The 56317-nt window shown below is 56.0% G+C and carries 62 protein-coding genes, 1 tRNA gene and 1 CRISPR repeat array (1 of these 64 cut by a window edge); of the genes, 20 read left to right on the top strand and 43 right to left on the bottom strand.

Features of this window, described 5'->3' with window-relative positions:
* Positions 1–29: the 5' end (the start) of a Crp/Fnr family transcriptional regulator gene (locus HJY11_RS11560; protein ID WP_208076113.1), read on the bottom strand. Its footprint begins 601 nt before the window's first position; only the first 29 of its 630 coding nucleotides appear in the window; its start codon is at positions 27–29; its stop codon lies beyond the left edge, outside the window.
* A gap of 110 nt (positions 30–139) precedes the next feature.
* Here HJY11_RS11560 and HJY11_RS11555 point away from each other — a divergent pair, with 110 nt between their 5' ends.
* From HJY11_RS11555 to HJY11_RS11545, 4 genes are all read left to right on the top strand, one after another.
* Entirely contained in the window at positions 140–1093 is a 954-nt protein-coding gene (locus tag HJY11_RS11555) for a nucleoside hydrolase (RefSeq protein WP_208076112.1), read from the top strand.
* 270 nt (positions 1094–1363) lie between these two features.
* Entirely contained in the window at positions 1364–1588 is a 225-nt protein-coding gene (locus HJY11_RS15240; RefSeq protein ID WP_208076111.1) for a helix-turn-helix transcriptional regulator, read from the top strand.
* Positions 1589–1707: 119 nt separating this feature from the next.
* The gene (locus HJY11_RS15235; protein WP_243764458.1) at positions 1708–1824 is read left to right on the top strand and encodes a DUF6514 family protein; all 117 of its coding nucleotides are present in this window, start codon (positions 1708–1710) and stop codon (positions 1822–1824) included.
* Between the two features lie 206 nt (positions 1825–2030).
* The gene (locus tag HJY11_RS11545; protein WP_208076110.1) at positions 2031–2507 is read left to right on the top strand and encodes a hypothetical protein; all 477 of its coding nucleotides are present in this window, start codon (positions 2031–2033) and stop codon (positions 2505–2507) included.
* A gap of 740 nt (positions 2508–3247) precedes the next feature.
* Here HJY11_RS11545 and HJY11_RS11540 read toward each other — a convergent pair.
* On the bottom strand, positions 3248–4354 hold the full coding sequence (locus tag HJY11_RS11540) for a hypothetical protein (RefSeq protein WP_208076109.1): 1107 nt from the start codon (positions 4352–4354) through the stop codon (positions 3248–3250).
* A gap of 398 nt (positions 4355–4752) precedes the next feature.
* Positions 4753–5571, bottom strand: a complete 819-nt coding sequence (locus HJY11_RS11535) for a MerR family transcriptional regulator (RefSeq protein WP_208076108.1) — start codon at positions 5569–5571, stop codon at positions 4753–4755.
* Positions 5572–5651: 80 nt separating this feature from the next.
* On the opposite strand from HJY11_RS11535, the gene HJY11_RS11530 reads away from it, so the two are divergent.
* The 5 genes from HJY11_RS11530 to HJY11_RS11510 all read left to right on the top strand — a co-directional run bounded on the left by HJY11_RS11530 (position 5652) and on the right by HJY11_RS11510 (position 12649).
* The gene (locus HJY11_RS11530) at positions 5652–6188 is read left to right on the top strand and encodes a GNAT family N-acetyltransferase (protein ID WP_208076107.1); all 537 of its coding nucleotides are present in this window, start codon (positions 5652–5654) and stop codon (positions 6186–6188) included.
* Between the two features lie 14 nt (positions 6189–6202).
* On the top strand, positions 6203–7927 hold the full coding sequence (locus tag HJY11_RS11525) for an ABC transporter ATP-binding protein (RefSeq protein WP_208076106.1): 1725 nt from the start codon (positions 6203–6205) through the stop codon (positions 7925–7927).
* 1 nt (position 7928) lies between these two features.
* A complete protein-coding gene (locus HJY11_RS11520; protein WP_208076105.1) occupies positions 7929–9668 on the top strand; it encodes an ABC transporter ATP-binding protein in 1740 nt (579 codons plus the stop codon).
* Between the two features lie 813 nt (positions 9669–10481).
* On the top strand, positions 10482–11381 hold the full coding sequence (locus HJY11_RS11515; protein WP_208076104.1) for an Abi family protein: 900 nt from the start codon (positions 10482–10484) through the stop codon (positions 11379–11381).
* A gap of 209 nt (positions 11382–11590) precedes the next feature.
* A complete protein-coding gene (locus HJY11_RS11510) occupies positions 11591–12649 on the top strand; it encodes a hypothetical protein (RefSeq protein WP_208076103.1) in 1059 nt (352 codons plus the stop codon).
* A gap of 44 nt (positions 12650–12693) precedes the next feature.
* Here the strand turns inward: HJY11_RS11510 and HJY11_RS11505 are convergent, their stop codons facing one another.
* The 35 genes from HJY11_RS11505 to HJY11_RS11335 form a co-directional block, all read right to left on the bottom strand.
* Positions 12694–17976, bottom strand: a complete 5283-nt coding sequence (locus HJY11_RS11505; protein WP_208076102.1) for a hypothetical protein — start codon at positions 17974–17976, stop codon at positions 12694–12696.
* Positions 17977–17992: 16 nt separating this feature from the next.
* Positions 17993–18787, bottom strand: a complete 795-nt coding sequence (locus tag HJY11_RS11500) for a hypothetical protein (protein ID WP_208076101.1) — start codon at positions 18785–18787, stop codon at positions 17993–17995.
* A gap of 56 nt (positions 18788–18843) precedes the next feature.
* Positions 18844–19290 carry a phage holin family protein gene (locus tag HJY11_RS11495; RefSeq protein WP_208076100.1) on the bottom strand — a complete coding sequence of 149 codons (447 nt, stop codon included), beginning with the start codon at positions 19288–19290 and terminating at the stop codon, positions 18844–18846.
* Between the two features lie 13 nt (positions 19291–19303).
* A complete protein-coding gene (locus HJY11_RS11490; RefSeq protein WP_208076099.1) occupies positions 19304–20308 on the bottom strand; it encodes a glycoside hydrolase family 25 protein in 1005 nt (334 codons plus the stop codon).
* Between the two features lie 12 nt (positions 20309–20320).
* On the bottom strand, positions 20321–20605 hold the full coding sequence (locus HJY11_RS11485) for a hypothetical protein (protein ID WP_185916838.1): 285 nt from the start codon (positions 20603–20605) through the stop codon (positions 20321–20323).
* A gap of 16 nt (positions 20606–20621) precedes the next feature.
* Entirely contained in the window at positions 20622–21134 is a 513-nt protein-coding gene (locus HJY11_RS11480) for a hypothetical protein (protein ID WP_208076098.1), read from the bottom strand.
* A gap of 13 nt (positions 21135–21147) precedes the next feature.
* The gene (locus HJY11_RS11475) at positions 21148–21948 is read right to left on the bottom strand and encodes a hypothetical protein (protein ID WP_208076097.1); all 801 of its coding nucleotides are present in this window, start codon (positions 21946–21948) and stop codon (positions 21148–21150) included.
* 12 nt (positions 21949–21960) lie between these two features.
* Entirely contained in the window at positions 21961–23793 is a 1833-nt protein-coding gene (locus tag HJY11_RS11470; protein ID WP_208076096.1) for a hypothetical protein, read from the bottom strand.
* Positions 23790–24173 carry a hypothetical protein gene (locus HJY11_RS11465; protein WP_208076095.1) on the bottom strand — a complete coding sequence of 128 codons (384 nt, stop codon included), beginning with the start codon at positions 24171–24173 and terminating at the stop codon, positions 23790–23792. Before HJY11_RS11465 ends, HJY11_RS11470 begins: the two co-directional genes overlap by 4 nt.
* Before the next feature lies 1 nt (position 24174).
* The gene (locus HJY11_RS11460; protein WP_208076094.1) at positions 24175–25218 is read right to left on the bottom strand and encodes an FN3 associated domain-containing protein; all 1044 of its coding nucleotides are present in this window, start codon (positions 25216–25218) and stop codon (positions 24175–24177) included.
* A 16-nt stretch (positions 25219–25234) separates the two neighbouring features.
* Positions 25235–26041 carry a hypothetical protein gene (locus HJY11_RS11455; protein WP_208076093.1) on the bottom strand — a complete coding sequence of 269 codons (807 nt, stop codon included), beginning with the start codon at positions 26039–26041 and terminating at the stop codon, positions 25235–25237.
* 14 nt (positions 26042–26055) lie between these two features.
* Positions 26056–27684, bottom strand: coding sequence for a hypothetical protein (locus HJY11_RS11450; RefSeq protein ID WP_208076092.1), 1629 nt, complete (start codon positions 27682–27684; stop codon positions 26056–26058).
* The gene (locus HJY11_RS11445) at positions 27681–27908 is read right to left on the bottom strand and encodes a hypothetical protein (protein WP_208076091.1); all 228 of its coding nucleotides are present in this window, start codon (positions 27906–27908) and stop codon (positions 27681–27683) included. The genes HJY11_RS11450 and HJY11_RS11445 overlap by 4 nt, the downstream gene beginning before the upstream one ends.
* Positions 27909–27911: 3 nt before the next feature.
* A complete protein-coding gene (locus HJY11_RS11440; protein WP_279571083.1) occupies positions 27912–29234 on the bottom strand; it encodes a phage terminase large subunit in 1323 nt (440 codons plus the stop codon).
* Positions 29224–29616 carry a terminase small subunit gene (locus tag HJY11_RS11435; RefSeq protein ID WP_185916847.1) on the bottom strand — a complete coding sequence of 131 codons (393 nt, stop codon included), beginning with the start codon at positions 29614–29616 and terminating at the stop codon, positions 29224–29226. The genes HJY11_RS11440 and HJY11_RS11435 overlap by 11 nt, the downstream gene beginning before the upstream one ends.
* A gap of 96 nt (positions 29617–29712) precedes the next feature.
* Complete coding sequence (locus tag HJY11_RS11430) at positions 29713–30519, bottom strand: hypothetical protein (protein ID WP_208076089.1); 807 nt, start codon at positions 30517–30519, stop codon at positions 29713–29715.
* Between the two features lie 15 nt (positions 30520–30534).
* Complete coding sequence (locus HJY11_RS11425) at positions 30535–30690, bottom strand: hypothetical protein (RefSeq protein ID WP_208076088.1); 156 nt, start codon at positions 30688–30690, stop codon at positions 30535–30537.
* Positions 30691–31245: 555 nt separating this feature from the next.
* Complete coding sequence (locus HJY11_RS11420) at positions 31246–31635, bottom strand: hypothetical protein (RefSeq protein WP_208076087.1); 390 nt, start codon at positions 31633–31635, stop codon at positions 31246–31248.
* 534 nt (positions 31636–32169) lie between these two features.
* The gene (locus HJY11_RS15690; RefSeq protein ID WP_368041588.1) at positions 32170–32397 is read right to left on the bottom strand and encodes a Lar family restriction alleviation protein; all 228 of its coding nucleotides are present in this window, start codon (positions 32395–32397) and stop codon (positions 32170–32172) included.
* A gap of 19 nt (positions 32398–32416) precedes the next feature.
* Positions 32417–32980, bottom strand: a complete 564-nt coding sequence (locus HJY11_RS11410) for a DNA cytosine methyltransferase (protein WP_208076085.1) — start codon at positions 32978–32980, stop codon at positions 32417–32419.
* On the bottom strand, positions 32968–33387 hold the full coding sequence (locus HJY11_RS15510; RefSeq protein ID WP_208076084.1) for a 3D domain-containing protein: 420 nt from the start codon (positions 33385–33387) through the stop codon (positions 32968–32970). The genes HJY11_RS11410 and HJY11_RS15510 overlap by 13 nt, the downstream gene beginning before the upstream one ends.
* Complete coding sequence (locus HJY11_RS11400) at positions 33384–33569, bottom strand: hypothetical protein (protein WP_208076083.1); 186 nt, start codon at positions 33567–33569, stop codon at positions 33384–33386. Before HJY11_RS11400 ends, HJY11_RS15510 begins: the two co-directional genes overlap by 4 nt.
* Positions 33556–33903, bottom strand: coding sequence for a hypothetical protein (locus HJY11_RS11395; protein WP_208076082.1), 348 nt, complete (start codon positions 33901–33903; stop codon positions 33556–33558). Before HJY11_RS11395 ends, HJY11_RS11400 begins: the two co-directional genes overlap by 14 nt.
* Positions 33903–34541, bottom strand: a complete 639-nt coding sequence (locus HJY11_RS11390; protein ID WP_208076081.1) for a hypothetical protein — start codon at positions 34539–34541, stop codon at positions 33903–33905. The genes HJY11_RS11395 and HJY11_RS11390 overlap by 1 nt, the downstream gene beginning before the upstream one ends.
* Positions 34542–34550: 9 nt before the next feature.
* Complete coding sequence (locus HJY11_RS11385) at positions 34551–35360, bottom strand: ATP-binding protein (RefSeq protein ID WP_208076080.1); 810 nt, start codon at positions 35358–35360, stop codon at positions 34551–34553.
* Positions 35290–35994, bottom strand: coding sequence for a hypothetical protein (locus tag HJY11_RS11380; protein ID WP_208076079.1), 705 nt, complete (start codon positions 35992–35994; stop codon positions 35290–35292). The genes HJY11_RS11385 and HJY11_RS11380 overlap by 71 nt, the downstream gene beginning before the upstream one ends.
* Positions 35995–36005: 11 nt before the next feature.
* Positions 36006–36401 (bottom strand): single-stranded DNA-binding protein, encoded by a 396-nt coding sequence (locus HJY11_RS11375; protein WP_208076078.1) that lies wholly within the window; start codon positions 36399–36401, stop codon positions 36006–36008.
* 13 nt (positions 36402–36414) lie between these two features.
* Positions 36415–36690: a hypothetical protein gene (locus tag HJY11_RS11370; RefSeq protein WP_208076077.1), complete on the bottom strand. Its 276-nt coding sequence runs from the start codon at positions 36688–36690 to the stop codon at positions 36415–36417.
* A complete protein-coding gene (locus HJY11_RS11365; protein WP_208076076.1) occupies positions 36683–37222 on the bottom strand; it encodes a hypothetical protein in 540 nt (179 codons plus the stop codon). The genes HJY11_RS11370 and HJY11_RS11365 overlap by 8 nt, the downstream gene beginning before the upstream one ends.
* Positions 37203–37832, bottom strand: coding sequence for a DUF1071 domain-containing protein (locus HJY11_RS11360; protein ID WP_208076075.1), 630 nt, complete (start codon positions 37830–37832; stop codon positions 37203–37205). The genes HJY11_RS11365 and HJY11_RS11360 overlap by 20 nt, the downstream gene beginning before the upstream one ends.
* Positions 37829–38095 (bottom strand): hypothetical protein, encoded by a 267-nt coding sequence (locus HJY11_RS11355; protein WP_208076074.1) that lies wholly within the window; start codon positions 38093–38095, stop codon positions 37829–37831. The genes HJY11_RS11360 and HJY11_RS11355 overlap by 4 nt, the downstream gene beginning before the upstream one ends.
* A gap of 130 nt (positions 38096–38225) precedes the next feature.
* On the bottom strand, positions 38226–38732 hold the full coding sequence (locus tag HJY11_RS11350; RefSeq protein ID WP_208076073.1) for a hypothetical protein: 507 nt from the start codon (positions 38730–38732) through the stop codon (positions 38226–38228).
* Between the two features lie 193 nt (positions 38733–38925).
* Complete coding sequence (locus HJY11_RS11345; RefSeq protein WP_208076072.1) at positions 38926–39363, bottom strand: hypothetical protein; 438 nt, start codon at positions 39361–39363, stop codon at positions 38926–38928.
* A complete protein-coding gene (locus HJY11_RS11340; RefSeq protein WP_208076071.1) occupies positions 39344–39523 on the bottom strand; it encodes a hypothetical protein in 180 nt (59 codons plus the stop codon). The genes HJY11_RS11345 and HJY11_RS11340 overlap by 20 nt, the downstream gene beginning before the upstream one ends.
* Positions 39520–39693, bottom strand: coding sequence for a hypothetical protein (locus tag HJY11_RS11335; RefSeq protein WP_208076070.1), 174 nt, complete (start codon positions 39691–39693; stop codon positions 39520–39522). Before HJY11_RS11335 ends, HJY11_RS11340 begins: the two co-directional genes overlap by 4 nt.
* A gap of 229 nt (positions 39694–39922) precedes the next feature.
* Here HJY11_RS11335 and HJY11_RS11330 point away from each other — a divergent pair, with 229 nt between their 5' ends.
* The gene (locus tag HJY11_RS11330) at positions 39923–40417 is read left to right on the top strand and encodes a hypothetical protein (RefSeq protein WP_208076069.1); all 495 of its coding nucleotides are present in this window, start codon (positions 39923–39925) and stop codon (positions 40415–40417) included.
* Positions 40418–40660: 243 nt separating this feature from the next.
* On the opposite strand, the gene HJY11_RS11325 is transcribed toward HJY11_RS11330, so the two are convergent.
* A complete protein-coding gene (locus HJY11_RS11325) occupies positions 40661–40885 on the bottom strand; it encodes a helix-turn-helix domain-containing protein (protein ID WP_208076068.1) in 225 nt (74 codons plus the stop codon).
* Between the two features lie 45 nt (positions 40886–40930).
* Here HJY11_RS11325 and HJY11_RS11320 point away from each other — a divergent pair, with 45 nt between their 5' ends.
* The gene (locus HJY11_RS11320) at positions 40931–41218 is read left to right on the top strand and encodes a helix-turn-helix domain-containing protein (RefSeq protein ID WP_368041586.1); all 288 of its coding nucleotides are present in this window, start codon (positions 40931–40933) and stop codon (positions 41216–41218) included.
* Positions 41219–41257: 39 nt separating this feature from the next.
* On the opposite strand, the gene HJY11_RS11315 is transcribed toward HJY11_RS11320, so the two are convergent.
* Positions 41258–41485 carry an XRE family transcriptional regulator gene (locus tag HJY11_RS11315; RefSeq protein ID WP_243764457.1) on the bottom strand — a complete coding sequence of 76 codons (228 nt, stop codon included), beginning with the start codon at positions 41483–41485 and terminating at the stop codon, positions 41258–41260.
* 184 nt (positions 41486–41669) lie between these two features.
* Between HJY11_RS11315 and HJY11_RS11310 the strand changes: the two genes are divergently transcribed.
* The 3 genes from HJY11_RS11310 (at position 41670) to HJY11_RS11300 (ending at position 43640) form a co-directional block, all read left to right on the top strand.
* A complete protein-coding gene (locus HJY11_RS11310; protein WP_208076065.1) occupies positions 41670–42038 on the top strand; it encodes a helix-turn-helix domain-containing protein in 369 nt (122 codons plus the stop codon).
* Positions 42022–42456 carry an ImmA/IrrE family metallo-endopeptidase gene (locus tag HJY11_RS11305; protein WP_208076064.1) on the top strand — a complete coding sequence of 145 codons (435 nt, stop codon included), beginning with the start codon at positions 42022–42024 and terminating at the stop codon, positions 42454–42456. The genes HJY11_RS11310 and HJY11_RS11305 overlap by 17 nt, the downstream gene beginning before the upstream one ends.
* Positions 42457–42542: 86 nt before the next feature.
* Entirely contained in the window at positions 42543–43640 is a 1098-nt protein-coding gene (locus tag HJY11_RS11300; RefSeq protein ID WP_208076063.1) for a tyrosine-type recombinase/integrase, read from the top strand.
* 75 nt (positions 43641–43715) lie between these two features.
* Here HJY11_RS11300 and HJY11_RS11295 read toward each other — a convergent pair.
* Positions 43716–43802 (bottom strand) — tRNA-Leu (locus HJY11_RS11295).
* 74 nt (positions 43803–43876) lie between these two features.
* Positions 43877–44965, bottom strand: a complete 1089-nt coding sequence (locus tag HJY11_RS11290; RefSeq protein WP_368041587.1) for a tetratricopeptide repeat-containing glycosyltransferase family 2 protein — start codon at positions 44963–44965, stop codon at positions 43877–43879.
* A gap of 259 nt (positions 44966–45224) precedes the next feature.
* Here HJY11_RS11290 and HJY11_RS11285 point away from each other — a divergent pair, with 259 nt between their 5' ends.
* From HJY11_RS11285 to HJY11_RS11275, 3 genes are all read left to right on the top strand, one after another.
* The gene (locus HJY11_RS11285) at positions 45225–46154 is read left to right on the top strand and encodes a DMT family transporter (RefSeq protein WP_243764456.1); all 930 of its coding nucleotides are present in this window, start codon (positions 45225–45227) and stop codon (positions 46152–46154) included.
* 253 nt (positions 46155–46407) lie between these two features.
* Positions 46408–47361 (top strand): alpha/beta hydrolase, encoded by a 954-nt coding sequence (locus HJY11_RS11280; protein ID WP_208076061.1) that lies wholly within the window; start codon positions 46408–46410, stop codon positions 47359–47361.
* Positions 47358–48368: an aldo/keto reductase gene (locus tag HJY11_RS11275; RefSeq protein WP_208076060.1), complete on the top strand. Its 1011-nt coding sequence runs from the start codon at positions 47358–47360 to the stop codon at positions 48366–48368. The genes HJY11_RS11280 and HJY11_RS11275 overlap by 4 nt, the downstream gene beginning before the upstream one ends.
* Positions 48369–48429: 61 nt before the next feature.
* Here HJY11_RS11275 and HJY11_RS11270 read toward each other — a convergent pair whose 3' ends face one another.
* Positions 48430–49617: an RNA polymerase sigma factor gene (locus HJY11_RS11270; protein ID WP_208076059.1), complete on the bottom strand. Its 1188-nt coding sequence runs from the start codon at positions 49615–49617 to the stop codon at positions 48430–48432.
* A gap of 294 nt (positions 49618–49911) precedes the next feature.
* Between HJY11_RS11270 and HJY11_RS11265 the strand changes: the two genes are divergently transcribed.
* The 3 genes from HJY11_RS11265 to HJY11_RS11255 all read left to right on the top strand — a co-directional run bounded on the left by HJY11_RS11265 (position 49912) and on the right by HJY11_RS11255 (position 55399).
* Positions 49912–54057: a hypothetical protein gene (locus HJY11_RS11265; RefSeq protein WP_208076058.1), complete on the top strand. Its 4146-nt coding sequence runs from the start codon at positions 49912–49914 to the stop codon at positions 54055–54057.
* Positions 54044–54220 carry a hypothetical protein gene (locus tag HJY11_RS11260; RefSeq protein WP_208076057.1) on the top strand — a complete coding sequence of 59 codons (177 nt, stop codon included), beginning with the start codon at positions 54044–54046 and terminating at the stop codon, positions 54218–54220. The genes HJY11_RS11265 and HJY11_RS11260 overlap by 14 nt, the downstream gene beginning before the upstream one ends.
* A gap of 426 nt (positions 54221–54646) precedes the next feature.
* Positions 54647–55399, top strand: coding sequence for a hypothetical protein (locus HJY11_RS11255; protein ID WP_208076056.1), 753 nt, complete (start codon positions 54647–54649; stop codon positions 55397–55399).
* A 464-nt stretch (positions 55400–55863) separates the two neighbouring features.
* Positions 55864–56295: direct repeats of the CRISPR family, unit length 33 nt; unit sequence GATTTCAATCCACGCACCCGCATGGGGTGCGAC.
* Positions 56296–56317 lie beyond the last annotated feature (22 nt).

Raw genomic sequence — 56317 nt, 5'->3', positions numbered from 1 at the left:
GCCTCCAAAAAATCAATCAGTCCCTTCATGGCGCACCTCCAAACGAAACATCGTGTTTTGGTCAAGTGACCTGGATTTCACCATCGACCTCATTCTATACTGGGGAAAACCAACCGTCAACCGAGAGAGGAGAAGAGAGATGCGACACTTTATCATCGACACCGACACCGGAGGAGACGACGCCCTCGCCCTGATGATGATGCTTGCGGACAGCGACATACAGGTGGAGGCAGTCACCACCGTGTTCGGCAACGTGGACCTGGAACAGGCCACCCAAAACGCCCTGGCGACACTGGAATGGATGGGGGACGAACTGCCGCCGGTCTACAAGGGTGCCTCCCGCCCCCTGCTGCGCGAGCCCCTCACCACCGTACACGCCCACGGCAACGACGGCATGGGCGACTGCGGCCTGGTGCACCCCCACATCGCCCCCCAGGAGGGGCATGCGGTGGATGTGATCTGCCAGCTGGCCAAACGCTTCTCCGGTGAACTGGAAATCCTGATGATCGGGCCCGCCACCAACATTGCCCTTGCCCTGATGAAGGAGCCCGAAGCCATGCAGGGGGTCAAACACATCTACTCCATGGGAACCGGCGGGTACAGTCTGGGGATGGAGACCGCCGTGGCCGAGTTCAATGTGCTGGTGGACGCCGAGGCCTACGACGCGGTACTGCGAAGCGGAATTCCCCTCACCATCGCCGGGTTTGACCTCTGCCTGGGCGAGACCGCTTTCAGCGCCCAAGACATCGACCGTCTCAACCAGTCAGGCTCCACTCTGGCCTCGTTTGTGGTGCAGAGCAACCGGGTGCTGCTGGAGATGGCCACTGCCCGCCTGGGCTACCCCACCGTGCCCCTGCCCGATGCCCTCGCCGCAGCCGCAGCCCTCTGGCCAGACACGGTGCTAGAGGCGGAGGACCGCTTTTGCTATACCTGCTACCGGGAGGAGGCCACCTACGGCCAGGTCATCCCCTTCCTCCCCAACGCCGTCGCCACCGCCGGGGGCTATCAAAACAGGCCGGCCAACGCCCGCCTCATCAAGCGGATGGACGCCGCCCTTTTCAAGGAGCGCGTCTTGAAGATGCTGCTGGAATAAAACTCCAACCCGCCTTGCCCGGGCAAGGCGGGTTTTCCTGTCCTCTTCTCCGCCAGTCCTCCCGCCCTTTCCCCTAAAAACTGTGCAGGCTCCTTCTCCTCTTCCGACTGCCTTCACCTCTTTCCCTCCCCCTCACGCCGTCTTTGGCCCTCTTTTTCGCCTGAAAGAGCCCCTTTTCGGAAAGAATCTACGAAAAATAGAAAATTGCACACAACTGTTCATTGTGCTGCTTCGCAAATTTGATTATTATTCCAGCATGGAGGTGGCAAAGTGGACAAACTCAAGCGAGTAGCGGTGCAATTTTGGCTGCGACTCAGACTGGCCAGAGAGGCGCGTGGCCTGACCCAGGAAAAGATGGCGGAACTCTGCGGCATCAGTCCCCGCAACTATCACAACCTCGAAAACGGGCACACCAACCCCAGCCTGGCGACCGCTTTGCAGATTCCTTCCCAACTGGGCTTCAGTTTGGATGTCCTGCGAGAGGAGGCGATGTAGTTGCAATTCGAGTGCGCGGTGTTTCAGGAACTCCGCCAGGTTGCCGACAGCGGCACCTTTCTCACCTACGTCATCCACGTCTGGCACAGAGAGGGGACGGCAAATGCCTCCTCCGCCAGGTGTCCGACGTCTCGGTCTCCCGCCCCTTTGTCGAGCGGATCACCGCTCTGTGCAACCGGTACGAGCTGGTGCCGGAACACCTGATGGACGTGATCGAAGACGCCTTTGGAAAATAGGGTTTACCGCGTGAAAAGCCCCCTTTCAAGGGCTTTTTTCATCTCTGCTTCTCAAGAGAGTCATGGATTCTCCCCATCAACTGCTTTTAATGACCGCCCTTCTCCTCACCAAATTTCTCTTCTTTTCGACAAACTTTTCACGACAGTTCGCCCTCCTCTCCGCTAGGATGGGAAAAAGCCCATCCGATCAATAGGGAGATGTTGTCGTGAAAAAGTTGTTGGCTCTCTTGCTGGCAGCCGCCCTCTGCCTGGGCGGCTGCTCCTCCACCAAAGGCGACGGAAACGGCTCCTTGGCCCCCTCTTCTCCGGCTACCGCCTCCAGCGAAGTCTCTTCCAGCAGGGTTTCCCCCTCTGCTTCCAGCAGCCAGTCGCCCTCCAGCTCTCAGCCCTCCTCGGCTATCGCAGTCCCCAAAAGCGCTTCTTCAGCTCCGTCCAAACCGGCGTCTTCCACCGCCGCACCCTCCCAACCGCCGGCCGAAGCCCCCGCCCCTGCCGCTTCTCCCAGTAGTTCCGCCGCCCCTTCGCCAGAACCCACGCAGAGCGTCACCGTCTACGTGACCAAGACGGGGGAAAAATACCACCGCGCCGGCTGCCAGTACTTAAAAAAGAGCTGCATTCCCATCTCGCTGGACGACGCCAAGCGCAGTTATAGTCCCTGCTCCAAGTGCAACCCGCCGCGGTAAAACTTTAAGAGAGCGGGCTCCTTGCGGATTCTTTTGAAATAAGGGAAGCAGTTTTCCACACGGGCGTCTTTTACTGAAAAAGCAAACAAGCCTGACCGCGGTTTGTGATTGGGCTTGTTTGTCGAGCAAAGAAGAGAGTTGTGGCTCTTTTTTGCCCGATGGGCTTGGCGCTGTGCCCGTACAAAATGCGCGCCATGCGCGTACGGGCGAATGCCCCCGATTGTCTGGCTCTTAATTTGCTCGGACAGCCTTTTGCGCCGCAGTACTCGCCTCATCCCTTACCGCCACTAACTCTGGGAAAACAGCAGATGGGAGAGATTGGCCGCTGCCATTCAGGAGGATGGTAGCATCGTTTGGTCTGTCTCCAACGCTCCAGACCAAACCGCCGTAAAAGCGCACTCGCCTACCCAGCAATCCGCCGTGTTCGCTATGCCAAAAACCTCAAGCCCATCACCTTTCTCCCATTGAAGTCCAGTGTCGTCTCTCTCGTCCCGTTGTATCACACAGCAGGGATCGCGCTGCTTTTGTCCGCGGACTGTACGCTTATGTGCCAGCCCCTCCCCCGACAACGCGCAACGACAGCCCGGCCCAATATAAACAAAGCATCATCTCGAGCTGATTGGAATGCACCCTTTATTGCATTTCGCGGGACAACACCTTCCAGTTAAATACAGATTCAAACCCCATAAAGCAAACAACTGTGGCCTGTTTGGGGAAACACTGATAAAAAGGTACCATCTCTAAAAATCGGCTTCCTGTGCGTATTCCGCATAATCTTCCAAAACGCTGTCATTCATGTGAGAAAGGTTCCGTTCGCCGCCTAGCTCTTTTATTGCGTCATATGACAAGTAGGAACACGATTCTGCCATTGGCCCACTCTCCATCAGCGCAAAAACAGGGCGGGACATTTCCTGAAGAACTTTTCTACGACGGGTAATCGGAGCGACAATATGGGCTTTAATTTTCAAGTTTGGCTGTAAACTCATTAAATCTGCCATTCGCAAAAGGCCAGAATACACCGAGGTAGAATGCTCTACCTCGAATGCACGGGTGATCGCGTTCCGTCGAATCCAGAGAACATCTATATTCTCAATCGTTCTCAAGGTTACACTGTCGTAATTCAGGGGCAGATGCTCCAATAAAACATTGTCATCAGCGGGGCGCCATATCTCTAAGACCCGCTGGTGATCTGTATTGGGAAGCCAAATACGAAAACCCATCGATTCGCCGATTTTTGCGAGCGCAGCCTGAATTTGTGTATGCTCTGTCTCTGTCCCGCGCCGATTGGAAGGTCTATTTTCCCCATCTGGGATAGATACTGCGATCTGTCCAGTCCCTGAGTTGATCACCGAAGGCCAGAGCTTTTTCTTTTCGGCGTCAGTCAGCGGGTAACTTTGCAACTCCCTGCTCTGAGTTGTCAAAAGGGCCTCTAAATACTGTCCGTCCTCTTCAGAAAGCTTTGTCAAACTGCTGCGCACCATGCCTGTCCAGAAACGGCTGTCTCGGCGCAAATCCCTTGTAAATGAAAGATGTCTCCAACAAATTTCGCTGTTGATGGGGATGCCAGCCTCCGGCTCAAGCCAGACCTTGGTCGACACGCGAAAGCGGATGACAAATGGATCATTGGACTGCATGAAAATGGGGTGGTCATCTATAAAATAGTCGGAAGAAATCTCAAAAACGCCCACCCAGCGGGAGAGCTTTGTCATATAGCAGATAAATTTATCTCCAGGCTTAATATTGGCGGCAATCCTTCGCCGGTTTTCCCTAAATCCAGAAATTCCTCGGTTGGAACTAGAAAAAGCCAAATATGTTTCAGGTGAAAACAAGTCAATATAGTATGACATCTTTCATACCCGCCTTTACAATAATAATGCAATGCATATTATCAAAAGGGATACTTTTATTTAAACGATCCCTCTATCACAACGAAAAACTGCAATTATAACATAAGTATAGACCTCCAGAGCAGAAAGAGCAAGAATGCCGTGCCAAAAAGAGAGGCTTCTCAACAAAAGGGGCATTTTAGGTTTCAAGCAGATACCGCCATAAACGTCAAAAAGCCCGACACGCGAATTGCGTGTCGGGACTCTCTTCTTGGGTTTGGGTTACAAAAAAGATACCCGTCTGCCAAAGTAAAAAAGAGAATTTCGGGTTCAGAATAAAGCTGTTATCATTTTTGCATTGCGCTTTTTTTAAGAGTTTTATTTTGGATGTGTCATTTTTGGGGGCCCAATTCCGATCTCTATTCAGTTTTTTTGCAGCCGACTGTGATCATAGTAATATACTCGTCACGGCTTTGCAGGGACATTTCGTTTAGGCCCTCCTCATAGGAATATCCAACCAGCTCCATTTGGTTTTCCTCTGCAAAAGTGCAGATGTTTTGGTAAACCTTCTCCAACTTTTTCCACCCTCCCAGACAAAAGGCCCGCAGATATGTCCCAGCAGGCCGCACCGTGTCGTAAACTTCTGTATCCTCCCTGCCGTAGGCAAAAAAGCAGTCGTAATCGGCATAGTTTCTGGCTGCGATCTTCTCGACTGAAATTCGGCTTCCGAAATTGTCATAAAGGCCGAAGATGGATTTTAACCGCAAAGAAAAATCTCCCGCAACAGCAAAATCGCTGTCGTCATAGGCCCCGGTAATCGGGGCACTGAGCAAAATGCGCTGTTCGGGAAGTGTGACCACTTCGATCTCCCCCTCTTTAGCTGTAAGGCTTAAGGACAGTTTTTGAGATTTTTGTTCCAAAAAGGCTTTCGTGTTCAGAAGCTCCCGAATGGATTTGTCAATCAGGGCTTTTCTCTCTTCGATCAGCTCCGCGAAGGAAGCGCCCAATGTCCTTTGCTGATAACGGACGATCTCTTCAATGGATAAGCCGATCTTTCGCAGGATCAAAATCAGCTCCAGCTGTACTGTCTGAAAACAGGTGTAGTAGCGGTAGCCGTTTTCCCCTTTGATTTCGGGAGAAAACAGCCCGATCTCATCGTAATAGTGCAGCGTGCGCTTGTTGACGCCGTTGAGTTTGGCAAATTGCCCTGTGGTATATAAATATTTTTTCTTTGTCATCACAAGCCCCTTGACATTACAGTTACTGTATCGTTTATCATACCGAATAGTGAAGAAAATTGCAAGGGCGGCGTATGAAGATGGAAATTTTAAATGCAAATCAAAAACCATGGAAAGAGATAAAAGAGATTTATATGGAAGCCTTTCCCAAGTCAGAGCGAAAACCTTTTTTTACGGTTCGGCGTTCTGTAAACAGAGGGAAGGCACTGCTGCTGACAGCAACGGAGAATGAAGTTTTGCAGGGCTTTGTGATGGCGATTCCCTACAAAAACATGGTGATGGTGGATTATCTGGCGGTTTCTTCAAAAATCCGCAGCCGCGGGACCGGCAGTCGAATCCTACAGGAGATATGCCGATACTTTCCCGGCAAAAAAATCGTTTTGCTGATCGAGCGGCTGGACGACACCGCCGAAAACAAAGGCCAGCGGATTGCCCGCAGACGATTTTATTTCAAAAACGGCTTCACCTCGTCGGACATTTACATCGCCGGGCGCAGCGGAGATATGGAAATTTTAAACTTTGGCGGCACCGTATCTAAGCAGGAGTATATGGACTTACAGCAGTACGCTTTAGGGAAGCTGATGTTCCGGCTGTCTGGCATCCGGCTTGCCGTCTGAGAAAGGGGTATTTTATGAGCACTATTTTTTCAAAGGTGAAATTGAAAGGGCGGCAGATCGTCCTGCTGTCCGTGCTGGTTTTGTTTGCAGCTGTCGCAGAAATGATGCTGCCCTCTCTGCTCGCCCAAATGATCAACAGCGGGGTGGCCGATTCTTCCCGCAGCACGGTGTTGATCCTTGCTGCTGTTATGGCGGGAGTCACAGTACTGGCCTGTGTCGTCAATTTTTTGTCGGTGAAAATCGCGTCCCGCATTTCCACGGACTTCTCCGCAGCGCTTCGCGGGCAGGTTTTTGAAAAGGTGCAGAGCTTTTCGGCTGCGGAACTGGACAAGTTCGGTACGGCCAGCCTGGTCACGCGAAGCACATCGGATATTACCAACGTGCAAAACTTTCTTACCCTGCTTTTGCGCATCGGCATCCTTGCGCCGATGATGGCGGTGGCGGGCTTGATTTTCTCCGCCGCCACCGGCGGACAGGTCAGTTCTGTCCTTACCGTTGCGATCCCGGTATTATTGGTGGGGTGTGGCATTGTCATTCTGTTTGCTTCCCGCTATTCTGTAAAACTTAGAAAAAAACTGGACCGTCTCAATCAGCTGTTTCTGGAATCACTGGAGGGGGTCCGGGTCATCCGCGCTTTCAATAAACAGCAGGCGGAAAGCCGCCGTTTCGGCGAGGCGAACGCCGACTATGCAGCGACCGCCATGCTGTCCGGCCGGATCACCAGCCTTTTGCTGCCGCTCATCAATGTGATTTTCGGCGTGACCACAGCGGCGGTTTTAGGACTTGGCGCCCATTATGTTGAAACCGGCGCTATGGAGGTCGGTTCCCTGGTGGCGAACAGCCAGTATATCAGCATGGTGCTGATGTCGGTGATGATGCTGGCCCTTGTCATCATGATGTTTCCCACGGCATATGCCTGCGCAGGGCGTATTGCAGAGGTACTGGAGACAGAAGCCACGATTCGGGACGGCTCGTTTTCCCTGTCGGAGCGCCCGCTCCGCTCCACGGTGGAATTTCGTCATGTGACCTTTGCTTACCCCGGCGCACAGGAGCCGATTTTAAAAGACATCAGCTTTGAAGCCCATCCCGGAGAGATCACCGCCATTATTGGCGGGACAGGGCGGGGCAAATCCAGTATTTTAAAGCTGATCCCCCGCCTGTACGATCCCCTGTTCGGAGAGGTTTTGATTGACGGCGTAAATGCCAAGGAATATGCCGTGGACGACCTCCGCTCCCTGATTGGCTATGTCCCCCAGAAAAACGTTCTGTTTTCCGGCGATATTGCCTCCAACCTCAATTTTGGAAAAGAGGACGGCGCGCAGCAGGATTGGCAGGCGGCAGCGAAAGTTGCGTGCGCCGAGGAATTTATCCTGAAAAAGGGAAATGGGTATCATGACCGGATCGCCCAAGGGGGGACAAACCTTTCCGGCGGACAGCGCCAGCGGATGGCGATTGCAAGAGCGATTATGAAACAGCCCGAAATCTATGTGTTTGACGACAGCTTTTCCGCTTTGGATATGAAAACCGACCAAACACTCCGCAAAAACCTGAAAGCAGCCATGGGAGACGCCACCATTATTCTGGTGGCGCAGCGGGTGAGCACGATTTTGGACGCCGACCGCATTCTGGTCGTTGACGATGGAATGATCGTCGGCCAGGGAACGCATCAGGAGCTTTTGAAAAGCTGCCCCCTCTACCGCGAAATTGCCGAGATCCAGTTGGGAAAGGAGTGTATCTGACATGAAAACCCATACCTTCAAACGGCTGCTAGGGTATCTGAAAGGCCATAGGCTGCGGTTGTTTTTCGTCCTGCTGTTCGCTTCTGTCAGCACCATTTTCACCGTGATGGCCCCGTTTGTGATCGGCAAGGTCACAACGACCCTGTTTGACAGCATCCGGGACGGCGTGTTTTATTGGGAAACCATTCTCTGGCTGCTGGCAGCGTTGGTGGGCCTCTATCTGATTTCCCAGTTCTTTTCGTTTTTGCAGGGATTTCACATGGCGAAGGTCACCGCCAATGTCATGCGTGAGATCCGAAGCGACATTGACGGGAAAATGCACCGGTTGAAACTGAACTACTACGACACCCATACCCATGGCGACATTCTCAGCGTAATCACCAACGATGTGGATACCATCAATAATACTGTCAGTCAGAACCTGACCTCCATCGTTACGCAGGTCATCACTGCAATCGGCATCCTTTTGATGATGCTGGCGATCAGCCCGAAACTGACCATCATTCCCATCATCATGGTGCCGCTGTCGCTGCTCAGCGCGGCGGGTGTGATGAAATCCAGCGGCAGGCATTATGAAAAACAGCAGCAGCTGCTGGGTCAGCTCAACGGATACATTGAAGAAATGTACAACGGCCAGCAGGTCATTCAGTCTTTCAGCTATCAGGACCGGGCAAAGCAGCGTTTTTCTGTCTTGAATGAGGAGCTGAAAAACAGTTCCTACAAAGCGGAAACAACTGCGGGGGCCGTCAGCCCGATCACCACTCTGGTCAACGATATGGGCTATGTGGTTTGCGCTGTCATCGGCTGTCTGAGCGCCATCGGCGGGCGGATCACAGTGGGAAATGTACAGGCTATGCTGGAGTACACCCGCCGGTTTGCCGAGCCGTTTTCCTCGCTGGCCGGCATGGCGGGCAGCTTCGGCGCGGCCAAGGCCGCCGGGGACCGCATTTTTGCCCTGCTGGACGCGGAGGAGGAGCTGCCGGACGCAGAACACGGCATCATTCCCAAAGACCGCTCCGGCAGCGTGACGCTCCAAAATGTTCAGTTCGGGTATACGCCTGACCGAATGCTGATGAACGGTGTAAATCTGATAGTCAAGCCCGGCCAGAAGGTGGCGATCGTGGGGCCGACCGGCGCGGGAAAAACCACCCTGATCAACCTGCTCATGCGCTTTTATGAGATCAACGGCGGCGCTATCATGGTGGACGGCGTCAATATACAGGATATGCCCAGGAAGGAGCTGCGGGACCGCTTCGGCATGGTGCTGCAGGACACCTGGCTTTTCGAGGGGACGATTGCCGACAACCTTGGATACGCACAGGAACAGATGGACAGGAACAAAATCATTGCCGCGGCAAAATCGGCCTGTGCGCATAATTTTATCAAAACGCTGCCCGGCGGATATGATATGGTGCTTTCTAAAGGAGCAGAAAACATTTCTCAGGGAGAGCGCCAGCTGCTCACCATCGCCCGTGCCATCGCTTCCGACCCGGAAATCATGATCCTGGATGAGGCGACAAGCAATGTGGACGCCCATACAGAGGTTTTGATCCAGCGCGCCATGGCGCAGCTGATGAAAGGACGCACCAGCTTTGTCATCGCCCACAGGCTTTCCACCATCCGCGACGCCGATATGATTTTGTATATGGAGGATGGTGGGATCAGGGAAGTTGGAAATCACGATGAACTGATGGCAAGGGACGGGAAATATGCCGCCCTTTATAACAGTCAATTTGCATAATCATGATTTTCATAAAACAACCGTCAAATTTACGTTTAAACAATATATAGAATCAACTTTCCCGTGGGTGGCCGATTCACCTGCGGGAATTTTTTAATTTATTTTCCGAGCAGCATTGGATTCAAAAAGCACGATATTCATTTGCCAATTTACAGCCCCATACGCCAAAAGGAAAAGCCATGGATCCTTATGGTTGTGCATTTTCCGAGCACAGACACAAAAATAGCCCTCCAAAATAGAGAGCTGTTTTTATTGCAAAGCTTGCGGTTTGCGCTTTGATTTGGGTTTACGCTACAAAAAAGACGTCGCTGCCAACGCATGCATCTTTATTGATTATAAAAGAAAAGAGTCCGAACGCAAATTGCGTCCAGACTCAGTCTGGTGCCGGTGGCCGGACTCGAACCAGTCTATATGCCCAATGTAAATTCCAAGTATTATGATAAACGGCACAAATATGCGAATTATTTGTTTCACGTAGCGCAAACGACGGAATCAAAACACCACCTTTGGAGCCAAAGTGGGTTATAAAGTGGGTTACAAATTCGGGCATTTCCCCGCCTCCGCCGCCTCTAAAATTTCCACCATGTAAGGCAGGGTTTTGGCCCAGTCGCAAAACTGACTATACACTAAATCCGTCTGATGTAATGCCAGCAAGAAGCAATATAAAGTAGCACCTGGAAAACATTGCCCTACATCTAGTAGTTTACTTTTGTGCTAATTTGGCATATAATATAGGCAATAGGACCCCCCGCACCTCTCCGCTTACGCGTGAAGTGGCCCAGTGGGGGACATTTTTTATAAGGAAGTCTCAAAATGGAAGCATTAAAAAAGCCTACGACCATAGAGGAGCAAATCGAACTTCTTCGCTCAAGAGGCATTCTCATTGATGACTATGATTCCGCGTATGCTTTTTTAAAGAATACTGCATATTATAAAGTATCTGCTTACTTATTGCCCTTTAAAACTGGTCCTGACTCATATAGAGACGGAACAAAATATTCTCAGATCATTAAAATCTTTGAGTTTGACTCCCATATGAGAAACCTTTTTCTGTTCGCAATAGAAAAAATAGAGCTTTCTATAAAATCCACTCTGTCATACTATCATGTGCATAAATATGGCCCATTGGGTTATATAGATAGAAACAATTTTTCCGCTTTAATGGACGCAAAGCAATACACAGCCAAAACATGGGAACTAATACGCAAAAATGAAACAAATCCAGACATCAAGCACCACCTAGAAAACTATGGAGAGATACCTTTTTGGGTAATGGTGGACTACTTCTCGCTGGGAACTATTTCTAAGTTTTACTCCGATATGAAGCTAGAAGATCAAAAAAGCTATTTGCGGTCTATTGATCTCCCTATAACTCCTGCTCATTACGCTAGCTGGCTAAAATGCTTAACTGAGTTGAGAAACCGCTGTGCCCACTACTCTAGATTGTATTACTGGCGTTTTCATTCAGGTATAAAATTCACTCAAAATATGCAGAAATATCACCAATTGTCAAATAGAAGTCTTTTTAGCCAAATATTGCTAATTAAACTTTTGTACCATGATGATCATTTATTTAACGAGAATTTTGTGTATCCATTTAAAATGGCGTTAGAGACATACTCGGAGTATATTGAATTTAGGCATCTTGGATTTCCTGAAAATTATAATGACTTCTTGGATATGGATGTTAATGATTTACTTGGAGCACGATGACCGAACTCCTCTGATTTTTGTCAATAAAAACGCCCCGGCCTGCTGAAAAGCAAGCCGGGGCGCTCTCTATGTATGGGCTATCTCACACAAGCCGGGCCAACGCCGAACGAACCCCGAATTATAACGGCGAGATGCGGTCGATTTTAAAAATCAGGAAATATTTGCTTATTAACCCTTTTCCTAATATAATGAGGGAGGAGGGGTGCTTTATGAAAAAGTTTGTATCGTTCTTGATGGCTTTTCTGCTTGTAACGGCCTTGTCATCGTCCGCATTCGCTTACTATTTCACTGGTCGTTCTTCTGATTGGAATGATGGGTATAAAACAGGGTATGATAATGGGGAAGCTTGGGGATATAATGAAGGTAGGTCTGACGGATATTCAGAGGGATATACCGATGGATATGACAAGGGTAAAGAAATCGGCGTATCGTTAAAAGAAGAACTACAAGGTGCGAATAGCCAGCTGCGAATCTATAAAAACGCTACTGTTGGGCTTGGTTTTCTATCTGCCGCCTTGGTCTTAGGAGCAGCTGGCTACTATTTCTTTGTCATCAAAAAGAAAAATCCTCCTGTTGCCAAGGTTGCGGCAGAACCGCCGACAACATCTCTTGACTCTTTAAGACCAGCACCTACGGAGCCGGTGGTCCCCGATGTCATCAAACCCGCTCGGGTAGTAAAGGTACACGTGAAAAAGAAAGAGCCTGCGCCGACCGCTCCGTCAACTCAATCCACTGTTTCTACGGTGCCGCCAGAGCCAAAACCAGAATTGGCTACGGTTTTGCCTGTCACGGCAGAGGCGAAGCCTTCCAAGAAGCCAAAAGCGGCCAAACCAGACCCTTCGGAAGAGGTACACAAACGGGCCAGAGACCTCGGTTTGGGGATGAAATGGTTTGATTTTTTGAGGGGGCACTTCTGGGGGCCGGCACTCGTATTTTTTGCAGCAAACCGCCTTGCGACTAGTAGCATTTCTCGGGTATTGTTACCTATAGCAATCGGTGGCAACTTAGTTGCTTCAGTCGCCCCTCTTGGCCTAATAATTATTGAGGCTATTTTATATGTCAATTTCTTTAATAGTTTAGTATCGTGTGATTTTAATTTCCCCAGCAAATGGGCTTATTTCTGCGCCTATTCAATGGTAACGGCTATAGTTGGCCTACTTTTTTCACTTGCATCATTTTTCTATATAGATTTCATTTATTACCTTCTTTTCTTTTCCTGGTTTACCCCTAATATTATTTATCTTGGGAAACGGAAAAAGCTATTTTAACAACAAAAATGCCGCTCCAACCTTAGAGGCTAGAGCGGCATTTTTTATTTCTTCAGAAACTCATATAGCTTGTTTTTCTGGGCAGACGTCAGGTCAAGGGATTCGATGTAGGCCATGACCTTTGCGGCTTTAGAGCCGCTGATGGATTTGCCGCTGGCATCTTTGTCAGCCTCTAGCTTCCGGGTATAGTAATAGGCCTCATAATACACCTTTGGCGGGATGCCGTCTTCATAGGCCTCCTCCATCTGCGCGGTTCGCGCGTCCGAAAGCCCTTTGCGGCCAGACTGCAGGTACTCCTTCCCCTCTTTTGTTGCATAGGGCCCAAATGCCAGCGCCGAAGCCACGTTGGATGGCGTTTGGGCAATTGGGAAGCGCATTGTCCCGTCCTGTTTGTAGGACCCTGGTACCTTCCGCTTCTCGAAGGAGATGCCGGTGTTTAGATTGACGCTTTCCTTTGGTAAGAGACCCAGGTCCTGGGAGGCGCGCAAGGTGCGGGCAAATTGCTTGCCGCCGCGGGGGAACGCTATGCTGGTGATTGGGTCCACCAAATCAACATCTTTGCCCCTAGCGGCTGAAATAATGGGTTTGGTGATGGTTGTGAGGGCAATATTGCCAGTGCCGTAGCGAGTGGGATCCGAATCACCAAAAACATCCTTGGCCTCGAAGTCTTCAAGCCCCAGGGCGACATCAGCCAATTGAGCGCCAAACGGCATATTTGAAAGGACTTCTCCCCCCAGCCGAGCGCCGACTTTGGCTGTTTTTGCGGCGGCAGAACCGCCTCCTTCTTGTACTTCCTCGACGGCGTCGCTCAAGGCGTCAATCGGGTCAAACGCCACCCTTCTGCCGACTAGGGCCTCTGACACTCCATTCATCAACCAGCTCACCAAAAAGATAGCGATCAGGCCGGCTGCATCTTTTTCCCGGAACTTTTCCTTCAGCAGCTGGTAAGAGTTATTGATCTCGACCTGAAAAGGGGCCAAAAGCTTGACAACCCTGGACTTTTGTGTAAGTGGGAGTTCGCCGATGCCCCTGCCGGCAACACTTCTCCGGGTGATGTCATCTGCATACTCGGCGGGATTGCTGTGACCCTTTCTAAGGGCTTGGTCATAGGCAGAAAGGTAGGTTATCTCCGCCACTTGGCGGTCGCCGACCTCCATCAGCCAGTCTGCCAATTTCCCGGGAGCTTTCACAACTCCCTGGTCGAAACGATTGATGGCGTTATCCAGGTATCTTTCTTTTAAAAAGCCGCTCTCTTCCAATTTGCCGATTGCATCGCTGTCACCAGCAAGAGATTTGCAGTAGTCCTTTACGCCTCTCGCCATGTCCGCAGGGTTTTTAACATATCCTACCGCGTTCGGCAGGTTGAACCACTGGGACACCGCTGATGAGAGGTTCATGGAGATGGCATTGGCCTTTACTCGGTTATTGAGCCATTCTAGCGCCTTCATTGTTTTTCTGTCCAGCAATTTCTGAACTGGTCGGTCCAGGAAGTTAGTCTTCCCAGCCAAGTCCCCTGTATAGTCGGTCATCCACTCAATCAACTTGTTGGCGTTCCGCGTGTTGGACGTTCCTGCCGCCAAATCCTTCACGATTCCGCGCAGACGGGCAATCTGCGGGTCAATGGAAATTTTGTACTGCGCTGCGGGGATATATTGCAGCATTCCGCCTATAGAATCCTCTGCATAGGCTCCTCCTTCCCGTTTTTGCGCAAATCCCTCCCACTTGGTCTTTGGCTTTGTGAATTCAGACACCCCCACTAGGGATGGGTCGATCTCGCTGGAGGAAGCGAGGATGTTCTTCAGACCGCCCAATCCAGACGCCATTTCCGTGAAGTGGTGGTAATAATCCTTTCGAGGCAAAACTCTCTTGTTACGATAAATCTCTCCGCTGGAGATGTCCCTTTTTAACGCATCGAGCTCCTGGGTGTCTTTGCGGATTTGAGAGCGCAAGTATCTTTCCTGGTTGGCGCGCCCTTCTCCCGAAATTTCATTGAGAAGGCGGTTATTTTGCGACAGCCTGCGGTCAAGCATCTCCGCTCTGGCCTTAGCTCTGTATTCCACATCGGGATAGATGGAGGCGAGAGAGGCGTTCACTTTTTTCAGCAGTTCGTCGTAGATAGAGCGGTTGATTTTATCTGCTTCCACAATGTTTTTCCAGCTTTTAGGGAAATCTCGCTTTAGTTCTTCCAGTCCATATTCCACCAAGTCTGCCTGACTGCTTCTGGGGTTTACCTGCCGCTGCCCTTCGCCGTACCACTGGACTGCAGCGCTCTCTTTGCTCCCTTTTTTAATGCCAAGTCTCTGCATATCATCGTAGTATTTGTTGAGCATACTCTCTACCTGGGTAGAGTACTCTTTTTTAGCAGCCCATAGGGGGCGCTCAATTTTGTCCCTTAGTACCTCTCGCAGCTGCTTGTCCTTTCCGGCGGCGCTGTCCAGCACCCGCGACAAATCCTTATTGTAGGCACCACTGGGGTTTTGTAGCCGCTGCGCGATGTCTTGGGAGATAATGGTGTGGTCTTCAAAGGGCGTCCCCTCAATATCCGAGATGGCTTCTCTGACTTCAGGTTTCAGGTGGCTGGTGTCAATACCGCCACCTGTTTGCTTGGAGAAACTAGATGGAGACATAGCGCTATTCGCACGTTTGCCGAGAGGATTCGCGAACGCCTCAACTCCCGCCAACTTTCTTCTTTTCCCGAGCGGATCAGTAAACGCTTCGATTCCTACCAGCTTCCGTGTCTTGCTCTGAGCCCTTCCTCCCGCCGAGTCTGCTATACTAATATTAGGGGGCGCATCCCCTCTGCGGTACGCAGAACTTTCCCGCATTGCACCGCTGGTGCTTTTAGCACCGGGCGAATCTTCTGTTTCGGGGGGAGATGTAACCTTCTTTCGCTTCAGCCCCAGCGGATCAGTAAATGTCTCTATTCCGACCGACTTTTTGAGCTTGCTATTTAGTTCGGAATTTAGTATACTAACAACAGGAAGAGAGCTCTTACCCGATGCGAGCGCCGCCCGGGCGGTGACATCGCTGTTGCGGGTGGGGGCTCTCTTTATGTCTGTGACATCATAGAGAACCCTCCCATTTTCGCTATTCATGACATTGATTTTTCCTGTATAGCGCTGCCCGCCTACATCGAAGTTCACCAAATAGTAGTCCCAACCACCGGTGGCTTCCGGATGATGCCCGCTGTCATCTTCGTGCCACTTTGCGTAAGCTCCATCTAAGAGGTTTTGCAGGTCGCTCCCCGCCCTCATCTTGTCCGTCTTGACATCAGGGTTCAAATACTTGGCGGGGTAGGCATACTCCTCAATTCCACGCTTGTTTAAAAATGCCTTTTCGCCCCCAGCAAAATCAATCACCTGATCTCTAAAGCGAGACATAAGATAATTGCGTAAAGCCTTTGGGTACTGACTATCTGGCAATGCCGCCCCTTGAGAGTCAACAAACACGCCTTCAGGGACTTTGATGGTCGTAAATTGTGTGGGGTTGTCCTTCAGCACCTTCCGCTGATACTTTGTCGAGAGAACATTAACTGGGAGCGCATCCTCTTTTACTTCGGGAATTTGTTTTTGTGTGAGAGGACGGGTCGCCCCTTCTTCCACGGGGGAAAAGCCTATTTCCCGCATATCCTGTTGCCCGTGTTTGTCTATGTAGTTCTCGGCATATTTGGTCCTGACGGCTGTATCAACGTTTTGAACTGCGTTGGGGAGCGAGTTGACAGCAAGGGCACCAGCGCCCATCACACCGCCAGAGATTGCGCCTCCAGCAAAAGCGGTAGCGGGATTTTGAACAAAGAACTGGGTTGCCGTCATGCGCTCCGCCTCTTCTGGGCTTAGCCCCTGCTGAAGCAGCTGGTTTCGATATTGTACATAATCGGATTTATCTCCCAGAATGGCAATGTCGGCAATATTATTAGCATATTCAGAGATAAGTTCTTCGGACCCTTCAACTCCTATCTGCTTCAGCCATTCGGCAGCGGCCTTTTTTATGCCAACTTTACCCTGCCCGGCAATTCTGAACAGCCTGTCTATGGGCATTTTCTCGGTTGCCATCTCAATTGCGCCGCTTACCAGACCGGCCGTCAAGGCTTGCTCCGCAGTAGCTCCTTTTTCCGCCGCTTCTTGGCTTGCACTGCCAGCAGCGTTCAGGCCGGCCATGGCCCAACTTGCGGTGGCCCCAAAAGGCAGACGTGCCGCCGATTGCCCAATGGATAGGCCGGCGTTGATGAGGTCCTTCTGCCACCCGGCCTTCCCCTCGGTAATACCTTCTCGGGTAGCCTCATCAACCACAGCGCCCACAGATAATGGGGAGTAGGCGTCGACCGGCTCATACTTACCCGTAACCGCATTTTTGATGTTCTGCCCAACCGTTGGCAGAAAGGAAATCGGAGTCAGCGCCACAGAGGAGGCGATGTTTTGGGCCGCCCCCAAAGCAGGGTTTTCCTGTGCTGTCTCCTTCATTGTCTGGGATACCTGGGCGGACTCCCTCTTGTTCAGTTCACGGTCGAGTAGCTTAAGATACTCCTGGGCGGCCTTCTTGTCGCCTTTGCCAAGAAAATAGTTGTAGTCCTTGACTTCCTCTTCGGTGAGGTATTTGTACTTTGATTGGGCGCCCTTGTTATAGGTCACCGCCACGCCCATGCCGTTGTCGGTCATTTCAGACTGCCCAGTGCGCTTGACGAACTCCACCGGGTTGGCCAGTTCGCCAGCCGCCTGGAAAGCCCCTTTCCCACTGTCTAAAGCCTTGCCTTTCCGGGAGTATTCCTCATAGTCTCCGCTTTGCCGGACACTCCGCATCTCGGCCAACTTCTTTTGCTGTTCTGCCTCAAACCCGGCATTTTTCAGTGCGCCTGCAATTTGGTCGTACTCTCTGCTTTTTGTCTGGTGCGAGGCGCTCTTGCTGATATGCCCTTCGGCTTCCTTCCCCTGCCCTCCTTGCCTAAGCATGTAGGCTTGCGCCAGTTCATCCATCGCTGCTGTTTTGTGACGTTCTTCCTCTTCCTCTGCGTACCGCTCAATATCCTTTTTCATAGTATCTTGAACCGTGGTAGAGGTTCCGGCCTTTTTCTGCCGGCCAAAGGAAAAGGCAGTAACAGCAGCCTTTTGCGGGTCAAACTCTCCGCTAGTTTGCACGGCATCTTCAGCTGTCATTCTGGCCGGCTCCATCCTAGAAAGCCGATCATATCCGGGGAGTTCTGAGAAGTCTCCGTTGCGAATTTTTCTTACATATTCAGCCTGTTTCTTCTCGCGCGTTTTCTGACCCTGCACAGAATTTCGGATAAGCCGTTTCTCCTCTTCGGTGAGGTTGTCCATTCTGTATTTTGCCATTGTCTCACTCCTCGACTTAATAGTAACCGGGTGCTCGTGCTATTTTGGCAATATCCACAAAGGCCTTTTCGTCGTCTTCGTAATCTTTCTTAAGTTGTGCCAGCGCTTGTCTCCACGCATTTTCTTGAATCTCTTGAATTTGCTGGTATGTCCCTGCACTACCCACCCCGGCCTGCCTTGCAAACCTGTCCACCGTGTTAATGAGGTTTTGAGCCTCTGCTTTCAGGTCAATCTCGCCCTTCCCGCTTGAACTACTACTTCCTCTCGAATAACTGGCCATACTCCGCTGAAACGCCTGCTGCTCCTTGCGGATGCGGTCCTCTCGTTCCCACTGCTCACGGCGCAGTTGGTCTTCTCTCTCCTGCTGCAGCCGGCGCAATTCATCCTCTCTTACAGCAGCGGCGATCTTTTCGTTCCACTTTGAATTGGAGGCGGCAATCTGTTTGCTGGTATCGTAGCCCAAATCCTTGATCTTGGCTTCAATCTCGGCAATCTTCTTGGCTTCATCCAGGTCGGCCGCATTGAGCGAATTGCGCAGCGCCGTGTCCTGACGGATGCGGGAAGTCTCGGAATAGCCCGAGCGGGGCTCCTGGTAAACTCCGCCGGCCAGCCCTTTCTGGGCCAAAGCTTCATTGTTCCCAATTGCCGAGAGGCGGGAGTTGGTGTAGGTGTCTCCCCGCAGCTTGTTGGCCGCTTCCTTGATGGGGTCTTTCTGTTGGTTGAGCGTGGCCGTCTGCTGGGCCTGGGCCATCTCGTACATTTTCTTTTCTTCTTCCATCGACTGCTTCAACTGGTCAATGTAGCTGGACATCTCCATTCCTCCTTATTCCAAAACAGGCCCTGCCAGATGGCAGGGCCTGTCGGTATTTATTCTGCTTCGCCGGCGCTATCGGCTTTGGACTGAAGCACCGAGATGGCGCTCGCAATCACCTTGGGGATGGGTACCCCCATCAGGCCCACGTTCTCCACCACCGAGAGAAGCTCATTGGCCAGAAAGGCCATGGCTGCCCCGTCCCGGATGAAGCCGGTGCCCATCACCAGGTCCAGCCGGGCCGCCAGCAGCACCACCAGCAGCATGGCCCCCTTGCGGCAGAGCCCCTTGAACCCTGCACGGCTCTCCAGCGAACCATCTGCCGACTTGCCCGACCGGTGGAACACCCCGGCTACGATCAGCCCGGTCAGGTAGTCGGCCCCCATGACGATGAGCAGGGCTGTGAGCATCTGCGACCATCCCCCCATTGCGGCGGAGATCGCGCCTCCCACTGCCCCTACAGCCGCCAGCACCCACGCCTTGATATTTGTCATCTGCTCCATTCCCCTCTCCCCCCTACCCAGGGATTTTCAGGGTCTGCCCGGGGTAGATGGTATCCCCGGACAGGCCGTTCAGGGCCTTGATCTCTCCATACCTGCTGCCGCTGCCCAACTCCTTGGCGGCGATGGCCCAGAGGCTGTCCCCTTTTCGGACAGTGTAGGTCTTGCCGCTGGCAGGGGCCTGTCCTCCAATTTGAATCACCTGCCCAGGGTAGATGCGGTCGGGATTGGCGATCCCGTTGCGCTCTGCCAGAGCACCCACCGTGGTGCCATAGGCCTGGGCGATCCCCCAGAGGGTGTCGCCTTTTTGAACAGTGTAGGAGACGTTCCCATCCGGTTCAGAGGGAGCGGGCGCAGGGGCTGGAGAGAGCTCGTTTTCTTCGTCCTTTTCCCAGCCGTTGAGGCCGGCGGCCTGGATGATGGCCGGGTAGTCCTTGTAAGCGATGTTGCAATCCACCCGGCCGGCGATACCCGGCACCGCTCCGTCGCTGGTGTACTGCCATATGCCGCAGGGCAGGCTGGGCTCCTCCACCCCCCAGTGGGCCAGCCAGAAATCATATTTCGACAACTGGTCGGCGTACAGACGGTTTTTGTACCAGTCTCGATTGGCGTACCACATGGCATAGAATCCTGCCGCTTCCAGTTCATCACAGACAGCCCCTACGATGTCAGTAGCCATCTGCCGGCTGATGCCACCCCGCTTGGCCTTGTAACCGTCGGCGTCCTCCATGTCGATGACAACGGGATAGCTGGGCTTTTCCCCCTTCAACAGCCGCAGCAGGTGAGCGGCCTCGCTTTTGGCTTCGCCGATGCTCATGGCGTAGCTGTACAGGTAGGCCCCCCAGGAGAGCCCCACCGCCTCACAGCCAGCCACATTCTCCGCAAAGCACTCATCATCCTGGCTGGTCCTATCCGAACCATACCCTGCCCGGAGCATAGCGAACTGCACTCCAGAGGATTTGACCTTTTTCCAGTCAATGGCCCCCTGATGTTTAGAAACGTCAATTCCCTTAAATTCCATTCTCTTCTCCTTTCAGCAGTCGATCGCGTCTGCCCATTCAGGCAGTGACTTAATAGACTTATACAGAACTTCCCGCAGATTGCCGTTGACCTGCTCCTCGGTCAGCTCTGCAGTGACGTCCAGGGTGGAGACTGGCGCGCCAGCATTGGCGGCCCGGGTGTCCTCTGTAAGATAGCTGTACAGAGTGGCAGTCACCGTCGCCCCGTTGTCTGGGTGGCAGTGCACCAGCAGCCCGTCAATGCGGTGGTAGCTGGCGGCAGTGCCGTTGTCGTAGGTAATCGTCTTAGATAATGCCATAATTTACTGTCCTCCCTTATTTCCAGCGGCCAATTGCCTGCCAATGCACTGGCACGTCCCGTGCATAGTCGCTGCCATTGGTAATAGACCCCCACCACAAGGTAGCGGTCACGCCTCCCAATTTCGCCGAAAAATGGCTCGTCGTATCCGCCAATGCTGTCAGTGTCACCGACGGACTGCCGACAAAAGACGCCGGGAACAGGACGCTTTGGCCGGTTATGCCAGTGGTACTGTTGGCTGGGATAGACTGACTTGTAACCACGCCATAGGCAATCATTGTCCCATCCGGAAACTTGACCCACGATCCGTTAGAGTTACTGCCACTCTGGATGGCGTCCGCAGCCATCGCCCCCACATCTTCCATCGTCGGCATCTGCACCAGCTTTCCACTGCCGTCCAATGTCGCAACCCCGCCGGCCGCCCCTTTTTCGCTCGCGGGAATCGCGCCGCCGGCCGCCGACGCAACTTCCTGAAAATTTGCGTTGAGAGGGTCTACCCAATTGGGCTCCCCCTTCACAAAGGTGTGCACTATTTTCCCCTCCTCATTTCACCACCAACAGCAGACTCTGGCTGCCAGTGTTCTGGCAAAAGGCATATCGCCCCCCACCCAGACCATGTATTTCATTCATCCCGCCCCACTGGGGTAGAGTTCGAACTTCTAGTGTTCCGTCAAAATTCTGTTTGATTTCCATCGGTTGGTTCGCCAGGGGCCCGCCTCCGCATGGCCCGTCACCAATACCACCCACCCCGCAAGCGTATTCTGCCAGATAGAGGGTGCAGTCAGCCAGCTTTCCGTCTGCCTCGGCCACCCCTGTCAAGCTCCCGATCTGCTGGGTGGGTTGCTTGGCTTCCAGTGCTTGAATCAGCACAAGCAAGTTTCCTGCCACGTCGCCAGAGAGGATCCCCTGGATGGTTGCCAGCCAGTCTTTCATCTCGTTGGAGGAACGGATCTTGCTGGCTTCTATCCAGGCAAGGAAGTTTGTCAGTTCCAGTTGGGCGCTTTCCTCCAAACCGCCTATTTCCGTCTGGTAGTTGTCATAGGCCTCCTTGGCCATTGCGGTGTGCCGGGCCAGAAAGGAAAGGAACTCGTTATACTCCTTGTCGCTGCCGGTCTTTTCTCGCAGGTAGGTGAGCACGTCTGAAAGTACGCCATACTCCGTTCCGATGTTGTCCGCCCCGGCCGCTCCGGTCAGGTCGTCTATCGCCCCGTTGAGGGCAGTCTTGAGCTCCACGGTGGAGTTTGAATCAAACCACTCCTTGAGCTTCTGGGCGCTCATTTTGGGGGTGTCTGCCAGTGCACTCACCGGCTTTGTAAACCCTGTTATCTTCCTGTCTTTGAGCAATCTCTCGCCCCCTTACTTGATTTTCCCGCCCACTGTGTAGGTGATGGAAATGGAGACAAACCCGAATGGTTCATCCAGCTGGGCGTTGCGCAATTTCAGCTGAAAAAGCTGGATTTTTCGTTCCTTTACCCCTGTGGCCAGCACGTTTGGCACCTGAATGGTGCGAAAGGAGAATCGGCCAAAGTCCATTCTTTCCCAGTCAAAGAGGTCGATATTCTCCTTCATGGCCAGCTGTTCGGCGTCCTCGTCGGTGTTGTAGTAGATTTCAACGCCACTGCGCTGGTAGGGCAGCGGGGCCACGTGGACATTGCGCACCGTCTTATAGCGCGTCCAGGTGCCGAAGTGCAGGTAGGGGGTCACCCAGTAGGCCTCGATGGGGGCCCCGTCGTCCCGGTAGGCCCCTTCCTCCTCCGGCCGGCAGAAACGGCAGACCCGCCCGTCCGCTGTGCCGAAGTAGAGGGCCCCCTCCCGCTCCAAAAAGCAGGTGGCGGAAATGTTGTCCCAGAAATACCACTCATACTGCACAGAGGAATTTTCCCGGTAGGTCTGGCGGCTGTCCGCCACGTAGCAGTGGCCGTTCACCGCCAGGTAGTACCGCCCCTGAAAGACGCAAGCCACCGCATTTTCCAGCCCACTCTCCCCCAGCAATCGGTTGTCGATTCGCCGGGAGCGGTGCTGCAATGCCCGGTGCTGGGTGACTGCCGTCCCGGCCACCGCGTACACCCCGTCACGCGATAGGAAAAGAGGGGTGTCCTCCAGCGCCCGAAAGGTGCCGGAAGCCACCGCGCCGGTCCCTGCTGCCCCCTGCTGCAGGGGGAAAAGGGGGTTGCCCTCCCCGTCCAGTTCAAAGGTGCGCAAAAACTGGGTGGCGTCTTGGTCGTTGTCCTCCTTGAGGATGATCTGGGTCTCGTACTGCCTTGCGTAGCCCATGATGGCGCTGGCGTCCCCGCCCACCTTGGTGTAGCCGGTGTCGGGGAAGTAGGTGGGGTCGTACAGCCCCGACTGCCAGTCCACGTTCTTCTCCGCGGCGTTCCCGGCCAGGAACACCCGGGTGTCGTTTTTCCCGCCGTAGATGCCGAAGAGCCGGCAGCCGTCGATCTTCTGCCGGTGGCCGGCCACCGTCTTGCGGTAGGTGATGACCACGTTGTCCACGTTCTGCACCGCCTTGGGGGGCGCTGTTTTGAAGGTCACCCGCCCCGCGGCCCGGTCCACCGTGAAGTCGGTCCCCTCGGCCTTGGCGGCCCCTGCCACCACCGCCGTCACCGCCGCCCCGTCCAGCCCGCCGGTGCTCAGCTGAAAGGCGGTGGACGACCCGTCGGCCTGAAAGCTCTCCTTCCGGCCCGGGGTCAGCAGGTTCACCGCCTCAAAATCAGTCCCACCGCCCGCCGGGGGCGCGCCGATGCGCACCGTCGGCAGATAGGCCACCTCGGCCGCCGGGCGGACGGTCGTGCCGTCAAATTGGCGGTAGGTGGTTCCGTCCAACAGGTAGAGGCAGTCCCCCATGACAAAGCTCTGGGAGGGAGCTGCACCCATGCCGTCGCATAGCTTGCTCAAAGTCCCACTCTCCTCCAGACGATAGAGGGAAGTCCCGATATGGGCCAGCACCCACTCGCCCTTGGTGTTTGTCAGCCGGTGCAACCCCCATACCCGCCCGCTCCCCTGCGCCACCCGCTTATAGCCGGTACGCTTGACTGGGAAAAACGCCTGGTCGGCGATCATGTTCAGCGCGTCGGGGGAGCGACTGGGGTCCACCTGGGTACTGTCAGCCGAGAAGTCCACTCCTCTGAACTGCTGGATTACCACCGGGTCAGGCTGTTTGGAGACGGGAATCTGATAGCGGCTCACTCTCTACCACCCCCATACCAATCCACAACCTCTTCAAAGTCGGCCGGGCTGTACTTGGCCAGGGCGGTGTCGAACATGGCGTTGAAGAAATTGGCCTTGCCGGTGTCGTCATCCAAAATCAGCATCCCTGCCAGACCGTATGGGAAGCACTCGGTCAGCAGGTCCATTTGGTAGGGCAGCTCCTCCCCCTCGGTTTCGACTTTTGGCGGGGCAGCCAGGGGAGGATGTCCCCTGGCCCGCCGCAGGGCCTGTTCCGCCGGGTAGGCGGTGGCCAACAGCAGATTGGTCAAGGGGACCACCTTGTCCTGGTATCCCTTGGCTTTGTCTCTGCTCTCGGCCATCAGCGCCAACGCGGCACCATAGATGTCATCAGCGGTCATCTTAGGCCACCAGTTCTGCCAAGTCGCTGGGGAACTTGCCGTCAGCATAGGCCACGGCCTTGACGGTAGTGCCCCCATTGATGGCCCCCAGGGCGGTGCTGTAAGTCTCTGCAGTCTTGGAGTAACGGGGATCGGTGCCGTCGGTGGTGTAGAGGATTTTCCCCGCCCCGTCGCAGGTGATGGCGCCGGAAGACTTGGTGATGGTCACCGCACCTAGCTTCTTGGCACTGTCCACTGCCACATAGGTAGAACCGCTCAAAATGCCCAAAACAAAAGCGTCGTAGATATTGCGCCCCTCCAACAGGTGGCCGGAGATCCCCGGAGGGTCCAGGTGCAGGTGGGTATCGTGGAGTTTGGCCGGCTCCAGCACCGCTTTCTTGTGCCAGAGGTAGAAGTACACCCCGGCGGGGAAGTATTTGGAAGGCACCTTGATGACGGTGTTCCCATCCAGTTCCCCTACCTCGCCCTTAGCGACGGACTTTTTGCCCAGTTCGCCAATGGAGATAAATTCATTCGACCCCTTGATCAGCCGATACATCTCGGGGGTAACAAAGAGCACCCGCCCCTCGTCCGGGGTGATGCTCTCGTCCAGATATTCGCCGGCGGCTGCCACAGCATCCACGATGGTGGCCTTGGTGGGTTTGGTGATCCCCGCCACCTTGCCGGCCTGCTGGGCAACTACCGCAAAGGCCCTCTTGTCCACATTGGGGGTAGCCTGTTCGTCCAGCTGCAGCCGCAGCATCTTGCCGGCGTTCTTGATCCCCATCTGCTCGGAGTTGTTCCCCTTGTCCACGGTGAGGGAGAAGCCCTCATCCACAGTGAGGGCCAGCTCCTGGACGGTGTCCTGCATCTCCTGGGGCTCGCCGTAGCGGTTGGTGCCGCTGCGTTTGTAGGCGGCCATGGGCACGGTCTGGGGGGTCGCCACCTGCAGGGTCTTGACGCCGGTCCAGCTGTACTCGTTGTTGGTGTGTGCTCTCACATAACTGCCATGGGTGAAGGCAGTCGCGATTTTATCCGAAAATTTGGTTGCCAAATTGATAGCCATTGCTTTCTCTCCTTTTCTAGTTCAAAAATCCCTGGAGGAAGGGGTCTACCTCGTCCTGACCCGCTTCTCCTGCCAGGCTGCCGACGGCCGCCTGCTTGTTCTTCTCGTTTTGTTCCAGGGCGGCGAGTTTTGCCTTGAGTTGCTGGTTCTCATGTGCCTGGTAAGCGCCCAGAAGGCTTTCTCCCTGCCCTACCCGCTGCCACACCTCGTCTGGGATGTCAGCCGGGTTCACGTCTGGATACGACTCAAAAAACCTGTGGTACTCTTCCTTCTTTTTCTCCTCTTCCTCCTTCTTTCGGGCCTCTTCCTCCTGACGCTCTTTGAACTGCTTGAGTTCCAGAAGGGTCTTGGCGGTCTGCTCGTCCACCCCCTGGGCGGTGTACTGGGCCAGCTGATCCTGCTCCATCTGGTCGCGCAGGGTCTGGATGTACTCCTCCCGGGTCTGGCCGGAACGGGCGGCAAAGTAGTCCATGACCTCCCAGGCAGGGGCTTGACGCAACTCGTCCCGCTCCTGTCGAACGTGGTCGTAGTCCATCCCCTTCTGTGCCAGGGCCACCGCCTCGGACAAGGGGATCTCCTGCGCCTGCCCCAGGTGGGTGATGGTGACCGTCTGCTCTGCGGGAGCTGCCTCCGGCTCTACCGGCTGCTCTCCTTCTCCCAGCGCATCCGGCGCCTGCCCATTCTCAACTTCCACGGGCTCCTCAATGGCGTCGGTCGCAAAGGCGTCTCCCCAGTCGTCGGTCTGTTCCTCCGCGGCAGCAGACTCCCCCTCTGCCTCTCCTTCAGCAAAGAATTGCAGCGGCAGTTTCAGAATTTCATTCATTTTTGTATCCTCCTCTATTCCGCTGTTGGTGTCCCAGCGGATTGAAAAAGGGCTGCCTCTCCCGCGTTGGTTTCTCGCGGTAAAGCGCCCTCGTTTCCCGTCATTCCGGCAAGCGGTCCAGCCATCGCCAGCGCCGCTTCCCGCTCTTTTTTCACCGAAGCGATCAGCCCGGCCTTGTTCTTGATGTACCCATCAGGGATGCTCTCCAAATAGATCACTGGGTCGGTGATGATCCCCCGCTCAAAGAGGTTGTCGATGGTCTGCACCTGCATCAGCTCCGACCAGTAGGTCGAAGCCCCCACATCCATGTTGAGCTGCAGGCACATCTCCCCCAAAATGGAGAAGTCAAACTCCAACTCCTGCTTCTCCCCCTCGCTGTCCAGGTAGACCACCCTGCGGGTGCCGTAGTTGACCCGCATCATGTCCAAGAAGATGCGGATGGTGTCCTCCACAAACTGGTAGAAGGCCATCCTCTGCAGCTCCAACGGCACCGACGAGGCCTTCTGCACCGCAATGATGGCCGAGGTGTTGTCCGGCTTCACGTTGCCCAGGGCCGCATCAGAGGCCCCCATCAGGTCTTTGGTGTAGGTGATCACCTTGTCGATGAGGGTCATCACCTGTGCCGGCATATCCACCGAAGCGGTCTTTGCCGTCACTGCATCGGTGAGGTTGCCGTTGGCCGCCACCGCCACCCCCACTCGGTTGTCCCACCCATTTGGGAAAGCCGCCCGGGAGTAGACGATTTTGGGAAAGGCCATCCGCTTGGCGTGTTCCATGCACATGGCCATCAGTTTGTTGATGAAGATCTGGTTGGGGATCAGCCCCGAAATGGCTGCCCGCCCATGGCAGGAATCCTTTACCGATTGCCAACTCATCCCCGCCAGGGGATAGAGGGTGAGGCCAGTGTCAAAGGGGGCCTTCAGGACTGTGGTCTTGGTGCAGCGGGTACAGTGGACGTGGGTCTCCCCGCCGGACTGCACCTTCCAGAACTTGGTCAGCACCGTCACCCGCTCTTCGTCCTCTTCCTCCCGCTCCGGCCGGTCGTCCCCATCAGGGACAATGGCCGCCGCCGTCTTCTCGTCCGGCACCAGGCGGCGGGCACTTTCCAGCAGCAGCCGGGAGGCCACCACCACCCAGGGCTGGGACTGAACGTCCGCCCGCTGGGTGTTGCCAAAATAGAGGTTGGTGTTCTCGATGACCTCGGTTTTGATCCGCCCCTGTGCCTCCTGGCCGGTCTTTTCAGAGGGGTCAAACCAGGCGTAGAGGTAGCCATCCCCGTCCACCGCCGCATTGCGGACGATGAGCCGGTTCTTCGCCTTGGTGCTGTCCTGCTCCATGATTTGGTCAAATTGCTGGCTCACCACATCCAGGGCGATCTGCTCCCCTTCGTCCGGCTTGCCGTCGAACAGGCTCACCTGGGCCGCCACATCGTCCGAGACAATGGTGGAGAGGAAGTAGGAGAGCACCCGCCCCAGCACATTGAAGACCGGCTTGTCCAGGTCAGGCGCGTTCACCCCCTCCCACTGCTTGCCCAGGTAGAAGTTCTCGTTCTGCTGCACCGTCTCATAGAGACCGATGCGGCTCTTGTAGTCGATGCCCTTCTGGTACTCCTGGAAGATTTCCTCAGGCCGTGTTGCAATCACTCTTCACTTCCCCCTTCCATGGGTTGGGGGCTGCCGTCATAGTTCCATAGGTTTTCCCACTGCTTATCAAGCTCCTCTTTGGCGGCGCTGGACACCCGCTCTCCCCTCTCGTCCCGGCGCTGTTGCAGCCAGAGACAGGTCGCCCCCACGCCCGCCGCCACACAGAGCATCAGCGCGCACAGGCAGAGCAGGAGCAGGGCTGCCGCCATCAATCCTTCGGTCATCTCTCAACCTCCATACTGTAAAAAATCGTTGATCTGATCATCAAATGGCAGGTCGTCCTCATCCCGCACAATCGGAACTTGTGCCGGCACCGGCCGTCCGGCCACAAAGTAGCGGATGGCGTCCGGGGCGTGGGTGATTTCGTGAGGTTGGTTGGCCACGTCGTTGGGCTTTCGCTCATCAAACTGCAACAAGGGGATGCAGCGAATAAGATTCTTACAGTTGCGAAAGACTGTCAATGCTGCCCAGCGGGTCTCCTCCCCTCTGGGTTTGAGCCACTCCTTCATGTCCAGCCAGCCGGTTACTCGATCGTTCTGCGCCCGAGTCAAAGGAATACCGTGATCGGCAAAAATTTCCGCTACGCTCTTGCCGGTGTCCTGACGGCGGTTCCACATGTCCGGCGGAGCCAGCCAGCTCTCGATGGACTCCCCCTCTGCAGACTCCAAAATAGTCCGGGCCGCCTCGCTGATGATAAGGTCAGGCTGGTAGATTTCTCGGTAGACCCAGGCTCGGCCCTCCTCGTCTAAGGCAATGAAATAGCCCGCCAGCATGTCCAGCCCGTAGTCCATGGCGAAATACCGCCGCCAGTGCCCCGGAATGGGGAAGGGTTCGCAGACGTGGGTCTCCTCCCGCCACTCCGTGAAGAACTGCCCGGCAAAGACATTCCAGTCCCCTTCCAGCCAGGCCCGGCGCAGGTCTTCCGGCAGGTTTTCCAACATGTCCACATAGCCCGGGTCCTGCCCCATGAGCGCCTGATTGTCATAGACCCGGGCAGGAATGAAGGCGTAGTCCTCGCCCTTTTCCGAGCCGCGGTAGTCCCGGTCAATGAACAGCCGCTTCACCCACTCATGGCCTACCCCGCCCGGGTTGCAGGTCAGGTACATCCGCTTTGGAAATGGATTGGCCCCGCGGATACAGGCTGTAAGGGTGTTGAACTGGTATTCGGTGAACTGGGTAGCCTCATCCAGGAATATCACGTCGTATTCCTGCCCCTGGTACTGCAGCACGTCTCGCTCGCTGTCGCAGTAACCGAATTTCAGCCGGCTGCCGTTGGCAAATGAAAAGGCCTTGTCCGCCTCTTTGTAGGTGGCAAGACCTTTCAGCTCCCCCTGAAGGGGGAGAATGTGATTCTCTTTTAGTTCCGGGAATGTCCGCCGTAACAACAGCATTCGGATTCCCGGGTAGTTAGCGCCCATGAGCAGGGCTTTTTTTCGCACCGCCCAGCTCTTTCCCCCTCCTCGGGCACCGCCATAGGCAACAAATCGGCTTCTAGCAAGGAAGAACTCTCGTTGGCGAGCATTGGGCGGCTCAACAATCTTACTGGGCAAAGTCTTTCAACTCCTCTGACAGGGAGAGGGTCACTCGGCTGTCCATATTTCCCTCGACCCGGTCCAAAAACGCGCCCAGCGCCTTTGCTCTCATCTCTGATGCTTTCAAGCGCTCTGGCATCTTTGTTTCTCTATCCCGCATTACAGCAGTCCAAAATGCGTTGATCTCCGCCATATCTGCTATGCGATCATCCGAAATCACTGCGTTTCTTTCCGCAATCATGGCCTGCACGCCACTATCTGCCACTAATCGATGCGCATTTCCCCTGGCGTATCGCTCCGAGTACCCGGCGGCGATAACAGCCCGCTCTTTATTCCCGCCATTGGCTATGTATGCATCTGCAATTGCTTTCTGTGTATCCTTGTCTCGTATATCTGGCACGATTATCTCCTCCCTTCTCCCGTCTCCCCAAACCCTATCCCTCCAACGCTTATGCGATTCGCTTGCGCTGGCACACCCGTTTTATCCCTTGGCCTTTTACTCTCCAGATAGCTCTCTGATGATCTCCAGCTCCCTGTCTGACAGCCCCCACACTTCGGCCCCTACTTTTTCTGCGTTCGCCTTTTCGGCTGCTGCTTTTTCAGCCGCCGCTTTTTCTGCTTTCAACTTTTCTGCCGTCGATTTTTCGGACAGCAGAAAACCTCCGCCAAAAATCGTCTTTTTGTGTGTGCGTTGGGCGTCAAGTGTTCGCACAAATGCCACGTCGGACCCCTTGATTTTAAGGTCACAATATTTCGCGATTTTTTGGATTTTGGCGGCTGTCAGAAGCTCGTCCGGGTAGTCGTATTTTGGAAGCTCTGCCTTGACTTTTTTAAGTGCCTCTCTCTGTATGGCACTTAAGGCCACTGTCAGGCCGCTGCATACATTAATTTTGTAATCCCCCATATTAGTGACAAACGACGTCCTAACTTTTGCCCCGTTTTCGTATTCAATGGCGCAGTCGATAATCACGCAGTTCACGGGCCTATTTTGTATGTGTGAAAATATCGTTAATGTTGGTGCGAAGAGGAAAAAGTCTATCCGCCTTTCGAGGTAAAAGTCTAGGATTTTTGACAAAACAGAAAACGGCGGGTTGTCAATAACCACACCGTTTTCTGGGTATTCATAGTTTTCATAATCCCCACCCGGATAAAATGGACGAACAACAGGCCGCCCCTCTAGCCCATACTCATTTGCCGCCCAGCTTTTTACGGCGTCGTATATGTACGGCGGAGTATAGCAGTCATCAGTTGTCTTTTTGGGCTTAAATTTTTCGACGAACTCCTCGTATGTCTTTGATTTCATTGCTCCTCCCGTTTTTTACTCCTCCTGCTCCAATACAGAGGCCGCTGCCCCGTCGTACCCCTTGGGCATCTTTTCGGCAGCATCTGTTAAGGCGTCCAGTAGAGCGGCTTCCTCCTCACAGGTAAGTGACGAGGAGAAACCAAGGCTGGCTGTTATGGTGTAGATGTACATTCTGCGCCCCTCCTCACTGCTCAATTTTAAGCGTTGAAAAAGCCCACACCATCAGGTGCAGGCTTTGAATTTTCGGCCCACCCAGCCTACTAAATACCCCACGTAGGGACGCAGGGCTTCGACTGGGCAGGCGTTGGCTAACCGGCCGGTTTCTGGCTACTTGTGAGTCTCCGCCAGGAGGGAGACAATCTCAATCACGTCAGACACTTATATCCCGCTGCTGACACGCGGTCTCCAGGGCGTCCCCCGGATTTTCAGCCTTGCCGTAAATTGCACGATCCATCCGGTTGCGGCAAGGTCTGCTACGTCGTCTGCCGCTGGGCCACATCGTTGAGAGGTGCGGGCAGTCCTATCGTGGGGCGCGCACCCTCGTGCAGGTGTTGCGCCCATAAAACCCACCGTCTCGCCTGTCCCCAGATGTTGGGGAGGTTACTGCGGTGGGCTGATTAACAAGGCCGTCGCGCTCCGGCCATTGTGTCCAAGCAAGGCGCGCGTCCATCCTCACTTGAATCACTATAATTATTTTACCACTATGAACCGAACAAAACGAACAGATTATTGATGAAGAAAGCGGTCGTGCGCCACCCTCACGCCGTCTGCCGTATTTCCTCCGCCGATGTGGAGGGCCACCGCCGCCCATGAAAACCCATTGATGTATCGTAAGCTAAGGATTTGCCGCATCAGGCAGTCGTTCACCCCGGCAATGTACCGATTTAGCCGGTTGTATTCGGCAATTGACGCCTTGATCTTCCCTTCAATGATCGCCTTGCAATCAGCTATTTCGGCAGCGATGGCGGTCTTATCAGATATTCCTCCCACATGTGGCAGGCCAGTAATTTTGGGGGAGATATTCTGTGCGGCGGCTTCTAGCTCTCCGAGACGGCGCTTTTCCTGCTCGATTTCGCGGTTGAGGTAATACAACTGTGACAGTTCCCTTTTGGTCAAAGCATCTCCTCCAATCTCAACCAGACCCCCGCCTCCCGCAACTCTTGGTCAACTACGAGCATCTGGTCCGGGTCATCGGCGCAGCGGCTGGCGATCTCCGCCCAGGTCATAAGTACACGTTCAAGGCGGGCCTATCCGAAACCCTCCGCCCTCACCGCCAGCAGCATCTGCTTGACTGTTTGGCGGACGGCTGTCTCCAAGTCTTTTTCGTGTTTGGTGACGCGGTGAAAATTCGCTTTCATCTTTGCGCACCTCTACCCATCGTACTCAACTTCCCCATCTAATTTAGCCCCGCAGATTGGGCAACAGAGGCTACGCCAATCACTTGCGATGTAGTGGTTGCAGTGCGAACAGATTAACCCGCCAGAATGATGGACGATCCAATGACCGTGGGGCTGCAAGTTTGCGGGGTCGATTACGATAGAGCCCAGAATCTCATCAATCGCGTCGGCAAACACCCCTGCCGCTACCACGTCACCTACATCCGCGCAATCTCGTTCATACCCCGCAAGTCTCTTACAGACGGCATCTGCGTCAATTAACCTCATGGTCTGCCTCATCTCTCGGTGGAGCCTGGCGGGTGTTCCAGGCGGTAAGGGCTTTGTTCTTATTGCCATATATCTTAGTACCCACGCAGTGTGTCTTGCAGCACACCGCCCATCTGCCACTCAGTTGTTTTAGCTCTGCCTCTCCCCCGCAAAACGGGCACGGCAGTACAATCCCCTGCTTGGTGCACTCCTTCTGTGCTTCTCGGTCGCCCATCAGGGCGCGTCTGATTAGGTTATCCATTGGTTTCCTCCTCGAAACGATAGGCGGTCACAGCCGCCGGCGCTCGGCCCGCGCCAAAACTCCGTGGCAGGCGCGAGCGGTCAAATAGTATTTCGGCGGCGCGGTGTCCGTCAAAATCTGCGACAAGGTAGATTCGACGGCGGCGTTGGGGCACTCCCCAGTATTGCGCGTCCAGTATTCGCCAGGCAATCGAGCAACCGTCTCCCACGATCTCTCCTGCGGTAAGCCATCTCCCCGCAGGTCTAGGGATAGATACGGTTTCTCCCGCAACGGCGGCGAGTTCTTGGAGCACGGCACGGAAGTCCTCCCCTCCGGCGCTGCTGAACGCTCCTGGGACATTTTCCCAAACAGCGAAAGTTGGGTACTCATTGTCTGTTGCCTCCCTCATTTCTCGGATGATTCTTGTGGCCTCGAAAAACAGGCCGCTGCGCTCCCCGTCAAGACCCGCTTGCTTGCCGGCGATAGACAGATCTTGGCATGGGCTCCCGAATGTGATGACGTCCACCGGCTCAATTTCTGCGCCATTGATGCGCGTCACGTCTCCTAGTTGGCGCATACCCACACCCCCTTGTGTTGTACTCCCCAAGCCACTGCCTCCTGGTGGCTCTCTACCGCCAGGTCAATTTTGCGCCCCCGTATGGCCCCGCCGGTGTCCTGTACCACCCGCTCCCCGATGCCGTCTATGTAGATGCGGGTGCCCATCGGCATCACGTCGGGGTCTGCGGCTATGGTCACCCCTGGCGTCACTGGCTCCCCGCTCTTGGTGGTGGGGTTGCCCCCGCAGATGTGTGGGTACTGCTCCGCGCAGTAGGCGTAGACCGCAAACTCACCGGCGAAAATTCGCTGTTGAGATTCTACGTGAGCCATTACCGGCTCCGGCAATCTGGGTTCGGTGGCAGTCGCTGGCCGCTGTATGGTGAGCAGGGCCAGCAGCATAATCAGGTACTGGGCTGCCTCTCTCACGATTTCCACCCTTCCAGCAGTACGGCATCTTCCTCCATCTCGGCCCAGCGAATCGGTAGGTCTACCACATAGAGCCCATCATCTGCTTTGTTCAGTTCGCCCTCCACCAATTTTCGGCGAAATCTTACTTCCGCTCCCGCTGGCATGTTGTCCAGCTCGTTCATCAACTCATAGACTTTCATTCCAATTCCTCCCAGCTATATACTCTCTGGTCGCCTCGCCCCAATCTTCTAGGCGCATGATGGCGACCCACTCACAGTTGTTCCGCCGGTGCATCACTACCGGCAATTCTCCGTCCTTAGCGTCTCCGATCGCCTGCGCCAGCGCGTCATAGAGGTGGAGGGCCTCCACCCTCTTGCACTCGATGTGCATCCCAGGCACCCCTACCACGTCCGCGTCTCCATTGGCCCCGCAATACTGCTGGCCGCGTCTGGCGACGGCATATCCCAGCCCGCGCAGGGCCTTGGCAAGCTCTATTTCGCCGCGCTTGCCCTTGTTTCGGCTTGATTTCCCCATCAGACCGCCTCCAGCATCAGCCGCAGTGTGTACCGGCCCTCCGGCACCTCCGCGATCATTCTCCCAACTTGTCTGACGTCCACCCCGTCTTTGCCGTCCCACTCAATCGACACGAGAGGCCGATTTTCGCCCCGATAAGGCGCACATCTATCGTTTCTGGCGTCCGTTTCCATCTCCCTCATTTCCGTGCCTTCCTGGGCTAATTTCAGGGCCCTGTAGTTTTCGGCGGCTGCTTGCGCCTCCTTCGGGGTGAGTTCGCCGACAATGTGCTTGAGCGCGGCCCCAATCCCCAAGCGGTCAAACTCCTTGCGTACAGTCAGCTGGGAGCATCCAAGCAGTCTTGACATTTTACCCGCTGACCAGATACCATAGTGTGCGGCCCAGTAGCGCAGACGCTCACGCTTGACGTCCTCGGACAGCTGCTTGTAGACGACCCATTTGACGGGTTGTGCCATGTTGTCCAGCACCAGGGCACCAGGTTTGGTGTACTCTCTCCGCTCTTTGGCGGGCATGGTGTCCACCGGGGTTTTGACTGCGTTTCTGGGGCCTTGTTTCGACGGAGCCTTGTGGTATGCCCCGCTCCCCGTACTCTTCTGCTCGCGGATGCTGGCCGCGAGGTCTCTTTCGATTTCGTTCATGCTGTCCTCCTATTTCAGCCGGTAGTTTTTGGATTTGTCGGGCGAGAGGGAGAGCTGATAGCCCCCCGCCTTGGTGCGCTCGTACACGCGGCTTCCCACCGCCTCATCAATGTCCAGCAGGTCGTTCATGGTTTTTTCGCTGGAAATGATTGTGTACAATTCGCGGTTGTTGTAGCGGTAGTTGAGCAGCTCAAAGGCGATGTTGACGTCCGCCGCCGAGGGGAATTTGCCCTTCTCGGCCTTGAAAAGGTCGTCTATGTACAGGATGGGAACGGTTTTTAGCGGGGAGATAATGGCGTTGTACTGCTGATCGTCGGTGACGCAGGCCTTGAGCTGGACTACCTCGTCCCGCCAGAGCATGTATTTTGCTGCCATCCCTCGGCGCATCAGCTCGGTTGTGATTGCCGTGCAGATGTGAGTTTTCCCGGCCCCAACTTGCCCACCAAAGTACCACCAGCGGGCTTCCTCGTCCGCCAGAAAGCGCTTGGCCGTCTCCATGACTTTGCCCTGCCAGGGCTCCCGGGTCTCGTAATTTTCAAGCGTGTAGAGGTCGACCACATCTCGCAGCCCGCTCCGTTCGATTCTCCACAGGCTTTTCCGGGCGGCCATACACCGGCACTCTCTTGTTGTTACATATCCGTTGATGATTTCCATGACCGAGCCCTTGTTTTTGCAGATGGGGCAATCCACTCCGTCTAGTGCCCCGGACTTGCTGTTGTAGGCGTCACAGCGGTTTTGCAGCATCTGCTCATAAGTCCAGACCGTTTTTGATTCCCCAGTCAGTTTGAGGTTTTTGAGCGCTTCTGCCATTGCTTCCATCTCTCTCCCTCCTTTCCCACGTCCTCACTGCCGCCTTCCAATTTTTCATCGAGGTTTTGTTGAGTTTCCATCCTCTGGCTTCGTAGTAGTCGCAAAAGGCCTCCGGGTCTACCGAGTATCCCTTTTCTTGGCAGTATGCGCGGACTTCCTCGACGGTGGGCCGGACGAATTTTTTCTCGGTGTCTTCACAACTGGCGCTTACTCTCTTATTCTTGTTCTTGTTATTGTTCTTATTACTCCTTATATAAGGGATGTGAAGTTTCTCGACATCTAGATGTTTAGTTTCTTGACATCTAGCTGTTGAGTTATTGCACAACAAGTTGTTAAGGCTCTCCTCGTCAAGTCTGTAAAAAGTGGTTGCCGGAGTGCCGACCAGCTTGCTTTCCACGGCCCCACAGTCTTTCAGGGGGGTTATGGCGACGCGCTGCTGGTATGGGGATAAGGCGGTGTTTTCCTGGATTTCGGCCTGGGTTGAGTAAAACCACCCGTCATGGGCAACCAGCTCCCCCCGGTCAAGCCAATACTGGTACTTGGCGCAGAGCTCACCCAGCAGGATTGCCGAGTTGATGCCCAGGAGGTGGGCAAGGCGCTTGTTGTACATAATAAACCCGGTATTTGACAGCAGTTCAATCATTGCGGTACCTCCTAAAACGGCAGGTCGCCGGGCACGTCCTCAAAGTCAACCAGCGGCGTTTTCGGGGCGTCCACGACCGGGCCGGATGATTTGTTCTCGCAGAAATGTACGTTGTCGGCCACGATCTCAAAGGCGGCGCGGTTGTTGCCGTCGCGGTCCTGATACTTGCGGGTCTGAATCGACCCGTTGACGGCGATCATGCTTCCCTTTTTGAAGTAGCGGCAGACGAATTCGGCGGTTTTGCGCCAGGCCACAACGTTGATGAAGTCGGTCTCGCGCTCCTGCCCTTGGCGGACGAAGGAGCGGGCCACCGCTACGGTGAAGCTGGTGACGGGCACGTTGTTGGGGGTGTGGCGAAGCTCCGGGTCGGCTGTCAAGCGGCCCATAATTGCAGCTATATTAAGCATCTTTTTTTCCTCCTTACAGGTAGTTCCGGCCAAATTCTCGGCGGAAATCGTCTATCGTCTTGCCCTGCTCCTCCATCCACTTGCGCTGCCCGTACTGATGGAGAGCAAGGGCGGTTTCAGCATTCTGATGGGCCGACATCGGCCCAAAGATGTGGCATCGGCTGTGGCACAGCTTGACTTTTAGGCCGTACTTCTCGCTTTTTCGGCGATCTGGCCCACCAAAGATATGGTGGGCGTCCAAGGGGTCTTGCGCCCCGTTTCTGCCGCAAAGCCAACAGCGGTCATCCATTCTTTTTCCTCCACTCCTCTTGCATCATTGCCAGCCGATCCGGCGTCGCCGTCTCAATATCCTGGGCTTTTGCTTTCTCGATGATATTGTCCAGCAGCCGGGACATTTCGGCAGTATCGTATGTGCTTGAGCCCCAATAGGCATTGACCAGGACGAGCCCGTCAAGGCCTTCGTCTACAATTTCGGTCGGCCACCCGATTCCACGGCGCTCCCAGCGTCGTCTCCACTCCTTCGCCGCGTCGACCCGCATATACTGTTGGTCAACAACGCCCGCCTCTTTGACGGCATCGAGATAGACTTCCTCCTTGCTGTTGCCTAGCTTTTTGGCAATCTGGTCGCATAGCGCCCACAAGTAGGCGTTGGCGTCCAGCGATCGCTTGCGCCGTTTGGGGCCGAGGACGGCGGTACAGTCTCCCGACATCTGGTCTACCCACCGGCGGGCCGCCGGAGCGTTGGCCACCTTGAGCATCAGCCAGCAGCCGTCTCCCTCCCAACACTGGGCCGCCGAAAAATCAAGCTCCAGCTGCTGCATCTGGCTTGCGCTCCAATCTCTGCATCACGCCCACGTACTGGGCCAGGGTGATGTCTTTGACGCTGTTGACGGGGGTCTCTGACTTGCTGGACAACCAGTCGAGCATCCCCTCCACTGTCCAGCCGGTGCGCTTGATTTCGCCGAGGAGGGACGCTTGCTTGATCTCGTCGATTTTGGACGCATTGGCTTTCTTCTCCTCCTCCTTGGCCGCCTTCTGGGCGTCCTCCGGCAAATCCTCCCCGGCGTATATGTAGAGGCCCAGGCCGTGCCGGGCAAGCGCCTTGGTAAGACTGCGCTGGATGGCCTTGTTGACGTCGAAAGAGGTGACATTTTCAGCCAGGATGGACTTGTTGCGGTTGTCCATGACCGGCAGGTATTCGATGTGCTCAATCCCCGCCACAGTGACACCGGTCTTGACCCAGCAGGTGCGCCCGTCGGTGTGGTAGTTCCAGCCGTCGGCGTTCTCGTAGATTCGGTACTGCGCGTCCGGGTGGAGCTTCTTGACCTCTCCCCAGGCCCATGCCCACGAGAGGTAGGAGAGGCCGTTTTTCTTCTCGATTTTGTCGCCCACGTTCAGGGCGTTCAGCTTCGCAAAATAGTTCTCTGTCATTCGTCAATCCCCCTATAATTGCGGTCTTTTTGGGCCTCTAAATATTCGAAAAAGTAATCATTTCCGGCGCAGTACTCTTGCAAGGCTACGGGCCAGTCGAACCGCGTCTCGCGGAGCGTCCCCGCCTCCAACTTGCCGGTATCCAGCAGGTAGTCGAGGAGGTCATGCCACTGGTCGCGGCTCTCGGAGGCAAAGGCAACTGCATCCTCAAACTCCGCGTCCTCGGTGACACTCTCGCAGAGGCACCGGGTGCAGAGGCGCAACCCATCATACTCCCAGCGCGCTTCATTTTCGCAGAGGTCACAGGTGGGCGGCTCCCAGAGAGGAGCATTGGGGCACCCAGAAGGGCAAATTGTTTGCCTACAAATATCACACATTGACTTTTTCCTCCTCTCAGCCTATACTGTGGGTGGCTTTTATTCTTTTGCCGTCTTCGATGTTCGCACCATCGAGGGCGGCCTTTTTCTTTTTGTACCGGCGGTTTAACAGCCGGAGGTTGTGCAGTTGCCACTCCACAAGGGTGCTGTATCCGCAGACCTTGAGCTTTTCGGCGAGGGGTGCTTCCGCATCCGCCAACTCCCGGGGCAAATCAGCCGTCATTCGGTAGACTTGGGTCCCAGGGCCTGCTTGTGCTTTGCCCCTTGTCGCGACAGCGGTTTTTGGGCTCTCCGTGGATTCTGCTGGATTGGGGTGTCTTATGTACTCAATCGGCACACCCCACCTTTCCGCAAGCACTTCTGCCTGCGCAACTGTAAGGTCTGCAAGCCCAAGCTCGATTTTACTGTACAGGCGCTTATCCATCCGCGACGCGGTGTCACTGGCTGGCACCTCCCGAAGAGCGGCAACCACCTCTTTTGGCAACCACCCAGCACTGTGCCGCTGCAATTTAAGCGGGGTCATTGGCCTCTCCTCCTATATCTTTTTCGGATTTTTTCGGACGCTTCAAAATCTGTCTGCACAGCGTCCATCTCTTTGGCCTTCTGCCGCTCCCGCTCCCGCCTGAGCTCGTCATTGTGCTGTGCCATAAGCTGGTAGGCCAGACAGTGTTTGCGGTCGCAGGGGCGGGGTTGCTTGCAGGTCATGCAAGGGTAGATCATTGGTCTTGCTCCTCTCTGTCGATTTCGTCCAGGGCGGCGGCGATGTCGAGGGGCTCGGGATCATCCCGAGAGATGGCCGCAAATTTTTCGCTTCCCATAATCATGAAATACTGTTTTCCTGGATACCATGTGCCGCCGTTCTTTCCCGGCTTTTCTTCATATACAAAAACGTCACCATTCTGGTCCTTGGCAATGTAGTTATACCCTGCCGCCTTGGCGCCGCGCAGAATGGCGATCTCGTCGGCGGTGTAGAGCGGGAGGATAGTATAATCCCCTCGGGCAATGAGCTCCCATTTCAACTCGTTTGCAACTCCGCTGAGGCAGTCGCACAAGCTCCCATCCTCGTCGATATAGTGCGGGTTGCACACAACCCCATGAATGATAATTTTTTGACCAGGGTCAATCCCCAGGGCCTCAAAGATGCTTTTTCCCATTGTTGTTTTCTCCTCTCCAAATCAGCAGCGCCGCCACAATACAGCCAAGGCCACAAGCAACAAGCCCAATTACGTGGGTCAGACTGGTTCCTGCGTCGCTCATGCCGCCGGCTAATAGCAAGAGTGCCGAGCCGATGGCGGTTAGTTTTGTGGGGGTCATGCTGTTTCCTTCCTTTCTTCTTGCTCCATGAGGCCAAGTGCCTCAATAAGCAGTTCCTTGGGGCTTTTTTGCCGCTCTTTCTGCGGACGCCCTCGGCGGCGAAATTCTACTCCGTCGGGCGGAAAAACAATGTGTAGCCGCTCCGGGGGCTCTCTGATGATCTCTAACACTCGGTACATCTCCGACTGTCTCCAATTGGCTCTGCCTGATAGGCGATCGCTCGCAGATGTTGGAGACGAAAAGCCAAGAAGTTGCGACAGATACGAAACATCCACTCCCAACTCTCGGAGTCTCTGCCGAAGGTAGCGATATGTATCTGGCGATTTTCCCATGGTGTTCACTCCTTTCTTGCCTCCTTTCTGCGGACGTGGTAGAATTTGGTTGAAAGGAGGGATTTTTATGGATTTTTATGGATATGTAACGTTTGGTATTGCTGTAGCCGGGTTCACCATGTCCTTGGGAACATGGTTGAGGAGCCTTTGGCGGTCACGCGAAAAATTTGCGGTTTCTGCAATTGACTACGGCGAGCACTTGAATACCATGCAACTCCTTATTTCTATAACTAATTTTTCCGACAACGTTCTGGTCATTACCTCGATTTCCTGCCGCGGAAGAACCTGCGAGCTAGAGCCAAAGCTTATTCGGGGTGACCCAAAGTCTCCGAAGGCTGAAACTCCGCGCTTCCCGGTGACTATTCCGGCCCAAAATAGCGAGAACCTATATTTGGAGTTTGTAAATCTGCGACACATTGGTTTAACTGCCGGAGAAGCTCTGACACTTGAAGTTCAGACCATTCGGAAACAGGTTCGAAAAACAGTACTTCTAGGCAATAAACTTCATTATCTGAATACCAGGGTACAATCTCAAACCTATCGTCAGTCACAAAAGGCTTAGGATTCGTTGCCACCACCTCCTTCCCCGCTTCGCAGGCTGGTTGATGTTTGGGTCACACGCATTTTGTCCGGCGTGGCAATCATCATATCAGCCATCTCGCTGCTATCAGAGCTAGGGATATTAGGATTGCCACGATACTGATAATACGGCTGAACCAATCTGTCTGATAGTCGTATTTCTTCATTTTGTTATCTCCTTCCCCGCTTCGACGGGAAATTTATTTGCCTGTATGGCCGGTTTGTGCTATTCTTTGCATGTCGGGGTTGCCGCCCCGAATAATGCTCTGAACTCCTTGAATGATTTGACCCCGAGTGTTTCGGCTATCAGAATTGCGGTATGGACGTTCGGCACGCGCTCGCCCGCTTCATATCTTTGGTAGCCGATAGGAGTAACGCCGGCTTTTCGTGCAACTTGTGCCTGTGTTAGCCCCCTTTCTGCGCGTTTGGCCTTTATTCCATCGATATTCAACTCACCTGCCCCCTTCAAGATTTGGCTTAACCATTTGGTTAACCCATGGTTGTATATTATCATAACCATTTGGTTAAGTCAATGCTTTTACAAAATATTTTGGGAGTGTTGATAATGCCTACTTTGGGAGAACGACTGACTTTTTTGCAAGCCGAGCGCCAACTCTTGAAAAAGGATATTGCCGCTGCCGCTGGCCTTTCCCTTATGGGGTACTATCGATACGAGCGCGGAGAACGGCAGCCCCCGGCTGACGTTTTAATCGCCCTTGCCGACTACTTTGACGTCTCCCTTGACTACCTAGTCGGCAGATCTGATGACCCTACACGCCGGTGATCTCCTCCCCCGCTTCGGCGGGGATTTTTACTGTCCGTTTTATTGGACATTCTTTGTGTTATCCTCTAAACAAAGGATTTTTCTAATACTGGACACAATCCCCAGAGTGGAGAGTTCTCCTGTCTCAATCTTGTGAAGATAGGAGCGGTCAAAATATTTCCCTGTGTCCTGCCGCACTTGCTCAATCAGCCATTCTTTTGGTTGGTTAATATCCACAAGCGCGTGATTGATTTCCTTGCCAAGTTGACAAAGTTGCTTCTTTGCCAAAGACATCACCTCCTTCCTATTGACTTTTACACGAACGTATAATATATTATGAGTTGTCAACACCTTTTCTACTACTCGTTCGCGTCTCTGTGTCTAAATACTACTACACGTACGAGTAATAGTCAACAGGAAATCATTACGCGCTCGTATATTTTACGAAGTGCACAATTGAGGTGCGTGTATTATGTCAAAACTGTACAGTATTCTTGCGGGGCTATGTGATGAGAGGGGCATAAGCCCATACAGAATGTGTAAAGATACCGGAATTCAGCCAAGTGTTATGACCGACTTAAAAATGGGGAGGAGACACACAGTAAAGGCGGAAACCGCCTCCAAATTGGCAAACTACTTCGGAGTTTCCGTTGACTACCTCCTGGGCAACACAGACAAAAAAGAAAAAGCCCCCGCCGAAAATGGCAGAGGCTTTACCGACGAAGACTTGAAATTTGCGCTGTTTGACGCGCCGGAAGAAATCACCGATGACATCATGGATGAGGTCAAGCGGTTCGCAAAGTACGTAGAGGAACAAAGACGGAATGGACATATTAAATAAGCTGTATAGACTTGCCGAAAAGGACGGCATCCCTGTTCTGCGTCTCAATTTGCCGCTCACAAAAGCGCTCTCGCTACTTGAAAATAGCACTTGTTACATAGGGATTGATGAAACTCAATTTGAGACGTCGGCGGAGAAAAAAGCAGCTCTTGCCCATGAACTGGGGCACTGTAAAACGGGAAGCTTTTACAACCAATATAGCCCTTTTGATTTGCGGGAACGGCATGAGGTTCGGGCCGATCGGTGGGCAATCGAAGAAATCATACCTCGACAATACTTCAACGATGCAATAAATTCCGGAGTAACGGAACCGTGGGAACTGGCCGAGCTCTTCAACGTCCCACAGCGGTTTGTGGAAAAGGCCGTAGAATACTACTATATGCTAGACTTGGAAGAAAAAAGACCCGCCCAGCGGTGAGGCACTGGGCGGGCAACGAACAGAGCAGATAGTTGCGGAATCCATCTGCCCTGTCATTATAGCACAATTTGGCGGGAGGGGAAACCATGAGCCGGAAAAATGAAGCCATTTGGATTGAAAAAAGCAAGAGATGGCAAATCAAAGTTCAGAAGGACGGTGTGCGCAGGGCTTTTTACAGCTCCACCCCTTCCAAAAGGGGGAAAATTGAGGCGGAAAGGAAAGCAGATAACTGGCTGGCCTCCAATACCAAAAACGAAAACATTCGCTTCGCCCCGCTTTGGGCTGATTTTCTCGCAGAAGTGCATCTAACCACCAGCACATCTAATTACCGAAACCATGAACTGCACGGGAGACGATGGTTTCTCCCTCGTCTGGAGCACAAATATGCCCGCGACATCACCATCCAAAACTGGCAGGACTGCTTGAACGACGCCTATCGATCCGGGCTTTCAAAGAAAAGCATCAAGAATATACGCGGATCAGTGACCGCCTTTTATAAATATTCTTTCAAGCGCGGCATTCCAATGGTTCGGCCAGAGTTTTTGGAAATACCTAGAGACGCGCCCGTCGGAGAGAAAAAAATCCTCCAGCCAGACAATATGAAAACGCTTTTTTCGGAGGACACCATTGTCCGATACGGGAAGGAAGAACCGGCCTTTTTCATCCATGCGTGGCGGTTTATGGTGCTTGCAGGGCCGCGCCGAGGAGAACTCTGCGGGATTGACCAAAGGCAAGACCTAAAGGGAAACACACTCTTTATTCGCCGCTCCATCAACCACTACAATGAGGTGACCGGCGGGAAGACAGACAACGCCCAGCGAGGATTCGTCCTCTCTTCCCGAGCAATGGAAGAAGTCGAGGCGCAAAAAGAGATGCTAAAGCGTCTGGGCATAAAAAGCCGATGGCTATTCCCCGACGAAAACGGAGATCGGTTAGACCCCAAGCATCTATCAAAAAAATGGGAAACATACCGAAAGCAGCATGGAATTTCATGTAGCTTGCATGAGCTACGCCACACCCTGATCTCAGTTGCAAAAGCAGACGTACCAGAAGAACTTCTCAAAATGATTGTTGGCCACAGTGCCAACATGGACACGTTTGGCGTCTACGGCCACGAGGTGGACGGGGAGCTGGAAAGGGCGGCCAAACTTCTGGACAAGGCCTTCGATCGCATTCTAGAGTAAAAACAAAAATGGGTTCAAAAGTGGGTTACTGGAAGCAAGAACCGCTCAACAAATCGCATTGTTGAGCGGTTCTTTTGGTGCCGGTGGCCGGACTCGAACCGGCACGCTGTCACCAGCGGTGGATTTTGAGTCCACTACGTCTGCCAATTCCATCACACCGGCATTTTTAGTACCCTGTTATTATATACGTTCCCCCTGCAAAATGCAAGCCCTTTTCCCTCTCTCCCTGCGGGAGGTCACGCGCCTTTTCCAGCGCCCGTCTCTCGCTGCCGCCGCGCCCGAAAATAGGCCCGATTTTGCCGCACCGAGGGGTGATCTGGCTTGCTGTGGGCAGCCCGCTCGTTTTCCTCCTCCGCCCGTCGCCAGTCCCCCAGGCGGTCATAGCAGACACACAGTTGGATATGGGGCAGGAAATCGTAGCAGTCCGGCTCTGTAAAGCCGCCCGAGGCGGGGTCAAAGGGAATTTCCAGCGCCCGGTGGTACCAGTATATCGCCCGCTCCCAGAGCCCCGTATCGAAAAAGCGGCCGGCAATGTCGCAACAGACCTCTGCCCGCGGCCGGTCAAAGGCAAAGCTCCAGAACAGGGCCCGCAGCGCCCGTTCCGGCTGCCCCTGCCGGTCCCAGCAGCGGGCCAACTCCCGGCAGGCGCTCACCTGGTTTTCCACCCAGCCCCGGCCGCTCTCCAAAAAGGCCGTCAGCACCCCCGCCCCTTCCTCCAGCCGGCCGGCATAGCAGAGCTCCCGTCCAAAATAGAACTGCTCCCGGGGGGAGAGAGGGCCCTTGGCCGCCTCCTTTTCAAAGATGCGCAGATTTCGCCCCGGGTCCCGGCGGTGGAGCTTTTGATGGGTGACGGCGATCTCCCGGCGGATCACCCGGCCCCGCGGGGTCACCGCCTCGTGTACCGCCCCCTCAAAGCGAAATCCCCGGTCCCGCCGCCAAAGCCGTTCCCGGTAAAAGGAGAAGGTGGGCCGCCCCGCCCGGTCAAAGGCGGTGTTGTAGCGCAGCATCACCATGTCCACCGACCCGTCCAACTCCCCTTTGAGGGCGATCAGCGCCGCCCTGTCCGCGGGCAGCAGCACGTCGTCAGCATCCAGCCAGAAGAGATACTCCATCCACCCCTTCTCCAGGGCAAAGTTGCGGGCGGCGGCAAAGTCGTCGCCCCAGGGGAAGTCGTACACCCGCGCCCCCCTTTCCAGGGCGATCTGCCGGGTGCGGTCCTTTGAGCCAGTATCCACCACGACCACCTCGTCGGCCACCCCGGCCACGCTGTCCAGACAGCGGCCCAAAACGCCCTCTTCATCCCGAACGATCATGCAAAGGCTCACAGTCGCCAAAGCCCATTCCCCCTTCTCCCCGCCAAGGCAGCGGCACGGGCCAGTCTATGCGCCGGGGGCGGCAGCCGTTCCCCTGCAAAAATTTTCTCCCACCCCCCTGCAGCCGATTGCACTGGCGGGTTTTTCCATGTACAATAGCAGTGTTCCGCCCATTTTCGCCCGGCGTCGCGGGGGTGCGGCAGAGGCGGGTTTCCCCTCTTCCCCCGACAGCCGGCCCGGCGGCAATCTGCATATGTGAGGAGGAGCTCCTTTGCCAAACACCTTTAAGGGAATTGTCTACACCATCGCCTCGGCCGTCATCTTCGGCATCACCCCTGTTCTCAGCAAACTCACCTACTCCATGGGCAGCAACGCCTCAATGGCGGCCTGCTTTCGCGGGCTGCTCTCCCTGCCGGTGCTGCTGTGCATCCTGCTGGCCCTGCACATCCCCCTCAAGATCACCCGCCACCAGTTGGTCTCGGTGATCGTCTGCGGGCTGGTGGGCTCCACCGCCACCGCCATCACCCTCGGCCTCTCCTACAACTACATCCCCGTGGGGATGGCCACCACCCTCCACTTCATCTATCCGGTGCTCACCACCGCCGCCTCGGTCGTCTTTTTAAAGGAGAAACTCTACCGCTATAAGGTGGTGGCCCTGGTTCTGGCCACCGCCGGCATCGCCACCTTTATGGAGCCGGGCGGCAGCCTCGTCGGCATTCTGCTGGCCCTCTCCTCCGGAGCCTTTTACACCTTCTACATCATCTGGATGGACAAGAGCGGCCTCAAAAACCTAAACTCCTTCCTCCTGACCTTCTACCTCTCCCTGGTCATCAGCCCGGCCTCCGCCCTCTACGGGGCGCTCACCGGGCAATTCACCCTCTCCCTCACCGCCGCCGGCTGGGCGCTGACGGCAGCCGCTTCTATCCTCTCGGCAGTGGGGGCCATGACCCTCTTTCAGCTGGGGCTGCGCCATGCCGGCCCCTCCCTGGCCTCCATCCTCAGCATGTTCGAGCCCATCACCAGCGTGCTGATGGGACTCTTCTTCCTGGGCGAGGGCATCTCCCCCCTCAAGCTGGGCGGCTGCGCCCTGATCCTCTGCTCCGTCGCCCTCATCGCCCTGCACCAGCGGGGCGAGGTGCGCCGCGCCGGGCCGGCGGATACCGACCCCCAGGGGGAAAAGCAGCTGACCGACCCCCATTGACGCCCCCAAAGCGGCCCCTGCCCGCGGCTCACCCCCGCGCGGCAGGGGCCGCTTTCTGCGATCCAGGCAGGGCCTTCCACAGATGTGCAGGCCGTTTTTGAAAGCAAAATCCCCCTCGCACCCACTCTGTTCCCCCTTTTCGCCGATTTTCTCCCCATTGCGCCCTCTTTTTGGCAATTTGTTTGCAGTTTTTAGAAAAAATTGCTATGATATGGGTGTCTGAACACACCGACAGATCGGAGGAGAAATCGCTGTGAAAAAAGAGACCTTTTTCCTGGAGTCCTACGGCCTGCCCACCCAGCTGGCCTGCTACCTCTACCTGCCCGACGAGGGGGAGCCCAAGGCGGTGGTGCAGCTCTCCCACGGCATGTGTGAATACATCGAGCGCTACGAGCCCCTCTGCCGCTTCCTCACCGACCAGGGCTACGCCGTCGGCGGGGCCGATCACCTGGGCCACGGCAAGACCGCCGGTGGGGAGGGGGCACTGGGCTATTTTGCCGAGAAAAACGGCCACCTCTACCTGACCGAAAACCTGAACGTGCTCTGCGAACAGCTGCGGGCCCGCTTTCCCGGCCTGCCCTATTTTCTGGTGGGGCACAGCATGGGCTCCTTCATCGCCCGGGACTTTCTGGCCAAATACGGCGCCAAGCTCACCGCCGCCGTCATCAGCGGCACCAGCGGCGGCAATCCCGCGGCCAAGTGGGGGATGCGGCTGGCCAAATTGCAGATCGCCCTGGGCCAGGGGCAAAAACCCGGGCGGCTGCTGAACAAGCTGGCCTTTGCCGGCTACAACAAGCGCTTTGCCGGGCGCACCCCCTACGACTGGCTCTCCCGGGACGAGGCGGTGGTGGACGCCTATGCCGCCGACCCCTACTGCACCTTCCTCTTCACCCCCAGCGCCTTTCTGGACCTCTTTAAAATCCTCTCCCGGGTGTCGGTGCCCGAGTGGGCCGAATCGGTGCCCAAGGACCTGCCTGTCCTTCTCCTCTCGGGGGAGGAGGACCCGGTGGGCGACTACGGCGCGGGGCCAAAGGCCGTGGCCCGGCGGCTCAAGGACGCCGGCGTGAAAGAGGTGGGCTGCAAGCTCTACCCCGGCGGCCGCCACGAGATGTTCAACGAGTTAAACCGGCAGGAGGTCTACCAGGACCTGCTGGCCTTTTTAGAGGGGCACCTGCCGCCGAGCAATGAGGGAGGAGAGAGACTGTGAACACTGTGACCCTGGGCCGCACCGGCCTCACCGTCAACAAAAACGGCTTTGGCGCCCTGCCCATCCAGCGCATTCCCAAGGAGGAGGCGGTGGCCATCGTCCGCCGCGCCCTGGACGGGGGGATCACCTTCTTTGACACCGCCCGCCTTTACAGCGACAGCGAGGAGAAGCTGGGCGCCGCCCTCGCCGGCCGGCGGGGGGAGGTCGTCCTCGCCACCAAGACCCCCGCCACCGACGCCGCCGGTTTCTGGCGGGATTTGGAGGCCTCGCTGGCCGCTTTGCAGACCGACTATATCGACCTCTTTCAGTTTCACAACCCCGCCTTCTGCCCCAAACCGGGAGACGGCAGCGGCCTTTACGAGGCCATGCTGACAGCCCGCGAGCAGGGCAAGATCCGCTTCATCGGCCTGACCAACCACCGGCTTCACGTGGCGAAAGAGGCGGTGGAATCCGGCCTTTACGACACCCTGCAATTCCCCTTCTGCTACCTGGCCTCCCCCGACGATCTGGCTTTGGTGGAGAGCTGCCGCCAACACGGCGTGGGCTTCATCGCCATGAAGGCCCTCTCGGGCGGCCTCATCCAAAACAGCGCCGCCGCCTATGCCTTTTTGGCCCAGTTTGAAGGGGTTCTCCCCATCTGGGGGGTGCAGCGGATGGCCGAACTGGAGGAGTTTCTCGCCTACGGCGAAAACCCGCCCGCCCTCGACGATGCGCTGCAGGCCGTCATCGAGCGGGACAAGCTGCAGCTGGCGGGGGACTTCTGCCGCGGTTGCGGCTACTGCCTGCCCTGCCCGGCGGGAATCGAGATCCCCAACGCCGCCCGGATGTCCCTGATGCTCCGCCGCTCTCCCCCGGCCCCCTGGCTGGGGGAGGAATGGCAGGCGAAGATGGCCAAGATCGACGACTGCATCCACTGCAACCACTGTGTCGACCACTGCCCCTACGGGCTGGACACCCCCCAGCTGCTGCGCCAAAATTACCAGGACTACAAGACCTTTCTCAAGTAAAACCACCTGAAAAGAGGGGGAGAGAAAGCCAATTGGCTTTCTCTCCCCCTCTTTTTTGCGGTCACTGCGAGACGGTCAGTTCCCCCTCGCCCCGGTTCCCCAAAAGGTCCTGGGCAACCAGGGTATAGTGGCCGCCGGGCAGGTCAAAGCGGGCGCTCTCCCCCTCGGTCTCCAGCGGGCGGTAGAGGGCGCCGTCTGCCCCCAGCAGGAAGCTGCGCTCCCAGTCCACCCCGGCGGGGTCTGCCAGCCGCACAGCCACCAACCCTGCCTGGCTGTATGCCTCTGCCAACACAGGGGGCGCTTCGTCGGCCCCGGTCACCGACACGGCCGTTTGGACACGCCTTCCGTTGGCCCCCTCGGCCAGCAGGGTGTAGCTGCCGTTTTTCACCGGCAACAGGGAAAAGCCCTCCTCTCCCCTCTCCAGCGCGCAGCGGTTGCCGCCGCCGTCCTCCAGCCAAACTGCCTCCGCCCCCGCCACCTGGGCGGTGAGACCGGCCCGCCCCTCTGCCTGCCAGACGGTGGTCTCCAAAATTTGAGGGGCTGGAAGCAGGGTCGCCCCCGCCGTCACCGCCAGGACAAGGCCCGCCGCCCCGGCCGCCGCGGGGAGGGGGATCTCCCCCAGCTGCCAGGGGGAGGGCTGCTCCCCTGCCCGCCGCAGGGCGAGCCCCAAAGGCAAAACAGCCGGCAGCCAGCCGGACAGATTCCCCCGCAGGGCCTTTCTGGCGCGCTCCAACTCCCGCTTGACCGTCATCTCCGAACAGTCCAGGGCGGCGGCGATCTGGGGCAGCGTTCGGCGCTGGAAGTAGCGCAGCACCACCGCCTGGCGCTGCCGCCGGGGCAGCCTGTCCAGCGCCGCCAAAAGGGCCGCCGTCCGCCCCCTCTGGTCGGCAGCCACCTCGGGCAGGGCCAGGGGGTCCCTGTCGGGAAGGAGTCCCAGCAGCTCCTCCCCCGAGGCGGCCCGCCGCGCCTCCACCCGGCGCAGGTTTTGGCAGGCAAAGTAGGTGCTGCGGTTGAGGTAGGCCACCAGCGCCCGGGGGTTGCTGATCTCCCCCATGTGGCGAAAGAGGGAGAGGTAGCTCTCCTGCACCGCCTCCTCCGCCAGGGCGTCGCTCCCCAGCAGGGCTCTGGCCTGCACCCACTGTGCCCGGCAGGTGGCGCGGTAGAGCCGGGCAAAGGCCTGCTCGTCCCCCTCCCTGGCCCGCAGGAGAAGCTGCTCCAGCTGCCGGTGTCCCAGCTGCTTTTCTTCCAACCTTTTCCACCCCTCTCTCCCTTGTGTTGCTTTACAGGACAGTGTACTATAAAAAGGGTGCTTTCTGCAAGGCAAAAAATTGGTTTACTCCCCTTTGAAAAAAATCTGCGAAAAATGTCAAACCGCTGTTCCGTTTTTCCTCCATCTGTACTCATATAAAAAGTAGGGTAACGTTATTTCCCTGAAAGGGGCGTCGCCCTTGCCAGAGAAGGGCGGCTTTGGCCCTCCCCTGGCAGAGCGGTTCTGGCCGGCGAAAAACCGGCCTTCTATCACAAACAATGGGAGTGAATTGTCATGCGTTATCAAAAAAAGGGTGCCATGCGGCTCACCGCCCTTCTGCTGGCAGCGGGGATGGCTTTGGGCCTTGCCCCTCCGCCCGCCCGCGCCGCCGGGGACAACAGCTTTGTCTCTTCCAGTGACCTCAACGACATTTTCAACTGGGTAAACCCTCCCGGATTTGGCAGCAACATGGGCATTCACGGAAAAAATATCTATTTTGCCAACACTACCGCTCATGTTGAGACAGGTGGAAGTTATACCGCCGCCTCCAATGTGGCCAGCAAGCGCTGGGTATCGCTGGAATCTGACTGGGAGTTCCGTGGAACGTTTGATGTCACCATCGACCCCGATACACCCCACATTTTCACCCGTGGATTTGTGGTTCTCAAGGCGCGTGACACCAACCAGATTCTCTTTTCTGCCGGCAAGTTCAACGAACATCTCGGCTTGCGCATCATGACCGGTACCGCAGTTGCCCCCAACACCGCAACACCGACAAAGAAGGATTTGACTGCCGCCTATTTCAACGGCTCCAAAAGCTTTAACATCAGCTACAGCGCTACCAGCCACATTCTCTCCTGCACCTACGGCGACAACACCCTCACCTACGACGTCTACAAGTTTTTCCCCGCCGATACCAAGGAGATTACCGTCACCCTCGCAGGTACCATTGCCTGGGAAAAAGGCAAAAGCGCTCCGAGCGATTCTAAGGTGAGCGGCACCTTCGCCAACGCCGCCTACACCAAGTACAATCCCCAGTTTGTCAAGACCGAGGTGCTTCAAACCAACGGCACCCCTTTCCCGGCAAACAGTCCTCCGGTCAACAGCCAAATTGTCATGGTTAAATCCACCATGCGCAACACCAACGCCAATGCCCACGGCCAGGCGGTGCCCTGCACCCTCAAGCTGCTTCAGGGCAACCAAACCTACCCCACCGCCGGCATCGTTCCCCTCGTTCAGGGGCAATCCATCTACGCCAACGGGGCGGAGGTGCCTGCCAATACCGACATTGTGAACAGCGGCATCCCCTTTAAAATGATCGAGGGGGACAACACCGTCACCTACCTGGCCCAAATCGTCAACCCCAGCGGCGCGGCAGTCACCGTGGGCCAGACCATTGCCGACGACTTCTTTCAGTCCCACCGCTACTCCTCTGCCGAGGTGGTGCCCGCCCTCCCCCTCAAGCCGGGGGAGGTGGACAAAGAGCCAGAGCCGGGCCAGCCTGCCCCCAACCCCGGAACCGACTACCACTACACCCGCACCCCGGCCAATGCCAATGGCTGGAACAGCGGCAACGTGGATGTGACCTTTTACGAGGGCGCCTTCAACCAATTCAACATCACCAGCGGGGGGGCGGTCAACGCCACCCTCCACAGTGGCAACCCCACCAAGCAGTACAGCGGCGAGACGGGGACCGGGGGCATCCCCCTGTCCTACCAGGCGGTGAACACCAGCAGCGGCCAGCTCTCCACCACCAAGACCGACACGGTGAAAATCGACACCACGCCCCCTGTCCTCACCGCCGGGGAGGGCGGCGCTCTATCGGTGAGCGACGCCCTCGCGGGGGTGTGGAAGCTGGAGCGGCAGGACCCGGTCACCGGGGCCTGGTCGGCGGCCAACACCTTCCCCCTCACCAAGGGCAACGGCGACCCCGTTCAGAGTGTGACCCCCGCCAAAAACGGGGTCTACCGGGCGGTGGACGCGGCGGGGAATATCTCCGCTGCCACCCTCCCGGTGACCGTCAACGACCCGCCGGAGATCGACGTCAAAAATACCCACCACCCCTCCCCCCAAGGGCCTGCCACCACAGTGGACGCCAACGGTCTGGCCCATGCAGTGTACAGGGATGCCGTCGACGAGATCATCACCGACCCGCCGGCCTACGGCGGCGCTCTCACCGCCGCCGAGTTGCAGGCTGTTGTCGAAAACCGCTATCAGTTCACCTCCCACTCCGGCGCCCTCTCCTACCAGCTGGTCTCTATGACCCAAAACGGGGCGGACATCGCCACCGCCGGGCTTCCTTCCTCCGCCCCCGGCTCCTGCCAGGCAGTCTACCAGGTCACCGACCAGGACGGCAACACCGCCACCCTCAACCTGACCTATTCCTTTATCGAAAAGCCCCTGCCCCCCTCTCTCTCCCCGGTGGATCCCGAATATCCGCCCACCGGCCCCAGCGAGGAAATAGGCCCCTGGAACACCACCGTCCACCACACCTACCGGGACCACTACGTGGAGCTGATTGCCGACCCGCCGGCCTATGGCGGCACTTTTTCCGCCGCCGATGCCCTGGCTTTTATTAAGGCCCACTACGCCTTTGCCGCCCGGGAAGGGGACAGTCTCACCGAAACCCTGGCCATGTCCCAGGGGGATGCCGACATCCTCGCCACCGGGCTTCCCTCCTCCACCCCTGGTTCCTGCCTCATCACCTACACGGTGGAAGACGAAAAGGGCAATACCACCACCCTGGAGCTGACCTATACCTTTAAGACCCGGCCGGTGATGCCGCCGGTGACCCCCATCGGCCCCGGGCCCGCGCCGGATGGGCCGGAGGAACCGCCGCCGGGGAAGGACGGCACCCTCCACCACACCTACACCTACGAGATCACCCGCATCATCACCGACCCGCCGGAGTTTGACGGCGTTCTCACGGCGGAAAAGCTCCGGGAGATCATTGAGGGCCGCTATACCTTCGGCCCCGGCGACGTCTCCTTTGCCATGACCCAAAGCGGGGCGGACATCTCCGCCCAGGGACTGCCCAGCAGCACCCCCGGCTCCTGCCTGGGCAGCTACACCGTCACCGACGGCCAGGGCAACACCGTCACCCTCCTTCTGACCTACCGCTACATTGAAAAGCCCCGGCCGCCAGTGCCGGTGCCGTCAAATCCAGAACACCCGCCCGAGGGGCCAAGGGAGACCATCACCGGCCCCGACGATCCCACCGTTCACCACTGCTACACCGACACGGTGGTGGAACTCATCAGCCACCCGCCCGCCTACGGCGGCCACTTCACCATCGGCGACGCTCTGGGCTACATCCGCGACCACTACGACTTTGCCGCCGGCAGCACCTCCCTCACCGGCCACGCCCTCTCCATGGAGCAGGAAGGCGACCCGGCGGTGGAGATCTCCTCCGCCGTCCCCGGCTCCTGCCTCATCACCTATACCGTGACCGATCGGGACGGCAACTCCACCACCCTGGAATTGACTTACATCTTCAAAGAGCGGGTGGAGCCCCCGACCATCACCCCCATCGACCCGGAATACCCGCCTCAGGGGCCGGAGGAGCAGCCGGTGGGGCCGGACGGTCTCATCCACCACACCTATCGGGACAGGATCGTTGTCGCCATCACCGACCCGCCCCAGTTCGGCGGCGCCCTCACCGCGGACAAACTGCGGGAGATCATCGAAACCCGCTACACCTTTGGCGAGGGCGTCGTCACCTTCGCAATGACGCCGGACAGCCTCCCCAGCACTGTGCCCGGCTCCTGCACAGGGATCTATACCGCAACCGATGGCGAGGGGAACTCCACCACCCTGGAACTGACCTATGAATATGTGGAGCGGTACGACCCGCCGGTCATCGGGCCGGCCGACCCGGAGCGCCCCCTGCCCGACCCAGAGGAGACCGTCGACCCCGACGCAACCGTTCACCGCAACTATCAAGACAGCCTCACCGAGCCGGTCGCCTATCCCCCCGCCTTCGGCGGGAACCTCTCCGCTGAAGCGGCTCTGAACTGGATGCAGAGCCAGTATCAGATTGCACCGGGCACCGGAACACACCTGCGGGAGAACGTCGCCCTCTACCAAGACGGGCAGGAGATCACCCCCCAGGGCTTTGCCACCGACCGCGAGGGCAGCTGTCTCATCCTTTACCGGGTGACAGATGAATACGGGAATTCATCCACCCTCGCCTTCACCTATGCCCTCACCGAGCGGCAGGTGGAAGGGGGCGACATCCGTCCCGACGGCACTGGCAGCGGGCAAAATCCGACTGGCAGCGGCCCCTATACCGGCGAACTGGGCGGACACACCCACCGGCAGCCGGCAGATTGCTGGGTGCATTGGCTGGCACTGGCGCTGACAGTCATCACCCTGGCCTATCTCCTGGTGCGCAAGCGCCAGCTGGATAGAGAGGAGGAAAAAGCCCGTGAAAACCTGTGATTTTATCGCCCTCACCCTCCTGGCGGCAGCAGCTGTCTTCTGTGCTGTCCACGCCGCCTGTTCCTGGGACCTGGCAGCGCTCCTCCTGCTGGGGGCCAGCTTGCTGCTGTCCGCCGTCTACCTCATCGGCCGCACCCGAAAGCAGAATGGCGGCGAGGGGTAACTGCCTTTTGAGCGCTATATAGTAAACGAGAGAGCCCCCGGGGAAATGAAGTACCCGGGGGCTCTCTCGTTTGAGGCGATGGAGAGAGAATAGACAGTTTGCACGGGGACGGCGGGGGCCATCACATGCCCGGGCGGGGGGCGACACGGTGACGTCTTGGTTGGTGGGGCCGGTAGTGGAATTTCAATCCACGCATCCGCATGGGGTGCGACGTGGCCCAGCGCAGTACCGGGTTATCCCCCCAGACATTTCAATCCGCGCACCCGCATGGGGTGCGACCCTTGAACGAGCGCACCACCGCAAAACCTAAAAAATTTCAATCCACGCACCCGCGTGGGGTGCGACTATATCCCAGCTGTAGAAGCGCTGGCGGCCGAAGTAAAATTTCAAAAAGAAGCGGTGGATTCTTCCGGCGGGCGTGGTACAATGGAGCCAGAAGAGCCAATTAAGGCGAAGACCATAAAAGCGGCGGGGAGATATGCTGAAGACGTTCTGAAAATTCCTCACGCCAGCTACAAAGGGGTTAGCGTGGAGGTGGCAAACGCCTGGAACGAAGGGCTCGCGAACAACCTTCGCAGATTCCCGGAGTTGATTGATAATCTTGACTTTGTTGGGACGTGCCAGGAGAGGAACCGGTACATCAAAGAAGAGTACATAAAGATGGTGATGCCTGGGCTAAGGGAAAGGTGCCCTGATTTGCCAAAGAAGGCGCTTTTGGAGGCGGCCAAAAAAGGCGTTGCAAGACGAGTGCCAAGAATATCAAGTAATATCGCGCAATCGTATCGGCAAGACCTTGGACGAGGAATAACAGTCAACTCGGCATGGGGGAAAGCAGATGAGTTTGTCAAGGCGCTCCAGTACTGTGTAGAAGTAAAGTTCCACCCGGTAGGGTGTGACACCGTTCGGAGTGTACTTGACCATGAAGTAGGCCACCAAATTGATGACCTTTTGCTGATTTCTGGACGGCCAGAAATCATAGAATTATTTAGCTCCATGGAAGGCCCAGAGATAACAGAAGCATTGTCAGAATATGCCTGGAAAAATGGCAGTAGAGCCCCCATCAGAGAATTTGTAGCCGAGGGGTGGGTGGAATACTGCAACAACTCTACTCCGCGCCCGGTGGCAAAGAAAATTGGCGAATTTATAGAAAGGGTGTATGAGGAGTGGAAAACAAAGTAGTCCTGGAGGATGGGACGGAGGTTGTTTGGAACGACTATTGGGACGATGAGCTAACCGGCCCGTCTGGCATCAAAGACCCCCCACTGACCGCGGATGGTGGCGACGTGCCGCCGGAAAGTTGTGACCCGGAAGAATAGATAAGAAAAGCATCGGGAACCTCCCGGTATTTTTTTGCGCCTTTTTTTGAGCAGTTGCAAGGCATAAAGAACAACGGCCTCCCAGCTGGGAGAGCCAGCATAAAAAATCTATGGAGGATTGCAAAATGGAATGGCTTAGAAAATTGATTAGAAACGCACCGAAAACCGAGAGCGGAGAGATTGATGTGGAAGCCCTGGTGGAGCAGGCGAGCAAAGAGTTGCCGAAGTACGCTGTCCCCAAAGAGGTCTACAATGCCGCCAAAAAGGAGCGGGACGAGGCAAAAACGGCCCTTGCTGAGGCGGAGAAGGTGGATGTGGCGGCCTTACAATTTCAATTCACGCACCCGTATGGGGTGCGACTGGTGTGGTTTGACTGCGAAAGATAGAAGCTCAAATTTCAATCCACGCACCCGCGTGGGGTGCGACGCCTCTGCTGGTGGATTTTTTGGAAGGGTGCCGGATTTCAATCCACGCACCCGCGTGGGGTGCGACTGCGCACCAGCTTGTAAGCGCCCTGTATGTAGCGGATTTCAATCCACGCACCCGCATGGGGTGCGACCGGTAGGTGCGACCCAAAGCGCCGGGAAAGTAAACGATTTCAATCCACGCACCCGCATGGGGTGCGACGCGCTTTTGTTTTGCTCCCACGTGGGGCAGAAAGATTTCAATCCACGCACTCGCATGGGGTGCGACGGCGTACTTTCGGGACTGTGTGACGATTACAAGGATTTCAATCCACGCACCCGCATGGGGTGCGACGCGCTTTTGTTTTGCTCCCACG

Origin of the sequence: Bittarella massiliensis (ex Durand et al. 2017) (genome assembly GCF_017566145.1) — a bacterium.
In the GTDB taxonomy this organism is placed as follows: Bacteria; Bacillota; Clostridia; order Oscillospirales; family Ruminococcaceae; genus Bittarella; species Bittarella massiliensis_A.
This window is presented reverse-complemented; position numbering and strand designations above follow the sequence as displayed.

Excerpts from the sequence above, each read along its gene's own strand:
- HJY11_RS11555 (WP_208076112.1), top strand. The coding sequence starts at position 140 with ATGCGACACTTTATCATCGACACCGACACCGGAGGAGACGACGCCCTC.
- HJY11_RS11540 (WP_208076109.1), bottom strand. The coding sequence starts at position 4,354 with ATGTCATACTATATTGACTTGTTTTCACCTGAAACATATTTGGCTTTT.
- HJY11_RS11535 (WP_208076108.1), bottom strand. The coding sequence starts at position 5,571 with ATGACAAAGAAAAAATATTTATATACCACAGGGCAATTTGCCAAACTC.
- HJY11_RS11530 (WP_208076107.1), top strand. The coding sequence starts at position 5,652 with ATGGAAATTTTAAATGCAAATCAAAAACCATGGAAAGAGATAAAAGAG.
- HJY11_RS11525 (WP_208076106.1), top strand. The coding sequence starts at position 6,203 with ATGAGCACTATTTTTTCAAAGGTGAAATTGAAAGGGCGGCAGATCGTC.
- HJY11_RS11520 (WP_208076105.1), top strand. The coding sequence starts at position 7,929 with ATGAAAACCCATACCTTCAAACGGCTGCTAGGGTATCTGAAAGGCCAT.
- HJY11_RS11515 (WP_208076104.1), top strand. The coding sequence starts at position 10,482 with ATGGAAGCATTAAAAAAGCCTACGACCATAGAGGAGCAAATCGAACTT.
- HJY11_RS11510 (WP_208076103.1), top strand. The coding sequence starts at position 11,591 with ATGAAAAAGTTTGTATCGTTCTTGATGGCTTTTCTGCTTGTAACGGCC.
- HJY11_RS11505 (WP_208076102.1), bottom strand. The coding sequence starts at position 17,976 with ATGGCAAAATACAGAATGGACAACCTCACCGAAGAGGAGAAACGGCTT.
- HJY11_RS11500 (WP_208076101.1), bottom strand. The coding sequence starts at position 18,787 with ATGTCCAGCTACATTGACCAGTTGAAGCAGTCGATGGAAGAAGAAAAG.
- HJY11_RS11495 (WP_208076100.1), bottom strand. The coding sequence starts at position 19,290 with ATGGAGCAGATGACAAATATCAAGGCGTGGGTGCTGGCGGCTGTAGGG.
- HJY11_RS11490 (WP_208076099.1), bottom strand. The coding sequence starts at position 20,308 with ATGGAATTTAAGGGAATTGACGTTTCTAAACATCAGGGGGCCATTGAC.
- HJY11_RS11485 (WP_185916838.1), bottom strand. The coding sequence starts at position 20,605 with ATGGCATTATCTAAGACGATTACCTACGACAACGGCACTGCCGCCAGC.
- HJY11_RS11465 (WP_208076095.1), bottom strand. The coding sequence starts at position 24,173 with ATGACCGCTGATGACATCTATGGTGCCGCGTTGGCGCTGATGGCCGAG.
- HJY11_RS11460 (WP_208076094.1), bottom strand. The coding sequence starts at position 25,218 with ATGGCTATCAATTTGGCAACCAAATTTTCGGATAAAATCGCGACTGCC.
- HJY11_RS11455 (WP_208076093.1), bottom strand. The coding sequence starts at position 26,041 with ATGAATGAAATTCTGAAACTGCCGCTGCAATTCTTTGCTGAAGGAGAG.
- HJY11_RS11445 (WP_208076091.1), bottom strand. The coding sequence starts at position 27,908 with ATGACCGAAGGATTGATGGCGGCAGCCCTGCTCCTGCTCTGCCTGTGC.
- HJY11_RS11430 (WP_208076089.1), bottom strand. The coding sequence starts at position 30,519 with ATGAAATCAAAGACATACGAGGAGTTCGTCGAAAAATTTAAGCCCAAA.
- HJY11_RS11425 (WP_208076088.1), bottom strand. The coding sequence starts at position 30,690 with ATGTACATCTACACCATAACAGCCAGCCTTGGTTTCTCCTCGTCACTT.
- HJY11_RS15690 (WP_368041588.1), bottom strand. The coding sequence starts at position 32,397 with ATGGGCGACCGAGAAGCACAGAAGGAGTGCACCAAGCAGGGGATTGTA.
- HJY11_RS11410 (WP_208076085.1), bottom strand. The coding sequence starts at position 32,980 with ATGCGCCAACTAGGAGACGTGACGCGCATCAATGGCGCAGAAATTGAG.
- HJY11_RS11400 (WP_208076083.1), bottom strand. The coding sequence starts at position 33,569 with ATGAAAGTCTATGAGTTGATGAACGAGCTGGACAACATGCCAGCGGGA.
- HJY11_RS11395 (WP_208076082.1), bottom strand. The coding sequence starts at position 33,903 with ATGGGGAAATCAAGCCGAAACAAGGGCAAGCGCGGCGAAATAGAGCTT.
- HJY11_RS11390 (WP_208076081.1), bottom strand. The coding sequence starts at position 34,541 with ATGAACGAAATCGAAAGAGACCTCGCGGCCAGCATCCGCGAGCAGAAG.
- HJY11_RS11385 (WP_208076080.1), bottom strand. The coding sequence starts at position 35,360 with ATGGAAGCAATGGCAGAAGCGCTCAAAAACCTCAAACTGACTGGGGAA.
- HJY11_RS11380 (WP_208076079.1), bottom strand. The coding sequence starts at position 35,994 with ATGATTGAACTGCTGTCAAATACCGGGTTTATTATGTACAACAAGCGC.
- HJY11_RS11375 (WP_208076078.1), bottom strand. The coding sequence starts at position 36,401 with ATGCTTAATATAGCTGCAATTATGGGCCGCTTGACAGCCGACCCGGAG.
- HJY11_RS11370 (WP_208076077.1), bottom strand. The coding sequence starts at position 36,690 with ATGGATGACCGCTGTTGGCTTTGCGGCAGAAACGGGGCGCAAGACCCC.
- HJY11_RS11365 (WP_208076076.1), bottom strand. The coding sequence starts at position 37,222 with ATGCAGCAGCTGGAGCTTGATTTTTCGGCGGCCCAGTGTTGGGAGGGA.
- HJY11_RS11360 (WP_208076075.1), bottom strand. The coding sequence starts at position 37,832 with ATGACAGAGAACTATTTTGCGAAGCTGAACGCCCTGAACGTGGGCGAC.
- HJY11_RS11350 (WP_208076073.1), bottom strand. The coding sequence starts at position 38,732 with ATGACCCCGCTTAAATTGCAGCGGCACAGTGCTGGGTGGTTGCCAAAA.
- HJY11_RS11345 (WP_208076072.1), bottom strand. The coding sequence starts at position 39,363 with ATGGGAAAAAGCATCTTTGAGGCCCTGGGGATTGACCCTGGTCAAAAA.
- HJY11_RS11340 (WP_208076071.1), bottom strand. The coding sequence starts at position 39,523 with ATGACCCCCACAAAACTAACCGCCATCGGCTCGGCACTCTTGCTATTA.
- HJY11_RS11330 (WP_208076069.1), top strand. The coding sequence starts at position 39,923 with ATGGATTTTTATGGATATGTAACGTTTGGTATTGCTGTAGCCGGGTTC.
- HJY11_RS11320 (WP_368041586.1), top strand. The coding sequence starts at position 40,931 with ATGGTTGTATATTATCATAACCATTTGGTTAAGTCAATGCTTTTACAA.
- HJY11_RS11310 (WP_208076065.1), top strand. The coding sequence starts at position 41,670 with ATGTCAAAACTGTACAGTATTCTTGCGGGGCTATGTGATGAGAGGGGC.
- HJY11_RS11305 (WP_208076064.1), top strand. The coding sequence starts at position 42,022 with ATGGACATATTAAATAAGCTGTATAGACTTGCCGAAAAGGACGGCATC.
- HJY11_RS11300 (WP_208076063.1), top strand. The coding sequence starts at position 42,543 with ATGAGCCGGAAAAATGAAGCCATTTGGATTGAAAAAAGCAAGAGATGG.
- HJY11_RS11265 (WP_208076058.1), top strand. The coding sequence starts at position 49,912 with ATGCGTTATCAAAAAAAGGGTGCCATGCGGCTCACCGCCCTTCTGCTG.
- HJY11_RS11255 (WP_208076056.1), top strand. The coding sequence starts at position 54,647 with ATGGAGCCAGAAGAGCCAATTAAGGCGAAGACCATAAAAGCGGCGGGG.